Here is a 54,748-nt window from a genome sequence, read left to right as displayed (position 1 = left end):
AGTCGAGGGCCTTCTGGGCGGCGGAGCAACTGACCGCGCTGAGCGGGAGGATGATGATCAGACCGGCCACGGCGAGCGCGGCGGGACGGGCGATGCTCGACGGCATCCGGTCCTCCTGGGGGCGCGGGTTCCGTACGGAGGGACGCGCCCAGAGTGGGGCACGGTTCCCGCAACGGGAGTGCTGCGGGAACCGTACGGGCTCCGGGCCCGGCCTGTACAGGCGGAGGGTCAGCCCTCCGACAGGCGCGGAGGGTCGGCCCTCCGACAGACGGAGGGTCAGCCCTCCAGGGCCTTGCGCTGGATCGCGTCGAGCTCGGCGCAGCCGAGCGTGCCGAGGTCGAGCAGCCGGTCGAGCAGCGCGCGGTCGAACGGGGCGCCCTCGGCGGTGCCCTGCACCTCGACGAAGCGGCCGTCGGAGGTGCAGACGATGTTCATGTCGGTCTCGGCCCGGACGTCCTCCTCGTACTGGAGGTCGAGCATCGGGACGCCGTCGATGATGCCGACGCTGACGGCGCTGACGCCGCCGGTGATCGGCTGGCCCTTGGCGCGCAGGAGCTTGCGGTCGCGGGCCCAGGCGACGGCGTCGACGAGGGCGACGTACGCGCCGGTGATGGCGGCGGTGCGGGTGCCGCCGTCGGCCTGGAGGACGTCGCAGTCGAGGACGATGGTGTTCTCGGCGAGGGCGCGGTGGTCGACGACGGCACGCAGCGAGCGGCCGATGAGCCGGCTGATCTCGTGGGTGCGCCCGCCGATGCGGCCCTTGACGGCCTCGCGGTCGCCGCGGGTGTTGGTGGCGCGCGGGAGCATGGAGTACTCGGCGGTGACCCAGCCCTCGCCGCTGCCCTTGCGCCAACGGGGGACGCCCTCGGTGACGCTGGCGGTGCACAGCACCTTGGTGTCGCCGTAGGAGATGAGGACGGAGCCTTCGGCGTGCTTGCTCCAGCCCCGTTCGATGGTGATGGGGCGGAGCTGGTCGGGGGTGCGGCCGTCGATGCGTGACATAGGCATCGAGCGTAGTCGCTCCGGAGGGGTGTTCCGGATGTGCCTCGGCCCGCCGTCCCTCGTCGGGGGCGGCGGGCCGAAGGCGGTGAGCCGGGGAGGCTCAGCTCACATCATGTCCTCGATGTCGGCGGCGAGAGGGTCGGCGTCGGTGCCGATGACGACCTGGATCGCGGTGCCCATCTTGACGACGCCGTGGGCGCCGGCGGCCTTGAGGGCGGCCTCGTCGACCAGGGAGGCGTCCTTGACCTCGGTGCGCAGGCGGGTGATGCAGCCCTCGACCTCTTCGATGTTGTCGATGCCGCCCAGACCGGCGACGATCTTCTCAGCCTTGCTGGCCATCTGATTTCTCCCTCTGTCTCGGCCCGCCGGCTGCTCTGCCGGGCGCCGTCCTGCGCTGTGCTGGGGTACCACCCGGCCGGGGCCGGCGAGGTCATTGCCGGTGCTGACGCGGGTTCACCTGCCGCCGTGCCGCTGGGCGGCGCGACAAGCATCACCCGGGTCGGTCCGGTCTGCCACGTTAGTCCACGTTTGGCCCAGTCCGGCGCGCAGCGTCCCGGATCCTCGCCCGAGGATGACGATCAGCGGGGCCTGCGCCCCGGCGTGCGGCCTGCGCCCCAAGGTGGTCTACACCAATATATGTGTACTCCGATGAACGCAGGAAGGACCCCGGGTGTTCCTGGCCCCGTCCGAGGGTCCTGCAGCGGGCCACCGGTCGGCAACTGCTCCCGGAGGGCGAAGCATGAGTTCGGCAGGCGCCACAGCCCCGCAGACCGTGTGGTGGCACACCTTCTACGGCGGCCTCCAGAAGATGGGCCGCTCGCTCCAGCTGCCGGTGGCGGTGCTGCCGGCGGCCGGCATCCTCAACCGGCTCGGCCAGCCCGACGTCTTCGGCGCGGACGGCCTGGGCTGGACGGACGTCGCCAAGGTCTTCGCGTCGGCCGGCGGCGCCCTGCTGGACTCCTCGCTCGGCCTGCCCCTGCTGTTCTGCATCGGCGTCGTGATCGGCATGGCGAAGAAGGCGGACGGCTCGACCGCGCTGGCGGCCGTGGTCGGCTTCCTCGTCTACTACAAGGTGCTGCACGCGTTCCCCGAGCACTGCAAGCCGCCGACGGTGCTGGTCAGCGACCAGTGTGTGGACTACGGCTCGGCGAAGTCCGCGGCCGCGACGTACCAGAACCCGGGTGTGCTGGGCGGCATCCTGATCGGCCTGATGTCGGCCTGGCTCTGGGTCCGCTTCCACCGCACCAAGCTGGTCGACTGGCTGGGCTTCTTCAACGGCCGCCGCCTGGTGCCGATGATCACGGCGCTGGTCGGCATGGCCACCGCGTGCGTGGCGCTCTGGGTCTGGCCGCCGATCGGACGCGGCCTCAACGACTTCTCGCAGAACCTGGCCGACCTCGGCGCGGGCGGCGCCGGCATCTTCGGCCTCTTCAACCGCGCCCTGCTGCTGATCGGCATGCACCAGCTGCTGAACACCTTCGTGTGGTTCCAGTTCGGCGGGTTCACCAAGCCGGACGGCACGATCGTGCACGGCGACATCCCGCGCTTCCTGGCCGGCGACCCGACAGCGGGGCAGTTCCAGTCCGGCTTCTTCCCGATCATGATGTTCGCGCTGCCGGCCGCCGCCCTGGCGATCGCCCACTCGGCCAAGCCGCACCGCCGCAAGGAGATCTACGGCCTGATGCTCTCGGTGGGCCTGACCTCCTTCGTGACCGGCGTCACCGAGCCGATCGAGTACTCCTTCGCCTACATCGCCCCGGCCCTGTACGGCGTGCACGCGCTGCTGACCGGCGCCTCGATGGCGGTCACCTGGGGACTCGGGGTGCACGACGGCTTCAGCTTCTCGGCCGGCCTGATCGACTACGTGATCAACTGGGGGCTGGCCACCGAACCGTGGCTGATCATCATCATCGGGCTCTGTTTCGCAGCGGTCTACTACGCGCTCTTCCGGTTCATCATCCTCAAGTTCGATCTGAAAACACCCGGCCGGGAGGACGAGAGCGAAGTCGAGGACGTCACGAAGGCATAGCGTCATATCGAGCCGGAAACAATGGCCCCCGGACCCCTCGGTCCGGGGGCTTTCGACTTCTCCGAAAAGGACCGAATACCCGGACCGTAAAACAATTCCGATATCCGCCGCAGGTCGCCCGGGCAGGGTCGGCCGCCCCGCCAGGAAGGGGCGGAGCGACCTGCGCCGGCCGGTCGCGGCACCCTCGGCCGGGGCGGACCGGGGTGGGGGGATGATCGTCACCGCGGGGGGTGCGGCATTCGGCAATCCGCCGCCGCTGTTTCGCGCCGGCCCCGCCGCCGAGGCCCGGCCGACTGGAAAGCGTGTATTCCACGGAGACGGACGGTGCCAGGTCCGGACTCTTCCCGGCGGCGATGTCGGCTCCACGGAGACCGTCTTCTCCGTCGGTCGATCCGCCCGGACAGGCCACCGGAGGGCCACCCGAGGGGGGACGGCCCCACCGACCCCGACCCGTCCGCACCCGGTGGCGCAACGTCACTGCCCCGCACCCCGTTCGCGCACCCCCGAGCCCGTGCGAGCGTCGCCACGCGAGGCCCCGCCTTTTGTTGCGCAAATAGCCAAAATCCCAATCGTGGCGAAAATCATGATCGACGTTCCGTGCGTAGGTTTCGATTTCATAGCACTTCCCGGCGGTACCGCTTTCCGGGGTTCCCCCCCTTCTCCACGCGTGCTACAAAACTGGTCTACACCACACGTGGTGTAGACCAGTTCGCGGTTCGGCCCCCTGTGCACCTTCCCCCGACCGACCGCCATGCCGTTAGGAACCCACCCCCATGAGTCAGTCTGCGCAGGCACCGGCGCCCGCCACGGCTCCGGCCACGCCAAGTCCCGCCAAGAAGTTCGGCCAGAGCCTCCTCCAGGGGCTGCAGAAGATCGGCCGCAGCCTCCAGCTGCCCATCGCCGTTCTCCCCGCCGCCGGTCTGCTGCTGCGCCTCGGCCAGCCCGACGTCTTCGGCGCGGACGGCCTCGGCTGGGACAAGGTCGCCGCGGTGTTCAACACCGCCGGCAGCGGCGTCTTCGACAACCTGCCGCTGCTGTTCGCGGTGGGTATCGCGATCGGCTTCGCGAAGAAGGCGGACGGCTCGACCGCGCTCGCCGCGCTGGTCGGCTTCCTGGTGTACAAGAACGTGCTCACCGCGTTCCCGATCACCGAGGGCCACATCGCCGACGGCAAGTGGGTCGCCCCGACCTACCAGAACCCGGGTGTGCTCGGCGGCATCGTGATCGGCCTGCTGGCCGCCGTGCTCTGGCAGAAGTACCACCGCACCAAGCTGGTCGACTGGCTCGGCTTCTTCAACGGCCGCCGCCTGGTGCCGATCATCATGGCCTTCGTCGGCACCGCCGTCGGTGTCGTCTTCGCCCTGACCTGGGGCCCGATCGGCGACGCCATCAAGAGCCTCAACGACACCCTGATCGGCGCCGGCGCGCTCGGCGCGGGTGCCTTCGGCCTGGTCAACCGCGGTCTGCTGCCGGTCGGCATGCACCAGTTCGTGAACTCCTACGCCTGGTTCCAGACCGGTGACTTCACCAAGCCCGACGGCACCGTCGTGCACGGCGACCTGACCCGCTTCTTCGCCGGCGACCCGACCGCCGGACAGTTCATGTCGGGCTTCTACCCGATCATGATGTTCGCACTGCCCGCCGCCGCGCTGGCCATCGCCCACGCCGCCAAGCCGCACCGCCGCAAGGCCATCACCGGCATGATGATCTCGCTGGCCCTGACCTCCTTCGTCACCGGTGTCACCGAGCCGATCGAGTTCGCCTTCGTCTTCATCGCCCCGGCCCTGTACGTCATCCACGCGCTGCTCACCGCCGTCTCGATGGCCGTCACCTGGGCGCTCGGCGTGCACGACGGCTTCACCTTCTCCGGCGGCCTGATCGACTACGTGCTCGCCTGGAACAAGGCCAGCGAGCCGTGGATGATCATCCCGATCGGCCTGGTCTTCGCCGCGCTGTACTACTTCCTCTTCCGCTTCGCGATCACCAAGTTCGACCTCAAGACCCCCGGTCGCGAGGACGACGACGAGATCGAGGACGTGACCAAGGCCTGAGGCCCCTCCCGTCCGCACCCCGCGACCCCGCCCCGCCGCTCCTCCCCCGTGAGCGGCGGGGCGGGGTCGTTCCGTTGCCCGACCGCCCAGGCCTGCCGGACCCCAGCCGGCGTTAGATCCACCCCAGCCGGGCAGCGTGCACGCCGGCCTGGAAGCGGCTCTCCGCCCCCAGGCCGGCGGTCAGTTCGGCGACCAGCCGGCGCAGCACCTCGATCCGACGATCCGTCATCTCGACTTCTCCCGGCCCGAGTTCCGGTGGCGTCCAGGCCGCCGACCAGAAGTACTCGAACAGCTCGGCCACCAGCGCGACCAGCGCACCTGCGCACCTGCGCACCTGCGCAAGGCGTACGAGGCCGCCGTCTCGGGCGCCGATCCCCGCTACCGAAACTGGCTGACCCCGGTGGACTGACCGGTCAGATCTCGTACACCGCGCCGGCGCGGGCGACCTCGACCGGCCCGGCGTACGCGGCGGCGGCGTCGCGGCGGTTGTGCTCGGCGTCGGTCCACGGCGGGATGTGGGTGAGGACGAGCCGTCGGGCGCCGGCCGCGGTGGCGTGCTCGCCGGCCTCGCGCCCGTTGAGGTGGACGGCCCGGTAGGTGTCGCGGCCGTCGATGTAGGCGGCTTCGCACAGGAAGAGGTCGGCGTCCTTGGCCAGCTCGACGAGTTCGGCGCTCTCCCCGGTGTCGCCGGAGTAGACCAGCGAGCGGCCGTCGTGTTCGAGCCGGAAGGCGAAGGCGTCCACGGGGTGGTTGACCTGGGCGACGTCCACTCTGAACGGGCCGAGCTCGAAGCGGCCGGGGGTGAGGGTGCGGAACTCGAAGACCTCCTTCATCCCCGGGTTCTCGGGCATGTCGTAGGCGCGGGCGAGCCGCTCGGCGGTGCCGGCCGGGCCGTAGACGGGCAGCAGGTCGGGGCAGCCCCCGGCGCGGTAGTTGCGGGCGACCCAGTAGGCGCACAGGTCGACGCAGTGGTCGGCGTGCAGGTGGCTGAGCAGCACCGCGTCGACCTCGTAGAGGCTGGTGTACTTCTGCAGGGCGCCGAGCGCGCCGTTGCCGAGGTCGAGCACGATCCGGTAGCCGTCGGCCTCGACGAGGTAGCTGGAGCAGGGCGAGTCGGCGGACGGGAAGCTCCCCGAGCACCCCACCACGGTCAGTTTCATCCGAGCCCCTCCGCCCCGACACGTCCTGGCTGCTGCTGGAAAAACGGCAGGACAGGCCGGTGGACCGGCCGGTAGCACTGCGTTCGCGTTGTCGAGAGTAAGGGCGGAGCGGCACTTTGCCCCCGTCCCCGTGCCGGGCTGTGGCTGGAATCACCAGAACGCCGGGGCACGGGGCCGGGGCGCCGGTTCAGCGGTGGCCGGGGCGGTTGCGGGCCCAGGCGCGGATCGTGGCGGGGTACCAGCGGGGGTGGCCGCTGCCGTCGATCACGTCCGGTTCGGGCAGCAGTCCGTGCCGCCGGTAGTTGCGGACGGTCTCGGCCTGGACCTTGATATGGCGGGCGATCTCGGCGTAGGACCACATCTCACTCATGCGCCCACCTCTCCCCCAGCCTTGGCGGCTGGGAGGTACCCCCACCGCTCGGCAGGGGCATTCGCCCACACGCACCTTTCGATGACTCGCTCGCTTCGCTCACTCATGCGGCACCTCCGGAGGGGCGGGGGCGGACGTTCGTGAGGCAGCCTTCCGAACCTTGGCAGGGTCTTCGCCGCTGAACGGGCCCCGTGGTCGTACCGTGACGAACCGGGAGCAACGTGCGGACAAATACTCAACTGTCACAGCACTCACAGTGGTGGGGTTCACCATGGGCCCGGTACGGTTCGCCGCATGAAAGGCATCAGCGGCCTGAGCGGCACGACCGGTATCTGGGTGGTCCTGGCGGTGGCGGGCGTCGCGGTCCTGGTGGCCGTCGCGTCGGCGCTGGTCAGGCGTGCCCGTCCGACCTCACGCCCGGCCCCGCGCCCGTCCGGGCCGACCGGTCCGCGGCCGCGCCCGGCGACGAAGGGCGGCCCGGGGCCGGCGCCGCAGGAGATCTGGTGGGCCGAGGTCCCGTTCGAGGACGGCCCGGGGTCGAAGGACCGCCCGTGCCTGGTGCTGCGGGTGAACGGCCGGACGGCCACCGTCGCGAAGATCACCAGCAAGCACCACGCCGAACGCCCGGGCGTGCTGCCGCTGCCGCCCGGCTCGGTGGGCGACCGGCAGGGCCGGACCAGCTGGCTGGAGACCGACGAGCTGCGCCAGGTGCCGCTGTCGGCCTTCCGCCGCCGGGCCGGCACGGTGGACCGCCAGGTCTGGGCCCACGCGCAGCGGGCGCTGCAGACCAACTAGGGCCCGCCTCGGGCCTACTAGGCCCAGAGCTGGCCCTGCAGCGCCTCGACGGCCGCCTCGGTGGACTCGGCGGTGTAGATGCCGGTGGACAGGTACTTCCACCCGCCGTCCGCGACCACGAACACGATGTCCGCGCGCTCGCCCGCCGCCGCGGCCTTGCGGCCGACGCCGATCGCGGCGTGCAGGATGGCGCCGGTGGAGACTCCCGCGAAGATGCCCTCCTGCTGGAGGAGTTCGCGGGTGCGGCGGACGGCGTCCGCGGAACCGACCGAGAAGCGGGTGGTGAGCACCGTGGCGTCGTACAGCTCGGGGACGAAGCCCTCGTCGAGGTTGCGCAGCCCGTACACCACGTCGTCGTAGCGCGGTTCGGCGGCGACGATCCGCACGCCGGGGACCTTCTCGCGCAGGTAGCGGCCGACGCCCATGAGGGTGCCGGTGGTGCCGAGGCCGGCCACGAAGTGGGTGACGGTCGGCAGGTCGGCGAGGATCTCCGGGCCGGTGCCGGCGTAGTGGGCGCCCGCGTTGTCGGGGTTGCCGTACTGGTAGAGCATGACCCAGTCGGGGTGCTCGGCGGCGATCTCCTTGGCGATCCGGACGGCGGTGTTGGAGCCGCCGGCGGCCGGGGAGGCGATGATCTCGGCGCCCCACATGCGGAGCAGTTCGCGCCGTTCCTCGCTGGTGTTCTCCGGCATCACGCAGACCATCCGGTAGCCCTTGAGCTTGGCGGCCATGGCGAGCGAGATGCCGGTGTTGCCGCTGGTGGGCTCCAGGATCGTGCAGCCGGGGGTGAGCCGGCCGTCGGCCTCGGCGCGCTCGATCATGTGCAGCGCCGGGCGGTCCTTGATGGAGCCGGTGGGGTTGCGGTCCTCCAGCTTGGCCCAGAGGGTGACCAGCCCCGCGGAGTTGCCCGGGACGGCGGCGGACAGCCGCGGCAGGCGGACCAGCGGGGTGTTGCCGACGGCTTCGAGCGGACTGTCGTAACGCAAGGGAGGCCTCCGGCCACGGCGGTGAGGGTCGGGAAGGGCGGCTCCCCCGCCCCGGGGCGGGGGAGCCGAGGAGTCAGCGGGCGCCGCCGGCCACGGCGGGCAGGATGGTGACGCTGTCGCCGTCGGCGACGGCGGTGGAGATGCCCTCCAGGAAGCGGACGTCCTCGTCGTTCAGGTAGACGTTGACGAAGCGGCGCAGCTCGCCGCCCTCCAGCAGGCGGGCGGCGATGCCCGGGTGGCGGGCGTCGAGGTCGGTGAAGAGCTCACCGAGGTTGCTGCCGGTGCCCTCGACGGCCTTGGCGCCGTCGGTGTAGGTGCGGAGGATGGTCGGGATGCGGACCTCGATGGCCATGGGTGCGCTCCTGTGCGAGTCGTGAGGTGGGTGGGCCGCAGCGGGCGCGGCAGGGCGGACGGTCCCGGGGCTCGGCACGGCGTGCGGCGGCGGGCCCGGGTGGGGCGGGGCGGCTCAGCGCGAGCGCGCGGGCGTGCCGGGACAGATCGCACTGGCGAGCCGGCACAGGTCGATGTGCAGGCGCGCCACGAGGCGGGTGCCCGGGGCCTGGTTGCTCACATCGACGGAACGCATGGGCTCATCGTATAGATTCCCGGGCCCGCTCCGACATGCCCGTCTCGGGATCCGGATGTTCTCGTTCCTTCTGCTGAGACGACGCCCGGGACTGTGCCGAGGACGGTGCCGGAGACGACGCCGGCCCGCCGACCGCTCGCGGGCGGTCGGCGGGCCGTGCCCAGGTGGGTGCTGGTCAGGCCGGGTAGGCCTCGACGACCTGGACGTCTTCCTCTGTGATCTCGCCGTCCACGATGCGGAACGAGCGGAACTGGTACGGGTCGTCCTCGCCGTTGCCCTCGGCGGTGGAGACCAGGACGTAGTGGGCGAACGGCTCGGAGGCGTAGCTCACGTCGGTGCGCGAGGGGTAGGCCTCGGTGGCGGTGTGCGAGTGGTAGACGACCACCGGCTCCTCGTCGCGGTCGTCCATCTCGCGGTAGAGCTTGAGCAGGTCGCCCGAGTCGAACTCGTAGAAGGTGGGCGAGCGGGCGGCGTTGAGCATCGGGACGAACCGCTCGGGCCGTCCGCTGCCGGCCGGTCCGGCGACCACGCCGCAGGCCTCGTCCGGGTGATCGGCACGGGCGTGGGCGACGATCCGGTCGCGCAGTTCTCGGGTGATGGTCAGCATGCGGTCAGGATAGCCACGCCCCGGCGGGTGTCCGCCGGGGCGTCCGAAGCCCGGTCACCGGGCGTCCGCCACCCGGTCGCGGGGGTCCGGCAGGCCGGGAACCGGGCCTGCTCAGCCGCCGTTGCGGACGTGCAGGTGGTCGTGGGCGACGCCGTGGACGGCCTCCGGGCTGCGGCGCTTGAGCACCTGGTAGCCGACCACCAGCAGCGCGGCCCAGGCCGGGAAGACGTACAGCGAGATGCGGTTGTCCTTGTCGAGGCCGATCAGCACCACGACCAGGACGAGGAAGCCGAGCGCGGCCCAGCTGACCCAGGCGCCGCCGGGTGCCTTGAAGCTGGGCGGCGGCAGGTGGCCGCCCTTCCAGGCCTTGCGGTAGCGGATCTGGGAGATCAGGATCATCGCCCAGGTCCACAGGCCGCAGACGGTGGCGACCGAGGTGATGTACTCGAACGCCCGCGCCGGAACGAGGTAGTTGAGCACCACGCCGGCGCCCATCAGCAGGCAGGAGACCGTGATCGCGAAGGCCGGGGTGCGGCGGGTGTTGAGCCTGGTGAGCCGGCCCGGGGCCTGGCCGCGCAGCGCGAGGTCGCGCAGCATGCGGCCGGTGGAGTACATCCCGGAGTTGCAGGAGGACAGCGCGGCGGTGAGCACCACGAAGTTGATGATCCCGGCCGCCGCGGGGATGCCGATCTTGCCGAAGGCGGCGACGAACGGGCTGACGCCGGGCTGGAATTCGGTCCACGGCACGAGCGACAGGATGACCACCAGGGCGCCGATGTAGAACAGCGCGATGCGCCAGGGCAGCGTGTTGATGGCGCGCGGCAGGGTCTTCTCGGGGTTCTCGCTCTCGCCCGCGGTGACGCCGACGAGTTCGACGCCCAGGTAGGCGAACATGACGATCTGCAGGGTCATCACGGTGGCGCCGATGCCCTTGGGGAAGAAGCCGCCGTCCTGCCACAGGTGGGTGATCGACGCGGTGTCACCGGCCTTGCTGAAGCCCAGGGTGAGCACGCCGATGCCGATGAGGATCATGCCGATGATGGCGGTGACCTTGACCATCGAGAACCAGAACTCGATCTCGCCGAACAGCTTCACCGAGATCAGGTTGGCCGCGTAGAGGATCACCAGGAAGGTCAACGCACTGAGCCACTGCGGGATTCCGGGCGCCCAGAACTTCACGTACACGGCGGCGGCAGTGGTCTCCGCCATGCCGGTGACGACCCAGAACAGCCAGTACGTCCAGCCGGTCACGTAGCCGGCGAAGGGGCCGAGGAACTCCCGCGCGTACTCGGCGAAACTGCCGGAGACCGGGCGGTAGGTGAGGAGTTCGCCGAGGGCCCGCATGATCACGAAGATCACCACGCCGGCGACGCCGTAGGAGAGGATCAGGCTCGGGCCGGACTTGGAGATCGCCGTCCCGGCGCCGAGGAACAGGCCGGTGCCGATGGCGCCGCCGATCGCGATCATCTGGATCTGGCGGCTGCCGAGTCCCCGCTCGTAGCCCTCGTCGTCCGGTTTGGTGTCGACCACTTCGTCGTACAGCTGCTCGGCCATGGTGCACCGTCCTGGGTGGGTCTCGTGGAGTGGAGAAGTCGTACCACGCAGGGTCCGGATAGCGGAGTTCATCTGAGCGTTATTTGAGCATGACCTGGTAGGGTTCGCCCGATTTGAACGGAAATGCCCCGGCCGCCCGTCCACATGCTGGACGAAGCGGCCGGGACGTGCCCGAAACCGGGCAGGATCAGGTGCGAAAGCGGGCGAAATCAGTCCGCGATCAGTCCGCCATCAGTCGGCGATCGCCTCCAGCAGCGACTCCTGGAGCGCGCCCAGCCACAGGTACGCCATCACCAGCGGCTTGCGCTCGTCGCTGTCCGGCAGGTCGTAGAGGCCCTGCTCGTCCTCCTCGGTGACCTCCAGCCGGGCACCCAGGGTCAGCCGCAGGTCGTTCAGCGCGCCCAGCCAGCGCAGGCAGTCGGGGGCGGCCAGCTTGAGCACCCCACCGCCGCCGAGGCCGTCCAGCGTCCGGACGACGACCAGGGCGTCGTCGCGCTTGCGGGCGCGCAGGTCGAGCTCGGTGAAGCGGCGGAACTCGCCGGAGGCGGCCTGGGCCTCGGGGTCGTCCGGCTTGCCCGGGTCGCCGTAGGCGTCGGGGAAGAGCCGGGCCAGCGCCGGATCGGCCGGCGCCTCGGTCGGCCCCTCGGCGAACAGCGCCGCCAGCGGGTCGCCGCCGCCCTCGCCCGGGCCGGGGCCGATCAGCTCCAGCATCTGCACCTCCAGCGAGCGCAGGATGGAGGCCTCCACCTCGTCCAGCGCGATCGCCGCGCTCCCGCCGCCGGTGCTCTCGAACAACCCAGCCATCTGTATCGGTCAGCCCGTCTTCGTCGTCTTCGGTCGCGCGGTCGTATCCGCTCGCACGGTCGCCGGTCGCGCGGTCGTCGGGGGCCTTCTCGCCCCCGCCGTCAGTCGTGTTGCAGCGTGGCCCACAGGCCGTAGCCGTGCATCGCCTGGACATCCCGCTCCATCTCCTCGCGGGAGCCGCTGGAGACCACCGCCCGGCCCTTGGTGTGCACGTCCATCATCAGCTTCCTGGCCTTGTCCTTCGGGTAGCCGAAGTAGGCCTGGAAGACGTGCTGGACGTAGCTCATCAGGTTGACCGGGTCGTTGTGGACGATGGTCACCCAGGGGGTGTCCGGCTCCGCCACCGGCAGTCCTTCGACCTCCGGGCGCTCGATCTCCACGGGCGCGACACTCACCGCCGGGTCCTCCTCGCTGCGTTGTCTCCACGCTTGTCGTCCGATGTCCCTGTCAGCCCCCATGCTGCCATCCGGGGGACCCCCAGGCGATTTCGCCCCGGCCGCCGTCCACGAGAAATCGTCACTCTGACGTTAAGTGGTAGTAGCATCATCCGCATGGACGCCACTTCCGTGCGCGCGGCCGGCTCGACCGCGCTGCTCACCGACCGCTACGAGCTCACCATGCTGCAGGCCGCCCTGCGCAGCGGGGCCGCGCAACGCCGCTCCGTCTTCGAGGTGTTCACCCGGCGCCTGCCGAGCGGGCGTCGCTACGGGGTGATGGCCGGCACCGGCCGGGTGCTCGACGCCGTCGAGAACTTCCGCTTCACCCGCGCCCAACTGGACTGGCTCGCCGACCAGGGCGTGGTCGACGACGACACCCTGCGCTACCTCGCCGACTACCGGTTCACCGGCGACATCCAGGGCTACCCCGAGGGCGAGGTCTACTTCCCCGGCTCGCCGTTGCTCACCGTCGAGGGCACCTTCGCCGAGGCGGTGATCCTGGAGACGGTGATCCTGTCGATCCTCAACTACGACTCGGCGATCGCCGCCGCCGCCTCCCGGATGACCGCCGCCGCCGGCGGCCGCCCGGTCATCGAGATGGGCGCCCGCCGCGCCCACGAGCAGGCCGCCGTCTCCGCCGCCCGGGCCGCCTACGTGGCCGGGTTCGCCGCCACCTCCGACCTGGAGGCCGGCTTCACCCACGGCATCCCCACCACCGGCACCGCCGCGCACGCCTTCACCCTCGTCCACGACAGCGAGCGGGACGCCTTCCGGGCGCAGATCGCCTCCATGGGCAAGGGCACCACGCTCCTGGTCGACACCTTCGACCTGCGCGAGGCCGTCCGCACCGCGGTCGAGGTGGCCGGCCCCGAACTGGGCTCCGTCCGGATCGACTCCGGCGACCTCACCCTGCTCGCCCACCGGGTCCGCCGCCAGCTCGACGAACTCGGCGCCGAGAAGACCCGGATCATCGTCACCTCCGACCTGGACGAGTACGCGATCGCCGCGCTCGCCGCCGCCCCGGTCGACGGCTACGGCGTCGGCACCAGCCTGGTCACCGGCAGCGGCCACCCGACCTGCGCGATGGTCTACAAGCTGGTCGCCCGCGCCGAGACCGCGGACGGGCCGCTGATCCCGGTGGCCAAGCGCGCGGCCGGCGGAAAGACCAGCATCGGCGGGCGCAAGTGGGCCGCCCGCCGGCCCGACGCGGACGGCGTGGCCGAGGCCGAGGTGGTCGGCACCGGGCCCGTCCCCGCCGAGCTGGAGCCGTACCTGATGCAGGTGCCGCTGGTCCGGGCCGGCGAGCCGGTCGGCCGCGAGCCGCTGGGCGCCGCCCGCGAACGGCACGTCCGGGCCCGGGCCGCGCTGCCACTGTCGGCCACTCAGCTCTCCAAGGGCGACCCGGTCCTGCCGACCGAGCTGATGGTCTAGGCGGACGCGCGGACCGGCGGCGGGCCCGTTGCGAGTCCCGGGCCTTCCGCCTCCGCGCGCCACTCCCTAGAGTCAGCCGTAGAGTTCCCATGGAGTCCCCGAGAACTCCCCGCGTACGACCCGCGTACGACCTGCGTACGTCCCGCGAACGTTCGTCGTGCGCGCACCTCGTCCGCGGGCCGAGCACTCCCGGGGACCCCGCCACCGGGACGCCGCCGACGGCGGACGCCCCCCACATTCGAGGATGCGAGCCATGCACCGGGCACTGATCGTCGTCGACGTGCAGAACGACTTCTGCGAGGGCGGCAGCCTGGCCGTCGCCGGCGGCGCCGAGGTGGCCGCCGCCATCACCGATCTGATCGCCGAGTCCTCCCCCGGCTACCAGCACATCCTCGCCACCCGCGACCACCACATCGACCCGGGCGACCACTTCTCCACCGAACCCGACTACGTCACCAGCTGGCCGGTGCACTGCGTGGCGGGCACCGAGGGCGTCGGCTTCCACCCCAACTTCGCGCCGGCCGTCATCTCCGGCGCGGTCGAGGCGGTCTTCGACAAGGGCGCCCACTCGGCGGCGTACAGCGGCTTCGAGGGGCTGGACGAGAACAACCGCGGGCCGGTGGAGTGGCTGCGCGAGCGGCAGGTCGACGAGGTCGACGTGGTCGGCATCGCCACCGACCACTGCGTCCGGGCCACCGCGCTCGACGCGGCCCGGGCCGGGTTCACCACCCGCGTCCTGCTGGAGCTGACCGCCGGGGTGGCGGCCGGGACCACCGCCGCCGCGCTGGAGGAGCTCCGGGCGGCCGGCGTGGAACTCGTCGGCGAGCCGGTGGTGCGCGGCTGAACCGGCGGGCGTCGGGAGTCCGAAGACGGCCCCTACTCCAGGAGGAGTTCCACGACGTCCGTCCCGCCCGCCCGGAAGGCCTCGCGCAGCTCGGTGCCGACCGCCTCCGGGTCGGCGGCGAGCCGCGCGCCGTTGACGTAGACCACCCGGATCCCCAGGTACTCCATGCGGTGCTGGCCGCCGCGGACCCAGGCGGCCTCGCCCTCGCTGACGCAGCGCAGGTCGGAGTCGACCTCCACCGCGACGCCCCGCTCCGGCCAGTACAGGTCCGGGACGGCGATGTAGGTGCCGCCGCGCATCCGCAACTCCGGGCCGGCCAGCGGGATCGGCAGCAGCCACTCGTCCACCAGCTCGCCGAGCCGGTCCAGCACCGCGTCCCGTTCGGCGGCCAGCAGTTCGTCCAGCGCGGCCCGCACCCGGGGCTCGGCGGTCAGCCCGGACTCGGCCAGCTCGGCCGCCAACTCCCGTACCGTGCACCGCCCCTCGGGCCGGGTGACGGCCTCGCGCAGCACCTCCCGGACGGGCGCCGGGGCCGTCCCGTCCGCCGTCCACTCGCGGAGCGCGTCGGCCACCGCCCGGGCGACCGGCGCGCAGGCCAGTCCGTGCACCGAGCGGGCCACCAACTCCCGTTCGGTGCGCCAGATCCGCACGTCGCCGGCGTCCTTGAGGCGGCGCTGGCGGGGCACCAGGACGTCCACCCCGGTGACGGCGGGCAGCCGGGGCACGGCGGCGAAGCCGTACAGGGCGAGCGCGGCGGCGCCGGTGATGACCGCGCCCTCGCGGCGGCCCTCCTCCCGGCCGTTCTGCGCCGCGTACAGCAGCGCGGCCCACATCCGCTGCTCCGGCGTGGGACCGCCGGACTGCAGCAGGTAGACCCGCGGCAGCAGCCGCTGCCAGGGGCCGCCGCGGCGGCAGTGCTCGGTGATGACGCGGGCCGGCACGCCCCGGGCGCGCAGCTGGCTCGCGGTGATGACGTTCTGCTGACGCTTCGCCAGCTCCTCCAGGGACGGCGGCGGCGAGGGAATCCGGTAGTTCATGCCGACACCATCCCCAACCGCCCGGACCGGTGAGCGACCGCCTGACGCACTGTTACGCAACCGTCGCGAAACCGGGATCAGCCTGCACTAAAGTCCCCATACCCTCACTCATTTGGAGTAATGAACGCCAATATGCTTGTCGTATCTGATCGAAAACGATCAGCGACCAGGCCGTCTGACCGAGGGTGACCAAGGGCATACGCCGAGACACCCTCCGGGCGTCACTCCCGCCCGCGGGATTGCCTAGGCTTACGTCATGTCACGTGACGAGACCGCAGGCCTCCGCGCGGCCCAACTCCGCCTCGGCCGCCTGCCCGGATACGTCCGCCGCCCGGACCCGGCCCGCCGCAGCGGCGAACAGGGCCATACGTACAAAAAGGGTTGGGAGGTCCGCTTCACCGCCCGCAGCGAAGCCGAGATAGCAGAGATCCGCGACCTCGTGGTCGCCGCCGGATTCGCCCCCGCAAGACCCTTCTTCAAAGGCCACCAGCTGATCCAGCCGGTCTACGGCATGGCCGCCGTCCAGGCCTACCTGGCCGCGAGACAGGCGGCCGAGGAACACGCCGCCCGCACCGCCCTCGGCCGCCGCCGGCGCGGCACGAACGCACGCCCGCCCCGCTCGTGCGAGGAGAACGCCAACACCGTCGCGGCCGCGAGCGCCGCCGGAGCCGCGGCCGCCGTCGCGGCACAGTTCGCCCGGCGACGGGCCATCGACACCTTCCCCTCCCAGCTCGAACGCAACACCGCCGCTGACGACCGGATCTCCCCCGCCGAGGCCCGACCGCACTACTGACGAACCGTCAATCCATCCACGCCCCGGGCAGAGTGCCGCCGGGGCGTGGTCGATTCGGCCGCCCCCTGGCGCGACGTCGCGGGCGCCACGGTCGTGCGTGCGGTTGCGCGCACCCGGCTTCGCGCCGTGGGCGTGGACGTCAGGCCCCGCAGGGCCTACGGTGGCACATCAACTGCCGTGCGGCCGACGCCGCCCACACCTCTGACCAGCCTCGACACGCTCACCCCTGCACCCCCCGCAGCACTGCGCACCACCCTCCCGCCGACCGCCCCCGCGCCGCACCGGCCGGCACCGGAACCGGCCGAGCGGCGACGGGATCCGGGCATTCAATCCGATTGGTCACCCAGCGCACCGAGGGCCTACCGTAGAGTGAGCGCAGATGATCGACCGTCAGACATCCATCTCCCTTGCCGAGAAGCCGAGATGACCAACCGCCACAGGAGCTCCGCCGAGCCGCCCCCGCGGCCCGCCGACCAGGCCGTCCTCCCGCCGGACGTCCCCGTGGAGTTCGCCGCGTTCTGCGAACTCCACCGCCCGCGGTACCTCAGCTACGCCCGCGTGTGGCTGCCCGACCGCGCCGAGGCGGCCATCGCCGTCCAGCAGGCCTTCGCCGAAATCGCCGTCCACTGGCGCGAGTTACTGGGCAGCTCCAACCCCACCGCCCACGCCTGGAAAATCCTGCGCGGCACCGTCGCCGAACACACCCGGCAGCCCGTGCCCACCACCCCGGATCGCCACCCCGCCGACGACGACCTGGCCATCCTGCACTACGTCGTCGGCCTCGCCGCCCCCGAGATCGCCGACGTCATCGGCACCGACACCGCCAGCGTGGCCGGCCGGCTCCGGCGCACCATGCTGCACGAGGCCTCCGGCTGGTGACCCCGGCCCTCAGGCCCGCGCGCCGGTCGCGTCGTACAGGTGGTGCACCGGGTCGTGGATCAGATAGCGGGAGAACGACTCGACCGTGAAACGCGCCCCGTCACTCCGGTTCCCGGTCCGCTGCCACTGCTCCCCCGCCACCCGCTCGAACGCCGCCGCCAACCTCTCGGCGGCCGCCGCCAACTCCTCCGCCACCGCGGCCGGCCGCTGCTCCCCGTAGCGCTCGGCGACGGCCGTCTCGTCCTGGTCCCAGTTCGCGAACAGCGGGTCGTCCTGCTCCAGCATCAGGTTCAGCCGGACGTGGAACAGCCGGAACACGTCCCGCACATGGCACGCGTACTCCAGATCCGACCACACCTCCGGACGCGGCCGGCGACGCAGCCCGTCCTCGTCGCCCGACAGCACGGCGAGCCAGCCCGTCGCGTTCGCGCGCACCATCCCGGCGACGTCCTCACGCACCACACCCGGGGTGTCCAGCCCACAGTCCGGACAGGCCTGCTCCAGTACCCAGGTCCAGTCCTTGGTGTCCGGAACGATCGCGCCGGCGGGGTTCTCCGAAGTACTCATGCCCCCAGAATGGCGCCGCCCCACCCACCCCACCAGCGCCATTGCCGCCACCCACCACCAAAATGCTGCCAGCGCCGGGGACGGGCCCGCCGGGGACACGGTCAGTTCGCTTGCGTCTCCGCGGTGAGGGCCCGGCGGCAGAGGTGGTCGGCATGGCGGGTGGTTTCGGGGAGGCGGTAACGGCGGGCGAGGTGGAGGGTGGTGCGGACGGCGGTGTCGAGGCCGATGCGGTGGCCGACGGAGACGTAGACGGGTTTGACGCCGGGCTGGGTGCGGACGGCGCGGCCGACTTCCTCGCCGGTGGCGGGGTCGGTGAGGGGGGTGGTGGCGCCGCGGGGGGTGTCGGGCTGGTCGTGGTGGAAGGTGAAGGGGGTCTTGGCGACGCCGAGGGTGCGCAGGCCGGTGAGGACGCCGAGGTGGCTGGCGAGGCCGAGGCGACGGGGGTGGGCGAGGCCGTAGCCGTCGCAGACGACGAGGTCGGGGGTGTGGGAGAGGGCGGCGAGGGCGTCGAGGACGGCGGGGATCTCGCGGAAGGCGAGGAGTCCGGGGATGTAGGGAAAGGGGATCCGGCCGACGGCGGTGGCCTGTTCGACGACGGCAAGGGTGTCGGCGTCGAGGAGGACGGCCGCGGCGACGACGAGGTCGCGGTCGTCGTCGTAGGCGACGTCGACGCCCGCGATGAGCCGGTCGGCGGGGAGGCCCGGGTCGTCGTGGGGCTGAACGAGGGGGCGGAGGCGTTCCTGTTCGGCGAGGGCCTGGGCTTCGGTGGTGGGCCAGTCGGCAGGGATGGGCACGGGTGGGTCCCCCGGGGATCACGTGGGCGGGCGGGTCGAGGTCACCGTATCGAGCGGGGCGGACGACCCCGGGGTGAGCCCGTGCGCCCCCTGTGCCCCGGAGGCGGGGGCTTAGCCTGGACTTACCGAACTCCCTTGCCGGGTAGGACTTCTGGAACCGGCACCATTCCCGCCCGTTTCCCCCGACGTGCGAAGGACCCCCGTCATGCCGCGTCCGTCCGCTGCTCAGTTCTGTCTCGGTACGTTCACCGTCGTCGCCACCACCGTGGTGCTGCTGGCCGTCTCGGGCGCCGCGGGCGTCCTGGAGGTCGCGGTGCTGGTGGGTTTCGCGGTGGCGCTCGGCACGCTGGTGACGTTGCTGTCGCTGTCCGTCTCCGCGCGGTCGGCCCGGCCCGCACAGGTGCCGGCTGCGGCCCCGGCCGGGCACGAGTACGCCCGGCAGCGCTGATCCGCCGCCGGGCGTCACCGCACCGCTCCACCGGTCAGGCCGTGGAGACCACCACGGTCTTCGCGGCCTTGTCGTGGATGCACTGCCGGTAGGGCTTGTCGAAGACGCCGAAGAGCCCGTCGATGAGCCACCAGAGGCCGGCGCAGCAGAGCACGGCGGGGAGGATGTAGACGGCGGCGCGGGTCCAGGCGGCCGGCTGGGTGGGCGAGTTGCCGTCGACGAGCATGGCGACGCGGACCTTCATCGCCTTCTTGCCGAGGGTCTGGCCGTCCCGGCCGAGCATGAGGCCCTCGTAGATGAGGTAGAGGGCGCAGGCGAGCCAGAACGCGCCGGCCGAGCCGGAGCGGTCGCTGAGGCTGGCGAAGGGCAGCACGATGAGCACGGCGACGACCTGGACGAGGAGGTAGTCGATGAGCCGGGCGAGGATCCGGTTGGGCCAGCTGCCGATGGGCGGCATCCCGGGGACGGGGCCCCCGCCAGGGGCGCCGTGTCCGGTGGGGTCGTAGCCGGACGGGCCCTGGCCGTACGGCGGTTGCTGGCCGTACGGGGCCTGGCCGAACGGTCCCTGGCCGTAGGACGGTCCGCCGAAGGTGCCGCCGTATGCGCCGGGGCGGTCCTGGGGGCTGTCGGCGGGCGGTGGGCTCCCGTACGGCTCCGACGGCTTGCCTTCCGGCGTGCCGTCGCCCGGCTGCGGGGACTGCTTGTCGGAGGAGGGCTGGCCGCCCCCCTCCGGCTGGGGGCCTGAGGGGTCGTGGGTACTCATGCCCCCGAGTAGAACATCACACATTCGCCGCGTTTGGGATATTCAGTCCGTTTTGCCCGGCAGGGGCGGAAAGAGGACGGGGCGGGCCGCGGGCCGGCGCTCAGTCCCGGACGACCCGGGTGCGCGCCGCCCGGTCGTGCCAGCCGCGCCGGGCCGGGCGGTCGAGCAGCGGCCAGAGCAGGCCGATCGGCAGGAGGACGGCCAGCAGTCCGACCACCCACCGGAGCAGGGCGCGGCCGAGGCTCAGCCGGGTGCGGGCGGCAGCGCTCGGAGAGGCGGCGACGTCGGCCACCCGGATCTTGGCGAGCCGCTTGCCGAAGGTCTGGCCGGTGCGGGCGGTCGGCAGCACCTCGTAGAGGAGGCTGACGAAGACGAGGATGCCGAGCAGGACCACGATCTTGCCGACCACGACGTCGTCGATCAGCCACACCTGGACCTGACGGCGGGTGAGGGCGCTGGCCATCCGGGCCTGGTCGAGCTTCTGCTGGATGTGGTCGGCCGCCGAGGTGCCGAGCGGGATCGCGGCGGCGGTGGCGACGACGGCCAGGACGGCGGTGTCGACGGCCCGCGCGGCGAGCCGGCGTCCGAGCTCGGCCGGCGCGGCGGGGGCGGGGCGACGGCGGGCGGCGGCTGCCCGGCGCGGCCGTACGGCGGGGGCGGCGGGGGCCGAGGCGGCAGGGACCGGGGCGGCGGGCTCGGCAGGAACGGGCTCAACAGGCTCGGCAGCCTCGGCTCGCTCAGGCACCTCCACCGCAACAGCAGTCGCCGCCCGCACCGCCACCGCCGGGACGGGCCCCGAAGCCGTCACCGACGCGACGCCGACCGCCGCCGCCGCCTCACCAACCGGAGTTAGCTGCTCCTCCGCACGCCCCTCCTCCACCTCGGGCGCCCCCGGAAGCACCCCCCACGAGACCCAACGCGGCGCCACGCCCGTCTCCATCAGGCCCCGCTGCGCCCGCGGATCGACCTGCCACCCGGACGTGTCCGACCCCTCGGCCACCTCGGAAAGCTCGGGCGCCTCCGACACCTCGGGCACACCGGAGACCGGAGGCACGGGCTCTCCCGCCTCCCGGAACACCGGCCCGCCGAGCGCCTCCATCTGCGGCCCGACGACGAACGACGCCCCACCCTCCGTCTGGTCCAGGTACACCGGCCCGGTCTCCCCGGAACCGTTCGCCCTGCCGTCCCCGCCACCGTCGCCACCGTCCGCCGCATCCGTCGGCCCAGGAGCCGGCGCCGGCGGCGGCACGAACCGCGCCCCCGCCCCCACCCCGGCACCCGCCCCGGGCCGCCGGGCCACGAAGCGCGGCGGCTCCAGCACCTCCCCCTCCGCCGGCGCCGGCCGGCTGGTGCCAGGCACCCAGGCCGAGCCGCCCCAGTAGCGGACGAACCCGGGGATCGAGGGGTCGGGGTAGTAGCCCGGCGTGGGTCCGACGGCCGTGTCCGTACCGCCGGCGAAGGGCCGGTCCGTCATGGGGGTCTTCTTTCCTGGCTGGTCCTGGCGGGGCCGCCACGGCACGCCCGCCCGGCGGGCCGGCGGGGCGACCCGGGGCGCGGAGGGCGGCTCTGCGGTCGGTGCGTGCGGGGGCATCACCGGGTGGGCGGAAAGTCGCCGGGCAGTCACAAAGGGTAGTACCTCGGCGGACCCGTCACAGTAAGTTGGCCAATCCCCGGACAGCGGGGGACCGCCCGGGGTAAGGAGCCCACCGCGCGCCGACAGCGGCGACCCCCGGCGCGCAGAGCAGCCCGCGCGCCCGCCTCCCACCGCTCACCACCTCTCGCCGACGTTCCCGGAAGTTTCCGAAGAAATCTCGGAAACACGAGTAAGAGCCGGTACGGACCGCGCTCTCAAAGGTGACAGGGCCCGGAACCGGGCACGAACCGAAGGCAGAGAGGACGACGATCATGGAGCGCCCCGTCGGCGTGGTCGAGCACGAGCTGGAGCTCAACCTGGTGCTCTCCCCCGAGCACAGCGTCCCCGTCCCCGCGCGGCTGTCCTACGGCAGCCACGACCCGTACGCGGTGCACATCACCTTCCACCTGGACACCGGCTCGCCGGTCACCTGGGTGTTCGCCCGCGAGCTGCTGGTCGAGGGCACCTTCCGCCCGTGCGGCCAGGGCGACGTGCGGATCTGGCCGACCCGCTCGGGCCGGCGCAGCGTGCTGTGCCTGGCCCTCAGCTCCCCGGCCGGGGACGCGCTGCTGGAGGCGCCGCTGCCGGCCGTCGCGGCCTGGCTGGAGCGCGCACACCGGCTGGTCCCGCCGGGCAGCGAGCTGGCCGCGCTGGACATGGACGGCTCGCTCGCCGAGCTGCTCGCGTGAGTGGCCGCCGCACGGCACACCCGGACGGCACACGCAGGAGCGGCGCCCCCGCAGACTCAGCGGGCCGCGGGGGCCTGCTGACGCTCGCGCGCGGCGCCGGGACCGCCGTCGCGCTGCCCGGGCAGCCGGACGACCGGCGCGCCGCCGGCCCGCCGCCGGGCCCTTATCCGGATCGCGGCGGCGAGCAGGAAGCAGAGCCCGACCCAGGGGTAGACGGACGTCGGCAGCTGGCGCAGCGGCCCCATGTGCAGGACGGCCGGACCGAGCGGCTTCGCGGCCCACATCGCGAAGGAGAGGAACGCGACCAGCGTGGCCCAGAAGACGGCCCGCCAGCGGACCCTGCGGACGACCGCCGGCCGGGCGTGCTCGACGGAGGCCTCGGCGCCGAGCAGGACGAGCACCGGCACGCACCACACCCAGTGGTGGGTCCAGCTGATCGGGGAGATCAGCACGGCGGTGACGGCGGCGCAGCAGATGCCCCAGGCCTCGGCGCGGGGCAGCCAGTGGTGGCTGCGGGCGGCCCAGGCGGCGACGAAGAGCCCGGCGACGGCGGTGAGGCCGGCCGCGAGGGTGGCGACGGTCCCGGGGTCGGCGGTGTGCAGGAGGCGGGCGAAGGCGCCGCGCAGTGACTGGTTGTCGACGATCTCGGTCTTGCCGACCCGGGAGGAGTCGTAGAGGTACTTGGTCCAGAAGCCCCAGGTGGCGTCGGGCAGCGCGACCAGGCCGATCAGGAAGGTGCCGAGGAAGGTGAGGCCGGCCACGAAGGCGGCCCGGACCCGGCCGGTGATCAGCAGGTAGACGGCGAACAGGCCGGGGGTGAGCTTGAGGCCGGCGGCGATGCCGATCGCCATGCCCTTGCTGCGGCGCGCGTCCGACCTGGTCAGGTCCCAGAGGATGAGGCAGGCGAGCGCGAGGTTGATCTGGCCGTAGCGGAGCGTGGTGAACACGGGTTCGAGCCAGACCCCGCAGCCGGTCACCAGGATCACGCCGATCGGCCGCAGTTCGCGGCGCGGCCAGCCGGCCAGCTTGAAGGACAGGTGGGCGAGCAGCGCGAGCAGCCCGAGGTTGCCGAGAGTGATCGCCACCCGCAGGAACGGGATCCCGAACCAGGTGGTCGGGACGAACAGCATGGCCGCGAACGGGGGGTAGGTCGCGGGCAGCTTCCACTCGGTGACGCGCAGTGCGTAGAGATCGGTGCCGTTGGCGACGGCGGCGCCCTCGGCCCGGTAGACGATCATGTCCACCATCGAGGTGTGGACGAAGTGCCGGACCACGGCGTACACGACCAGCGACAGCAACGCCACGGCCGACGCGGCCAGCAGCGGACGGCGGGGTGCCTCGCGCAGGGCGCGGACGGGTGCGTCGAGCGCGTGCTTCAGCCGGTCCGACAGGGGAGCGGGCGAGGGGTCGGGTGCGGTCCGCACCGGGCTGCGCTCGTCTTGCACCGCTGTCACTGTTCGCTCCGTCCACCGCTCGGCCAACCAGCGACGATACCGGATGTCCGCCACCCCGGCCCGGGAGCGATCGATCACACAGCGTGACGAAAGGTCCCGACCAGCCGTGTTCCGTTGCGGATCGGAGTACGGCCGGCCGGGGCGCGGAGAGGGAACGGGGTCCGAGAGCGTCAGCCGGTGTAGGCGCCGAGTGCCCGGGTGAAGTCCAGCGGCTGCTGGACGATGCTGCTGCACGTGGCGTCGGCGTAGGCCTTGGCACCGCCGTCGCAGGCCTTGTCGCGGGTGCCGGACCACATGGCCAGCCAGGCCAGGTGCTTCGTCGCGGCGAAGTCGGCGAGCTGCTTGGCGTCCGCGACGGTGAAGACCTCGCCGGCGACGTCGTTGACGCCGATCATCGGGGTGACGGCGACCTTGCGCCAGGCGGCCGCGTCGTCCAGCCCGAGCACGCTCTTCACCTGGGCCTGGGTGGCGGTGGCCGCGGCGATCGCGTACGTGCCCATCCGGCCCTGCGGGTTCGGGGCGACGCCGTCGCCGAAGTCCATCGCCATGATGTTGACGGCGCCGATCGCGACGCCGTTGTTCTTGGCGTCGGCGACCAGGTTGACGCCGTCCTGGGTCAGGCCGGAGGGCAGCGCGGGCAGGGTGAAGGAGACGTCGAGGGGCTTGCCCTTGGCGGCGGCGTTCCGCTGGAGCTGGGCGATGGCCTGGGCGCGGCGGGTGTTGGCCGCGGTGTCGGCGATCGCGCCGCCCTCGACGTCGAAGTCGAGCCTGGTCAGGCCGTAGGCGTCGACGGTCTTCTGGTAGGCGGCGGCCAGGTCGGGGGCGGACGAGCAGGCGAGGGCGAGCTCGGTGCCGTTGGCGCCGCCGAAGGAGACCCGGACGTCCCCGCCGACCGCCCGCAGCGCGCCGATCCGGGCGGCCACCGCGTCGGCGGAGAGGTCGCTGACGCCGCCCCACTTCGGGGTGCAGCCGCCGCCGGACACGACAAAGGCGAGGTTGACGTTCTTGACGCCGGTGGCCTTGGCGGTGGCGACCAGGTCGTAGGGCGGGTAGAGCGAGGTGTCGACGTACGGCGCGAAGCCGGCCCCGGCGGCGGCCGGGGGTACGGGCGCACCGGTCGGTGTGGGGGCCGGGGTGGTCGGCTTCGCCGTCGCGGTCGGGCTGGGCTTGGCGGTGGCGGTGGCCGTCGTGGTTGGGGTCGCAGTGGGGGTGGCCGTCGGGCGGCCCGAAGGAGTCGGCGTGCCGGTGGCGGTCGGACGGCCCGACGGCGTGGGCACGGTGCCGTCGCCGCCCCTGCAGGACGCGTTGTTGATCAGGCAGTTGACGGGCTCCGTCTGGGCGGCGCCGGCGCCCTGCGCGACGAAGCCGACCACGACGCTCTTGCCGGGCTCCAGCCGCTTGCTCCACGACTCCGGCCTGACGGTGATGTGCTGCCCGTCGGCGGTGAAGGTGGCGTTCCAGAGCGAGTCGATCCGAGTTCGTTAGCTCGATCGGGTGGCATCCAGTCGGCTGTGGGTAAGGCGGCTGCATGGTCACGTAGTCTCGTGTCGCGATCTGGGACACCGGGTTCGGTGTCGGCGTGCGGGGCCCCTGCTCCACCGGAGTGATGGTTCAGGGCCTCCCCGTCGCCTCTGGCCGCGTCCATGTGGCCAGGTCGTGAGGGAACCGGCCTCCCGGGACGGACCACGCACGGGATGCGTGTCGCCCAGCGGGGTTGAGTACGCCGGGGACCAGTGCGCCCAAGACCGTTCGGGGCGTGCGGCTCATCGGGAACCACTCCTGATCAGTCCAAAGGAACGGTAGAACTCCCTTAGGACGCGGTTAAGGGAGACCCCGCCGCGGAGCCGAACTCCCTGCCCCTGCGTTCATTTCTGGAACAGCACGCCCCGGTTGCGGCGCCGGCCCACGCGCGGCACCCCGCCGTCGGGGCGGGTCAGGAGGCGGAGGCGGAGCTCGGCGCCGCCGAGGACGGCGGAGCGGCCGAGCGCGAGGTCGCCGCCGGTCGCCTCGGCGAGCTTGCGGACGATGTCCAGGCCGAGGCCGGTGGAGCCCTCGCCGCCGTGGCCCTCGCCGCGCTTGAGGGCGGCGGCCGGGTCGCTGAAGCCCGGTCCGGCGTCGCCGACCAGCACGATCACCGAGCTGTCGGTGGCCAGCACGTCGACCGAGAAGGCGGTGCCGACGGCGGTGTGCCGGAACACGTTGCCGAGCAGCGCGTCCACGGCCGCGGCCAGGTCGCCGCGCTGGACCGGGACGGGCGCGGCCCGGTCGGCCCCGGCCAGCTGCCAGCGGCGGCCCTCGTCCTCGGCCAGCGCGGACCAGAAGCCGACCCGCTCCCGGATCAGCTCGGCGGCGTCGCAGCCGACGGCGACGGCGAGCGCGTCCTCGGGCGCGCGGCGGGCGGAGCGGATGATCTGGTCGACCTCGCGCTCCAGTTGGGAGACGGCGTGCCGGGTGGCGTCGGCCGCATCGCCCTCGCCGAGCGAGGCGGCGTTGAGCCGCAGCACGGTCAGCGGGGTGCGCAGCCGGTGCGACAGGTCGGCGGCCAGTTCCCGTTCGGCGGCGAGGAGTTGGACCACCCGGTCGGCCATGGTGTTGAACGCGTGGGCGGCCTCGCGCAGTTCCTCGGGGCTGCCGGAGGCCGTCCGCCCGTCGACCGGCACGCGGACGGCGAGGTTGCCGGCGCCGAGCGAGCGGGCGGCGGAGGCGAGCCGGCGGGCCGAGGCGACGATCCGGGCGCCCATCCGGTCGGCGACCAGCACCGAGATGGCGACCAGCGCGAGCGCGACCGCGGAGAGCACCAGCCAGGCGGTGGAGACGCCCCGGGTGAGGTCGCCGTCGGCCACGAACACCTCGACGACGGCGGTCCGGCCGGTGTCCACCGCGACCGGCTGGAGCAGCGCGTACCCGCCGGGCACCTCGACGGTGAAGGAGCGGCCCTGCCCGCCGGCGGTGGAGACGTCGGCGGCGGCCGCCCGGGCCTCGCCGATGGTGGGCCCACCAGGCCCATCAGGCCCACCAGGCCCACCGAGTCCGCCGGGCCCACCAGGCCCGCCCGCCCCGGGCGCACTCGCTGGCGCCGCCGGCGCCGGCAGGTGGACCGCCATCCGGTTCTGCGCGCCCGCATCGGTGCTGGCCAGGGCGCGGTTGATGGCGTCCTGGTCGGTGGTGATGGCGAGGGCGGGCCCGAGCGCGGCGGCCTGCCGCTCTGCGGCAGTGAACGCCCGGTCCCGGGCGGTCTGCTGGACCATCAGGCCGAGCGGGATGAGGAAGGCCAGCGCGACCATGGTGGTCCCGGCGACGGCGGCCTTGATCAGAGCCCAGCGCAGCGAGTGCCCGAACCGCCTCATGTCCGGTGCTCCGCCGGGCCCCCGGCAGCCTCCAGCCGGACCCCGACGCCGCGCACGGTGTGCAGGTAGCGGGGGCTGGAGGCGGTCTCGCCGAGTTTGCGGCGCAGCCAGGAGAGATGGACGTCGATGGTCTGGTCGCCGCCGTAGGTCTGCTGCCAGACCTCGGCGAGGATCTCCTTGCGCGGCACCACCACGCCGGGCCGGGCGGCGAGGAAGGCCAGCAGGTCGAACTCGCGGCGGGTGAGGTCGAGCAGCCGCCCGTCCAGGACGGCCTCGCGGCGCTGGAGGTCGATGGCCAGTCCGCCGACCCGGAGCACCTGGGCGACGGGGGCGGCGCCGCCGCCGAGCCGGCGCAGGACGGCGGCCATCCGGGCGCTGAGGTGCTCCCCGGAGAAAGGTTTCACCAGATAGTCGTCGGCCCCGTCGTTGAGCAGCCGGACGATCTCGGCCTCGTCGTCCCGGGCGGTGGAGACGATCACCGGCACGTTGGTCAGCCCTCTGATCATCTTGAGCGCCTCGCTGCCGTCCAGGTCGGGCAGGCCCAGGTCGAGGATCACCAGGTCGCAGCCGACCTGGGCGACCTCCCGCAGCGCCTCCAGGGCCGTGCCCACACTGCGGACGGCGTGACCGGTGCCGGTCAGGTGCCGGATGAGCGCGGACCGTACGAAGGGGTCGTCCTCGACCACGAGCACTGTTGCCATGGCCCTGCACGGTACGCCATCGGCACCCAGTGGTCTGTACCTCGGGGGTGGGTCCGGGCATGGTGCAACTCCCCTGACCGACAACGGGGGTGCCGGTCTGCCGCGGTCCGGAATACGGCAGGATGTGCGCACGATGCGGAACGGACTGGTGCAGCTCGGCGCCTGGGCGGCGGCCACCGGGGCGGCGGTGGCGCTGTCCTGGTTCGGCGTGCACGCGGTGCTGACCGGCGCCGCGTTCGAGCAGCCCAAGGCGCTGCCGCTGCCCTCCCCGGCCACCGACGCCCCGCGCACGCCGACCGCCACCCCGGACCAGGAGCGCTCCGCACCCCAGGCCGAGACGCCCGCCCAGCCCGTCTCCCCGTCCGCCGCCGCCTCCCACGGGCCGGCCCCCACCGCCACCCCGTCGGCCTCCCGCCGCCCGGCGCCCGCCACCACCACTACGACGTCCACGGTGAAGAGCTACCCGGTGCCCGGCGGCCGGGTCGCCCTGGACATCCGCCCGGACAAGGCCTCGCTGGTCTCCGCCACCCCGGACCCGGGCTGGCAGATGCAGGTGTGGAACGGCGACCAGTGGATGCGGGTGGACTTCACCAAGGACACCCAGGCCAACTCGGTGTTCGTCTACTGGAACGGCCACCCGCCGATCGTCGAGACCGCCGTCCGCTGAGCCGCCCTCACCACTGCCACCCTCACCTCCACCGCCCTCACCACTGCCGCCCTCACCACTGCCGCTCGAACGGCACGAACCCCGGCAGGTACGGCCCGGCGTAGCGCGAGCGGTCCACCAGCGTGTGCCTGGTCCCGCCGGGCACCCGGATCGCGGCGAGCACCACTGCGCCGTACCGGTCCCGCACCTCGTACGGCTCGGTCAGCGAGGCCGCGCCCCGGTCCACCGCGTAGTCGTACGCGTAGTACACGTCCGGCACGGCCACCGCGAGGTCCAGCACCCCGTCCCCGTGCCGGGCCAGGTGCGCCGCCAGCTCCCGCCCGCGCGGGCCGATCACCTGGACCAGCGAGGTCAGCACGAACCGGGTGCCGGGCGCGTTCAGCACGTACGAGACCGTCTCCGGCTCGCCGGTCTCCGGCCCGGCGTACGCGGTACAGCGCAGGCCGAGCGCCCCCATGTAGCGGCGGGCCGCCCGCTCGGCGTCGCCGACCACGAAGACCACCGCGTCGGCACGGCCCATCGGGACGAGTTCGGGCTCCTCCCGGCCCGCGGCGAGCAGGACGGGTTCGGCGGCGGTGTCGGTCATGACGGCCCTCCCGGTAGGCGTACGAGACCACGGTGTGCGCCCCACCCGCCGGTGTGGGGCCCGGCGCACGGGGTTGTGGCTGGAGGGTGACGCCGGGCCGACCGACGCGCAACTGTTCCGTTTCATCCTGGTCAAGCTGTGCGCCGGGGCGGGAGAATCGATGGCACCGCTGTACAGAATGCCCACCGGAGGACGGAGCCGCGATGCCCCCCGCCCACTCCCCGAGCTCCCCCGGCTCGCCCAACCCCCCTACGCCGCAAGGGGCTTCCGGCACCGCCACGGCGCCCGCGGGGAACGACGCGATCGACGCGCTGGACGGCCGGCTGATCCGGCTGCTCGCCGAGGAGCCCCGGATCGGCGTGCTGGAGTGCTCGCGCCGCCTCCAGGTCGCCCGGGGCACCGTGCAGGCCCGGCTGGACCGGCTGCAGGCCAAGGGCGTGATCGGCGGCTTCGGCCCGGAGGTGGACCCGGCCGCGCTGGGCTACCCGGTGACGGCCTTCGCCACCCTGGAGATCTCCCAGGGCCAGGGCGCGGACGTCCGGGCCCACCTGGCGAGCGTGCCGGAGGTGCTGGAGCTGCACACGATCACCGGGGCCGGGGACATGATGGTGCGGATCGTGGCCCGCTCCAACGCCGATCTGCAGCGGGTGATCGACCGGGTGGTGGGCTTCGACGGGATCGTCCGCTCGTCGACGGCGATCGCCCTGGAGAACCCGGTGCCGTACCGCATCCTGCCGCTGGTGGACCAGGCCGCCGCCGAATAGACGGGGAGCCACCGCCAAGCAGCTCGCCCGGGACACCGGCCTCGCCCTGGGCACCGCCCCCGGTCCCGGTCAGCAGGCCGGAACGCTGCCGCCGCTCTTCAGCGCCTCCAGCGCCGAGACCGCGTCGCCGAGCGTGTCGACCGGCACCAGCCGCAGCGTCGCGGGCTTGTTCACCTTGGCGTCCGTGCACTCGTCCCTGGGCACCAGGAACACCGTCGCGCCGTCCCGGGCGGCCGCCTGCGTCTTCAGCGGAACGCCGCCCACCGCGCCGATGGCGCCCTCGTCGTCGATGGTGCCGGTGCCCGCGATCTTCAGCCCGCCGGTGAGGTCGCCGCCCTTGCCGTCGCCGGCGAGCTTGTCGACGATGCCCAGCGCCAGCATCTGGCCCGCGCTCGGGCCACCCACGTCCCCGAGGTCGACCGTCACCTTCACCTGGGCCGGCGAAAGGTGGAGGTAACCGAGCGCGGCCGTGGTCGCGCTGTTCTGCGACTCGGCCATCTGCTGCGCGGTCACCTCCTCGGCCTTGGCCGGGTTGCTCTGCGGGTACACCGACTCGGTCGGGCGCACCGCCACCTTGGGGTCGAACCAGGCCTCCAGGGAGCGCCAGAAGGTGGTCCGCTCCCCCGGGTTGGTGGCTGAGATGGTGACCATCCGCAGCTCGCCCTCGGTGGTGCGCAGCGGCGCCCCGGTGATGGTGAGGACCGGCTTGTCGTGGTAGCTGCCGAGGGTGTCCGCGGTCAGGCCGGGCCAGGTCAGCGTGTACGGCAGCGGGACGAACCCGGCCACGGCGAACAGCGCGGCGACCAGCGCCCCGCAGAGCGCGAGCGCGCGGGTCCGCGGGGAGGTCAGGGCCTTGGGCAGCTTGGTGTCGGACACAGGGGAATCCAAACACACCGGACGTCCGGCGCGGGCACTACCGCAGGGCGTCGGCCACCTCGGTCGCCGCCTCCACCACCCGGGGGCCGACCCGCTCGGGCACCAGCCCGTTCAGCATCACCACGCCGACGCTGCCCTCGATGCCGCTCAGCCCGAGCAGCGCGGCGGCGGCGCCGCACGCCCCGGACTGCTCCTCCGCGCGGGTGATGACGAAGCCCTGTTCGGGCCGCCGCTGGCTCGGGAAGGTGCGCGCCTCCAGGATCGCCCGGCCGGCGGCGCTCTCGGTGAGCGGGTGGCGCAGCCCGGTGCGGTAGGCGACGTGGAAGTCGGTCCAGCTCGGTTCGACCACGGCGACGGCGAGCGCCTCGTTGCCGTCGACCAGGGTGAGGTGGGCGGTGGCGCCGAGGTCCTCGGCCAGGCTGCGCAGGGCGGGCAGGGCGGCCTCGCGCAGCAGCGGGTGCACCCGGTGGGCCAGCCGCAGCACGCCCAGGCCCACCCGGGCCCGGCCGCCGATGTCGCGGCGGACCAGCCCGTGCTGTTCCAGGGTGGCCAGCAGCCGGTAGACGACGGTCCGGTTCACGGCCAGCCGGGCGGCCAGTTCGGTGACGGTGAGCCCGCGCTCGGAGTCGGCGAGGAGTTTGAGCACCCGGACACCACGGTCCAGGGTCTGGGAGGTCTCGGCTGTCACGACGGGCATTCCTTTCCGCGGCGCTCGCGGACCGGGCGGCGCCGGTCCGGTGTCGGTGTCGCGCGCAGGTGGGGGTGGCCGCGCTCGGGTCGCGCAGTGTCGTCCTTGACGCCGGTGCGGTCCCTGCGGCGCCCGTCTCTCGGGGGTTACCCGGCGGAAGAGCGTGTGGGAAAGGTAGTGAAGGAATTGTCGCGGCGGAAGTGGTTGTCCAAAATTCGGGCGTGATCGAGGGAACGGGCGAGAGCGAATCGGGGCAAATCCCCACGTTCCACCCGGACTGTGCGGCCATAAGTTCGAACACGGTCCGAAGTCCGGACACGTCGGCCCAGAGGGGGGGCACACCACCGCCGGTACTCACCGGATGCCGGGGCTCACCAGATGTTGCGCAGCACCGTCCAGGCCACCGCGGTGCCGAGCACCGCCGCCGTGCCGCGCCGCCCGAGCGGCGGGCGCCAGCTCCGCCCGGCCAGGCCCTCGCGCAGCCACGTCACGTACATCAGCGCGACCAGCGGCAGCGAGATCAGCAGCAGCGCGTTGTCGTGGAAGGCCGCCGCCAGGTCGCCGTGCAGCAGGTCGTACGCCATCCGGGTGCCGCCGCAGCCGGGGCACTGCAGCCCGGTGATCCGCCGCCAGGGGCAGAACGGCAGCGCCTGCCCGGTCAGGTGGGGGTTGCGCGACCACAGGTACGCCGAGCCGGCCAGGCCGCCGGCGAGCACCGCCAGCGGCGGGACGGCGGCGCGCATCCGGGAGGACGGGCGCAGCCGCTCGGGTACGGGCACGGCGAAGCCGCCCCGGCCGGAGCCGGGGCGGCGTGCCGCGCGTGGCGTGCGCAAGGTCAGCCGCGCAGCAGACGGCCCTGGGCGTCCGTGCGGTCGTTGCTGACCAGGAACATGATGCCGTCGATCAGGGCCCAGAAGCCGAGACCACCGCAGGTCAGAAGCTGGGCGATGCCCATGCCGATGTGGCCGGTGTAGAAGCGGCCGACGCCGAACCCGCCGAGGAACAGCTGCAGGATGCCCGCGACGATCTTCGACTTGTCCGACAGCTCGGGCTGGCCGGGGTACTGCTGACCCGGGTACGGCTGGCCGGCGTAAGGGGGGTACGACACGTTCGCTGTGCTCCTTGTGTGACAGGTCCGGCGGCGGCGACGGTCGGTCGCCGGCCGGTGGTGAGGTCGCCTGCCGTTCCACCGATGCTGGTGGCCGACCCGGGCGGGTCGGTTCGCAGCACGGACGGTCCGGTGGCGGCGCGGCACGCGGAACACTAGCGGATGATCACACTTGTCGTCTCGACAATTCCACGACGTATACCGGAATGTCATAACGCGTTACCGCGCCCCGGATTCTCCCCAACCGACCGGAAGAATCCACTGACGTACCGTTACTTCGCCCATTCCCGGATTCGGGCGATCCGCGCCTTCAGCTGATTCGCGGTCGCCTGCGCGGTGAGCGGACCGCCGCACTCCCGGCGCAACTCGTTGTGAATGGTGCCGTGCGGCTGGCTGGTGCGGTGGTGCCACGCTGCGACCAGCGCGTTCAACTCCTTGCGCAGCTCGCGCAGTTCCTGGTGGGTGACGACCGGCCGCTGCTCGGCCGGCAGCTCCAGCAGGTCGGCCTCCTCGGCGGGCTTGCCCTTGCTCCGCTGGATCTGCCGGTGCTGGCGCTTCTGCAGCAGCATCTGCACCTGATCCGGCTCCAGCAGACCCGGGATGCCGAGGTAGTCCTCCTCCTCCTCGCTCCCCGGGTGGGCCTGCATGCCGAACTCCATGGCGTTGTACAGCACCCGGTCGAAGACCGCGTCGGAGCCGATGGCCTCGTACGAGAACTCCTCGCCGCCCGCGCCGTCCGGCCCGTCGTTGGCCCGCTCGGCCTCGGCGAGCAGCCGGTCCTCCTCGTCGAAGAGGCCCTCGCCCTCCTTCTTCGGCCGGTCCAGCACGTGGTCGCGCTGGACCTCCATCTCGTTGGCGAAGCCCAGCAGCATCGGGATGGTCGGCAGGAACACGGAGGCCGTCTCGCCGCGCTTGCGGGCACGCACGAAGCGGCCGACGGCCTGGGCGAAGAACAGCGGGGTGGAGATCGAGGTCGCGTACACGCCGACGCACAGCCGCGGCACGTCGACGCCCTCGGACACCATCCGGACCGCGACCATCCAGCGGGAGTCGCCCGCCGCGTAGTCGGAGATGCGCTTGGACGCCTCGGTCTCGTCCGAGAGCACCACGGTCGCCTTCTCGCCGGTGATCTCGCGGAGCATCTTGGCGTAGGACCGCGCGGTGTTCTGGTCGGTGGCGATGACCAGCCCGCCGGCGTCCGGGATGGCCTTGCGGACCTCGGTCAGCCGCCGGTCGGCGGCCTGCAGCACGGCCGGGATCCACTCGCCCTGCGGGGCCAGCGCGGTGCGCCAGGCCTGGGCGATCAGGTCCTTGGTCATCGGCTCACCGAGCCGGGCCTCCAGCTCGTCGCCGGACTTGGTGCGCCAGCGCATGTTGCCGCTGTAGCTGAGGAAGATCACCGGGCGGACGACGTGGTCGGCGAGCGCGTGCCCGTAGCCGTAGGTGTAGTCGGCGACGGACTTGCGGATGCCGTCGCCGCCCGCCTCGTACTGGACGAACGGGATCGGGTTGGTGTCCGAGCGGAACGGCGTCCCGGTCAGCGCCAGCCGGCGGGTGGCCGGCTCGAAGGCCTCGAAGCAGGCCTCGCCCCAGGACTTCGAGTCACCGGCGTGGTGGATCTCGTCCATGATCACGAGGGTCTTGCGCGCCTCGGTCCGGTTTCGGTGCAGCATCGGGTTGACCCCGACGCCCGCGTAGGTGACCACGATGCCGTGGTAGTCGCGGGAGAGCGGGCCCGACGAGTACGCCGGGTCGAGCCTGATGCCTATGCGCGCGGCGGCCTCGGCCCACTGCTTCTTCAGGTGCTCGGTCGGCGCGACGACGGTCACCTGCTGCACCAGGTGGTTGTGCAGCAGGTACGAGGCCAGGGTCAGCGCGAAGGTGGTCTTCCCTGCGCCCGGGGTGGCGACCGCGAGGAAGTCGCGCGGCTGCGTCTCGATGTACCTGTCCAGCGCACCCTGCTGCCAGGCCCGGAGCTTGCCCGCGGTACCCCAGGGGGCACGGCCGGGGAAGGCCGGCGAGAGGTGGTGCGAAGAGGTGGGCCCGGCGTGGCCGGTGGGACCGGCGGCCCGGACGGACGCATGCGGCTCGGGCACGTCGGAGAAGAGCGGCATCGAGGAGGCGGCGGCGGTACTCACGGGCTCCGAAGGGGATCATCGCAGGTCAGAGGCGGTTTTGCGGCCCCGTCCCGCAGTCGGGCGGCGATCGGACAACCCGCCCAGCCTACCGGCCCGGCGCCGCTCGGACGCTCCGACCCGACCCTGCGCGGGGCTCCGGCGGCCGGAAATCGATGTGGCGCAGGTCACGGCGAATGCCCGCGGAAACCGGGTAAGCGAAGCCTCCCCCGCCACTCTCACTGGTGTGAGGCCGTCCCAACCCTCACAGCCGTTCACCGGCCTCACACCGACCCGAAGGGACCCGCCGTGCACACCGTCGTCGAAGAGACCGTCCAGGCCCGCCTGATCCTCTCCCTCCACCGCTCCGTCCGCCTGCGGGTCACCCTGACCTACCGCCCGGAGGACCCGCTCGCCGTCCGGATGGGCTTCCCCGCCGAGTTCTCCCTCGACGAGCCCGCCGACGACCCGGGCCGGGACGGGGAGGCCGCCGACGACATCGTCTGGGTCTTCGCCCGCCGGCTGCTCTCGGCCGGCCTGGAGCTGCCCGCCGGCCTCGGCGACGTCCACGTCCGGCCCGCGGTCGGCCGGCGCACCATGGTCGAGCTGCGGGCCCCCGAGGGCACCGCGCTGCTCCAGTTCGACACCACCGACCTGCGCCGCTTCCTGTGGCGCAGCCGGCTGCTGGTGTCCGAGGGCGAGGAGCACCTGCACCTGGACGCCGACCGCGCGCTCGCCGAGCTGCTCGGCTGACCGGCGGCCCGGCGTCCGGAAACGCCCCCGCGTTTCCGGCCGTCAGAGTCCGCCGCCGTCAGCCCGACAGCCGCCCGCAGCTTTCAGCCCGACAGCCGGCGCATCAGCCGGACGCCCTGCGCCGCCGTCAGGTGCGGCAGATAGGCCTTGCCGATGGCCCTGGTGATGCTGGGCAGCGCGGCCGGGTCGGGGTACGCCATGTACATCGGCCGGTACTCCGGCTGGAACTTCGCCTTGAACGCCAGCAGCGAGCGGAAGCCGTACACCGGCTCCAGCACCCGGCCCATCCAGTCCAGCATCCGCTGCAGCCCGGTGGGCTCCTCGTCCTGCCCGGAACGGGCCAGCGGCGCGCCGGACAGCGACAGGAAGCGTGCCCCCTCCTCCTTGAAGCCCAGCGCGGCCGAGGCGATCAGGAACTCGTTCACCCCGCGGAAGCCGTCCGAGCGCCGGCGCATGAAGTCAAGCGTCCAGCCGACCGGCACGCCGTCCTCGTACACCGGCATCCAGCTCGTCAGCCCGTGCACGACACGCTGCTCGTCCACCGCGACCAGCACCCGGACGTCCGGGTCGTCCAGCTCCTCCAGCCCGCCGAGGGTGAAGCCCATCTCGGGCAGGCCCTTCTCGGAGACCCACTCCTCCGAGATCGAGCGGATCTGGTCCTTCAGCGCGAGCGGCGCCTCGTGGTAGGCCCACCACTCGGCGGTGATGCCCTGCTTGCCGGCCTTGTTCAGGGCCGTCCGGATGTCCTGCCACTTGCGGCCGGTGAAGGCCAGCTCGGGCAGCGCGACCACGGTGTCCTCGGCGACCTGCACCGAGCGCCAGCCGAGCTGCGCGGCCGCGGCCCGGGTGTCCCGGGAGACGCTGTAGAAGCACGGGGTCCAGCCGCGCGCGTCGCAGTAGCGGGCGAAGCCGGCCACCGCCCGGGCGCGGGCCGCCGGCTCGCCGAACGGGTCGCCGATGGTCAGCGCGACCGTGTTGAGCACCCGGTAGGCGACCGCCGCCCGGCCCTCCTCGTCGAACCAGTAGTGGTTGCCGTCCCAGGTGGCGATGAAGGACAGCGTCCCGCCGCCGTGCGCGGTGAGCAGCGCCCGGGCGCGGGCCGCAGCCGCCGCGTCGGCATGCACGACCGGGCGCCGGAAGGCCAGCAGCAGCGCGCTCAGCGCGACCGCCCAGAACGCCAGCCCGCAGTACGTCTCCAGGAACCGCGCCACCGGGCCGACCGCGATCGGGTAGTCCGGCAGCAGGTCGTTGTAGGCGGGCGGCAGGAACTGCGCGGGCAGCCCGTTCAGCAGGCCGCGGAAGGTCGCCCCGGGCTCGAACTGGCCCGCGACGAGCACCCCGAGGCCCGCGTACGCGGCGGAGGCCGCCGCCGCGGCGCTCCCCAGGACGAGCGCCAGCCGGCGGACCGTCCGGCCCGGCAGCCGCAGCCGGAACCGCTGCCGGGTGGCCAGCAGCAGGGCGGTGGTGAGCAGCGGCAGCAGCAGCGCCTCGACGAAGTACTGGATCACGTCCCCGCTGACCGGCCCGGCGTCGTTGTACAGCCACACCAGCAGCGCCACCCAGAGCAGTTCGGTGACGACGGTGATCCGCCAGGCGAACCGCAGCCCGCGGCGCAGCCCCTCGGCCAGCACCAGCAGCAGCGCCGGGAACAGCGCGGCCATCAGCCGGCCGGGGGTGTCGAAGATCCGCTCGACGGCGTGCGCGCGGGCGCAGTCGTGCGCCGACATCGCGCAGAAGTCGGCGACCTCGTCCGGGCTGAGCCGGTGCGAGAAGTACAGCTCGGAGAAGGTGTTGAACGGCCCGGCCGCGTTGTCGTACAGCGAGGCGATCAGCGGGCCGAAGGCGGCGGCGACCAGGCAGAGCGCCACCAGCACCCGGGTCTCGGTGTGCGAGGAGCGGTGCGAGCGCAGGTGCAGCCGGCCGCGCGAGAGCAGCGCGCCCGCGCCCAGCCCGAGCAGCGCGGCGGCGCACCGCTGGACGCTCTGCAGGTGCCCGACGTACAGCATCATGACCAGCGGGACGAGCAGCACCAGCAGGTGCAGCCGGCGGCGCCAGAGCACGGTGAGCCGGTAGCCGAGCACCCCGGCCAGGCCGAACAGGCCGACGCCCGGGCCGATCGCGATCTGGTCCACCACCGAGTCGGTCCACTGCTCGCCGGCCCGGGAGCCGGCCGCGACCAGCCCGGTGCCGAGCAGGGTGCCCGCCAACTGCCCGCCGACCAGCACGACGAGGGTCCGCCGCCGCCCGAGCCGGCGCTCGGCGGCCGGGCCGACCAGGAGCAGCAGCACGCTGGTGAACACGTACGCGCCGGGCCCGGCGCACCAGAACATCGAGGTGAGCGGCGTCCACCAGCGGCCCTCGGCGAGCGTGGGCACCCCGACCCCGGCCCGGGCGAGCAGCCGCTCGGACGGACCGCCGGACAGGCTGCCGGTGGCCGCGCCGACGCCCCACAGGACGACCAGCAGGAGCATCGTCAGCGGCGCCGACCGCAGCTGCGTGCCGACCAGCCGGGCCGTCCGCCGGGCCCGCTGCGGCCGGGGCTCCGGCGTGCGGGTGACCGGGGCCCGGTCCCGCTCCCGCTCGCGTTGCCGCTCGCCGACCAGGGCGGGCGCCGTCTCGGCCCCGATCACCTGGTCAGTCCGGTCTGCTGGGCGAGCCACGGGATCTGCGCGGCGATGCCGGGGCGGAACACGACCCAGCCGTGCCCGCCCGGCATCAGGTCGAACCTGGCCTTCATCCCGGCCGCCTGGACGGCCTGGAAGACCTTCTCCATCTGCGGACGGAACTCGCCGTCGCTCTGGCCGACGACGATCGCCGCGTTGGTGTCGGGGAAGCGCTTGCGGGCCATCACCTGGAGCGGGTCGACGGCGTCGAACTTCGCCTCGTCCCCGCCGAAGGCGGCGTTCACGGTCTGCTCTCGGGTACCCAGGGTGGGTTCCTCCTGCCCGGACATGTCGAGGACGGTGCCGAAGAGGTCGGGGGCGTTGACGGCGAGCTGCAGCGCGCAGGTGCCGCCCATCGAGGCGCCGCCGACCGCCCAGGAGCCCCGCCCCTTGGCGGTCTGCAGGTTCTGGTTGATCCAGTTGGGGACGTCGACCGTCAGGTAGGTCTGCGTCTTGGCGATCTTCGAGTCCAGGCAGAGCGTGTTGTTCCAGGCCGAGCCCAGCTGATCGGGCATCACCACGATCGGCGCGAGGCCCCCGTGCTCGGCCGCGAAGGCGTCCAGCGCCTCGTTCACCTGCCCGCCGAGCACCCAGTCCCCCGGGTTGCCGGGCTGACCGGTGATCAGGACGACGACCGGCAGCAGCGGCCGCGGGTTGGCCTGGTAGGCGGGCGGCAGGTAGACGTACGCGTCGCGGGCCGCGAAGCCGGACTTCACGCCGCGGATCGGCACCACCGACACGGTGCCCTTGGCCGGCAGGTCTGCGGGCGGCGTCCAGACCTCGGAAAGCACCTTGTCGGGGGGCGCGCTCGCCGTCCTCGCGACCTTCGGGGCTATCTGCGCGTCGGTCGGGGTCAGCCAGGGCGCGAGCATGACCCGGCCGCTCGGGAACTGGCCGAAGCCGATGTTCACCTGCGAGGCCGCCATCAGCAGCACCAGCGAGCCCAGGCCGACCGCGAGCCCCCGACGCCGCCAGGACAGCCGGTGGAGCCGGTAGCCGACCAGGCAGAAGCCCAGCAGGGCGACGGCTATCCACCAGGTGACGTACCGGGGCGTGCCCTCCGGGAACGGGTGCCACCAGCCGTCGACAACGACGTCGAGCAGCAGGCTGAGCGCCGCGGCGGTGAGCAGCGCGGCCGGCAGCCGGAAGCGCCACCAGGAGCGGCCCCGGCCGACCGCGAGCGCGAGCAGCGCGCCCCAGCCCGCGGCGAGCACGGCGTACGGGATCGGGCCGTGGGTGAGCGGCCAGTCGATCGGGTTCCAGCGGGAGGCGAGCGTGATCGGGGTCATGCGGCTTTCCCCGGCCGGGTGGTGTCGGCCAGGAAGCCGTAGGCCACGACGTTGCCCTCGTAGCCGTGTTCCTCGCTGTACGCGCCGCCGCAGGTGATCACCCGCAGCTGCGCGTCGTCGGCCTGACGGTAGACCCGGTCGTCCGGGAAGTCCTTTCGGTCGTGCACTTCGATGGCGTACAGCTGGTAGACGGCGGTGGCGCCGTCCGCGCGGACGAACTCGATCCGGTCGCCGCGGTGGAGCGCTCCCAGGTGGTAGAAGACGGCCGGTCCGGTCTTGGTGTCCACGTGGCCCGCGATGATGGCCGTCCCGCGCTGCCCGGGAGTGGCCCCGTCGCGGTACCAGCCTGCCAGGTTCCGGTCGGTTACGGGCGGCGCCTGGAGGTGGCCGTCGGCGTCGAGCCCGAGGCCGGTGACGGGGGCGTCGAGCCGCACGGCGGGGATGCGGATCCGGGTCGGGGCGGACGGGCCGAGCGGCGGGATGACCGAGACCGGGGCGAACCCGGACAGGGCCTGCCCGGCCGCGGGCGCGGGCGGCGGCGCGCCCGTGCCGCCCCCGTGCAGCAGCCAGGCGCCGAGGACGATCGCGGCTCCGGCCGCGAGGGTGCCCGGCCACGGACTCCTGCTCTGCTGGGCGCCCACGGGCGCTCCCCTCTGCTGACGACTTCCCGGATCCTGGGAGTTTCCTGGGAACAATTCAACCGGACCGGACCCTAAGGCACGTCCATACGATGGTCGTACCAATCCCCCCCAATCGGCAGGGCCGGGGCCGCGCTCCCTGCGCCAAGTGGGCGTCCGGTCACGGAGCGCGAGCATCGGACCCCGCGCCCGGGCAGCCGTCGGATCGACCTCGCCTGACCATCGACGACGACCATTGCCGATCCGGTTGCATCGATCGGGCGATCACTTACGACCGTCCGTGGTGAATCACTGACCGAACGCGTTCGCGTGCCATGCTGACTCGGTCACGGGTTCTATCACTCCCTTGCTCGACCCCTCGTCCGACCGGACTTCCGCACGCCCGCACGCCATGCCCGCCGGGCGCGCCCTCCCGGCATGCCCGCACGCCTGCCGAACGCCTCCTGAACGGAGTGACCATGGACGCTCTCTCCCGTCGCACCCTATTGGCCGCCGGCGCGGCAACCGCCGCGACCCTGGCGGCCGGCTGCGGCAGCAACACCGCGGGCGGCGGGCAGGCGGCCGGTGCCGCCACCCCGGCCGACAGCAGCACCCCGACGCTGACCGCCATCCCGGCCCCGCCGGCCCCCAAGCCGCAGGTCGTCCTGATCGGCGACGGCTCCACCTCCGACACCGGCACCCAGCCCCACCAGCCCATCCCCGACCGGCTCAAGCCGGGCGAGCGCCCGCCGCAGTTCGTCGTCTTCTCCTGGGACGGCGCCGGCGAGCTCGACAACGGCCTGTTCGGCCGCTTCCGCCGGCTGGCGCAGGAGCACAACGCGTCGATGACCTTCTTCCTCAGCGGCCTCTACCTGCTGCCCGAGTCGAAGAAGGACCTGTACCTCCCACCCCAGCACAAGGTCGGCGCCTCCGACATCGGCTACCTCAGCGACCGGCACATCCGCGACACCCTGGAGAACCTGCACGCCGCCTGGCTGGAGGGCCACGAGATCGGCACCCACTTCAACGGCCACTTCTGCGGCGACACCGGCGTCGGCAAGTGGTCCCCGGAGGAGTGGGACAGCGAGATCCAGCAGGCCATGGACTTCGTGACCAACTGGCGGACCAACACCGGCTTCACCGACCTGCCGGCGCTGCCCTTCGACTACCGCAAGGAGCTGATCGGCAGCCGCACCCCCTGCCTGGAGGGCCGGCGCAACCTGCTGCCCACCGCCGTCAAGCGCGGCTGGCGCTACGACAGCAGTGGCAACGGCAGCCAGGTGTGGCCGCAGAAGATCCAGGGCGGCGCGCTGTGGGACCTGCCGCTGCAGTCCATCCCCTTCCCCGGGCACACCTTCCAGGTGCTGTCGATGGACTACAACATCATGTACAACCAGTGCGGCCCCAACACCAAGGCCGACCCCGCGCTCCACCCGGGCTTCCAGTCCCAGGCCCGCGACGCCTACCTCATGGGCTTCGACCGCACCTACACCACCAACCGGGCGCCGTACATCATCGGCAACCACTTCGAGGAGTGGAACGGCGGCATCTACATGAACGCCGTCGAGGAGGTGCTCAAGTCCATCGCGGGCAAGCCGGGGGTCCGGCTGGTCTCCTTCCGCCAGCTGGTCGACTGGCTGGACGCCCAGGACCCGGCGGTGCTGCGCAAGCTCCGGAGCCTCGCCCCCGGCCAGTCCCCGGCCGGCGGCTGGAAGAACTTCCTCGGCACCCCGGCGGCGGCGCCGGTGCCCTCCCCCGCCGCCCCCGCCATTGCCGCCGCCGGCTGACCGTCAGGCCCTGCGGACCCGGCCGGAGACCAGCGCCCCCAGCAGCGCCACCCCGGTCATCGTCAGGAAGATCACCGCGAACGCACCGGCCGAGCCGGTGCCCCCGGCGCCCTCGTGGGCGGCGGCCACCGAGCCGCCGCCCAGCGCCGAGAACAGCACCCCGGCGAGCCCGACCAGCAGCACGTTCCCCAGCGCGTCGCTCATCTGCAGCGAGGCCGAGTTGGCCCCGGCGTCCTCCGGCGCGGACAGCTTCATCATCAGCACGCTGATGCTCGCGACCGTCAGCCCCATCCCGATGCCGCCGACGGCCCAGGCCACCGCCGCCACCCAGGCCGGCACCGCCGGGACCAGCACCAGCGCCGCCCCCGCGATCGCCACCGCGGTCAGCACGAACCCGCCCCGGATCATCGCCTCGCGGTAGCGCTCGGCCCCCGGCCGCCCCTGCAGCCACGAGCCCAGCGCCCAGGACAGCCCGCCGCTGGTCAGCGTCAGCCCGGCCAGCGTCGGCGACAGGCCGCGCTGGGTGACCATCATCAGCGGGATGAACGCCTCCGTCGCGAAGAACGCCCCCGCGGCCACCCCGCGCAGCAGGATCACCGTCGGCAGCCCGCGCCCGGCCCGCAGCGTCCCGGTGGGCAGCAGGCCCAGCACGGCGGGCAGCAGCAGCGCCGCCCCGGCCACCGCCGGGAGTAGGCCGATCAGGTCCAGCCGCTGGCCCGCGTACTGCAGCAGGCCCGCGCCGAGCGCCGCCATCGCGGCCAGCACGGTCCGGCGACGGTCGAAGTCCGCGCCCTTGAGCACCGGGTGGTCCCTTTCGGAGCGGCGCAGCGCCGGGCCCATCACCGCCAGGGGCAGCAGGATCAGCACCGGGACGGTCAGGAACACCCAGCGCCAGCCCAGGTGCTGGGTCACGGCCCCGGAGACCACCGGGCCGACGATCGAGGGCAGTACCCAGGCCGCGGAGAAGGCCGCGAACACGGCCGGCCGCAGCCGCTCCGGATAGGCCCGGCCGACCACCACGTACAGCGCGACGATGACCAGCCCGCCGCCCAGGCCCTGGATCGCCCGGCCGGCCACGAAGAGCCACATGTCCGGCGCCGCCCCGGCCACCACCAGGCCCGCGCCGAACACCGCGATGCCGGTGAACAGCGGTTGCAGCGGGCCGCGCCGGTCGCACCACTGGCCGGAGACGACCAGCGCGAAGAGCGTGGTGGTGAAGTAGCCGGAGAAGGCGAAGGCGTACAGCCCGAGGCCGTCCAGCTGGCGGGCCGCCACCGGCATCGCGGTGTTGACGGCCGTCGCCTCGAAGGCGAGCAGCAGGACCACCGACACGATTCCCAGCGTCAGCGCGCGGTAGCGGCCGCCGAGGACCCCGCCGCCGGGGTCGTTCTCAAGGGGGATCGGACGGGAGTCGACCGAGGTGGGGGAGGCAGTGGTCATACGTAACATCGTAAGGGCCGTCTGCGTTCTTGACCCCTGACCGGAGTCGCTGATCGACTCGGCCGCAGGTCCTAGGACCAGAGCGTCAGTGCAGCACCTTCAGGCCGACCACGCCGGAGACGATCAGCATCAGGCAGCCGATCCGGGCCAGGGTCACCGGGCCCCCCAGGACGGCCATGCCGTAGAGCGCGGTGCCGACCGCGCCGATGCCGACCCAGACCGCGTAGCCGGTGCCGATCGGGATGGTGCGCATCGCGTAGGCCAGGCCGCCCATGCTCAGCAGCAGGGCGACACCGAAGACGAGGCTGGGGACGAGGCGGGTGAACCCCTTGGACGACTCCAGGGCCACCGCCCAGACGGTCTCCAGGACGCCCGAGATGATCAGGACGAGCCAAGCCATGACGGCCGGTACCTCCGCAGTCCACAGCGGCCGGATTGCCGCTGAACTGCGCCGTCTTGTCGTCACCGGGTACGACGCGCTCGTCCGGGGTGGCCGGATACCGGTCACCTGTCCTCGACCGTAGCACGAATGGCCGGACGAGTTGCCATACAGAATTTACAATCCGGCGTTGACGGCCCCTCATGAAATCCGCCACTATGAATTCACCGGCCCCGCCGGAGAGAGCAGGAACAAGAACAATTCAGTGGCCGTGTGCCCGAGTGGCTTAGGGAACCGTCTGCAAAGCGGTATACACGGGTTCGATTCCCGTCATGGCCTCCATGTGGAACAAGAATTGCCGGTCGGCGCAATGCCGACCGGCAATTCTTGTTCCGGATATTCCCCGGTCGGACCAGGCAGGCCCGTCAGCCCGCGACGGCGTCCTCGGGCCGGATCGGCAGCCGGCCCACCGGCAGCCCGGTGGCGGCTCGGACGGCGGCGGCGACGGCCGCCGGGGAGACCACCGCGGGCACGGCGCTGACCGCCTTGGCGCCGAAGGTGGCGACCACGTCCCGCTCCTCCAGCAGGGCCGCGATCCGCACCTCCGGGGTGTCCAGCGCGGTCGGCAGCCGGTAGCCGGTGAGCGAGGGGTTCTGCAGCACCCCGCCCTCGGTCCGCAGGTCCTCCAGCAGCGCCAGGCCGACGCCCTGGGCCACGCCCGCCTCGATCCGGTCCTCGATCTGCCGCGGGTTCAGCGCCCGGCCGACGTCCTGGGCGACGGTCATCTCGACCACCCGGACCGTGCCCAGCTCGATGTCCACGTCCACCACCGCGCGCATCGCGCAGAACGCGATGGAGACGAACGCGTCGCCCTGCCCGGACTCGTCCAGCGGCTCGGTGGGGTGCGGGCGGCACTGCGCGGTGGCCCAGAGCTCCTTGCCCTCCAGCGCCTCGGCGACCGGCATGCCGAGCACCCCGTCGTAGGAGGTGATCTTGCCGTCGGCGATCTGCAGCAGCTCCACCGACATCCCGAAGTTGGCGGCGATCGGCTGGAGCAGCTGGTGGCGGACCATCAGCGCGGCCCGCTCGACCGCGCCGCCGGAGACCCAGGTGTGCCGGCCGCGGGCGGAGGGCCCGGCGATCGACTGGTCGCTGTCGGCGGGCGCGATGTAGACCTCGCTGACGCCCAGCACGGACTGCACGATCTGCCGGGCCAGCGTGGCGAAGCCCTGGCCGGAGTCGACGGCCGCGCAGATCACCGTGGCGTGGTCGCCGCTGACCCGCACGGTCGCGGTGGAGACCTCGTCCTCGCCCTCGGCGCCGAGCATGTGCACCATGCCGACCGCGTAGCCGATCCCGCGCCGCACCGCGGCCGGGTCCCCGGCACCGCCGGGCCCGCCCGGCAGCAGCCACTCGGCGTCCGGGTCGTCCACCGGCAGCGCGGGCAGCGGTTCGGCGGCGACCGCCTCCAGCAGCGCAGCCACCGGCGCGGGGCAGGTGACGGCCTGTCCGGTGGGCAGCGGGTCGCCGGTGGCCATCGCGTTGCGGCGGCGGATCTCGACCGGGTCCACGCCCACCCGGGCGGCCAGCTGGTCCAGCTGCGACTCGTAGGCGAAGCAGGCCTGCAGCGCGCCCTCGCCGCGCATCTGCCCGGCCGGCGGGTTGTTGGTGCGCACCGCCCAGGCGTCCACGAAGACGTTCGGGCAGACGTACGGGCCGGCCGAGAAGGCCGTCGCGGCGGCCAGCGCCTCGGCCGAGACGTCCGCGTAGGCGCCGCCGTCCAGCAGGATCTGCGCCTCGACCTTGACCAACGTGCCCTCGGCGTCGGCGTGGTGGCGGTAGCGCAGGAGCGCGGGGTGGCGCGAGGTGTGGGTGTGGAAGGACTCCTCGCGGGTGAGGGTCATCTTCACCGGGCGGCCGGTGCGCAGCGCCAGCAGGGCCAGGGTGACCTGGAAGGACAGGTCCTCGCGGTCCGAGGTGGCGCCGGGCACGCCGGTGACCACCAGCCGGACCCGGTCCGGCTCCAGGCCCAGGCACGCGGCGGTGCGGTCGCGGTCGCCGTGCGGGTCGGTCGAGGACAGGTGCAGCTCGACGCCGCCGTCCGGGCGCGGCACCGCCAGCCCGGCCTCGGCGCCGAGCGGGGCCGGGTCCTGCCGGCCGACCTGGTACAGGCCCTCGACGACGATCTCGCCGACCGCCTCCGGGTCCCCGCAGCGCAGCGGCAGGTGGCGGAACAGGTTGCCGTCCGGGTGCAGCGGCGGGGCGGTGAAGGACTGCTCGGGGTCGGTGACGGCCTCCAGCGGCTCGTACTCGACGGCGATCAGGCCGACGGCGAGCCGCGCGGTGTCCGGGTGGTCGGCGGCCACGGCGGCGACCGGCTCGCCGTGGTGGCGCACCACGCCGGCGGCCAGCACCGGCCGGTCGGCGACGATCGGCCCGGCCGGGGCGCCGTCGGGGGTGCCGTCCGGACCGGGCGGCAGGTCGGCGGCGGTGACCACGGCGTGCACGCCGGGCAGGGCGAGCGCGGCGGAGGTGTCGATGCCCTTGATCCGGGCGTGCGGGTGCGGCGAGCGCAGCACCGCGCCCCAGAGCAGCCCCTCGGCCCACAGGTCGGCGGCGTACGGGTAGATGCCGAGCGCCTTGGGCAGGGCGTCACTGCGCAGCGGTGAACTGCCCAGTCCGAACGGCTCCGGTGCGCCGCCCTCGTCGCCGTCCTGCTGCGTTGCTGCGCCGATGTCGGTAGGCGACGTCATGATGCGTGGTCGTCCTCGGGGAGCCGGATGCCGTGGGCGGGGGTGGCGCCGTACGGGACACCGGCCGGGGCGCTGCCCTCGGCCGGGACGCCGTGCGGGGGCGTGGGGACGTACGGCGTGCCGTGCGCGGGGGTGCCGTCGAAGGCGGCGCCGTGGACCGGCGTGCCGTGGGCGGGGGTGGGCTCGTAGACCGGGGCGTCGTAGCCGCCGTCGTAGCCGGGCTGCTGCGGGTAGCCGTCCGGGTAGCCGGCGCCGGGCGGCAGGTAGGTGCCGTGTGCGGGGGTTGCCTGGTACGGCTGCTCGGGGTAGCCCTGCTGCGGGAAGTAGACCTGGTCCTCGGCCGCCTGGGCGGGGATGCCCTGGACCGGCGGGATGACGGCGGTGTCGTACACCCCGGTGTCGTAGCCGCCCTGGCCGTCGGCGCCGTAGGGCAGGCCGTGGCCGGTGCCGACGGTGGCCGGGATCTCCTCGGCGGGCGGCTGGGGAACGTGCTCGATCCAGGCGTCGGTGTAGACCGGCGGCTCGGCAACGGGCTCCTCGACCGGCGGCTCGGCCGGCGCCGCACCGGGCTGCTCGACGGGCTGCTCGGCAGCCGCCGCGGCGGTCTCCTCGGCGAGGGCGGCCTCCTCCGCCTCCTCGGCCTCCAGCGCGCGCGCGTCAGCGATGCTCTGGACGGCGGCCAGCACCCCGCGGTAGCCGGTGCAGCGGCAGAGGTTGCCGCAGAGCGCCTGCCGGGCCTCGACCTCGGTGGGCCGGTGGTTGCGCTGGAGCAGGTCGTGCACGGCCATCGCCATGCCGGGCGTGCAGTAGCCGCACTGCACCGCGCCGGACTCGGCCAGTGCCTGCTGCACGTCGCTCGCGCCGCCGGCCGCCGACAGGCCCTCGACGGTGTTGATCTCGCTGTCCGCGGCCAGCGCGGCGGGCACCAGGCAGCCGGCCACCAGTTGGCCGTCCACCTGCACCGAGCAGGCCCCGCACTCGCCCTGCTCGCAACCGTCCTTGGCGCCGGCCAGGCCGAGCCGCTCGCGCAGCACGTAGAGCAGGCTCTCGCCGATCCAGGCGTCGGTGACGGGCCGTTCGAACCCGTTGACCCGCAGGGTGTAGGAGGCGCAGGGGCGCAGCTCGCGGCTGACCTGCGGGGCGAGGCCGAGCGGGTCGGCGTCGAGGGTCTCGATGGGGTCTGTGCTCACTTCAGCGCCCTTCCCAGTGCCCGTCGGGCCAGCACCGACACGGTACGCCGTAGCCGAACGGAGGCCGCGCTCGGCCCCTCGGTCACGGCCTCCCAGGCGCCCTCGGCGCCGTAGCCGTCGGGGACGCAGGCGGCGGCCACGTACTCGCCGAAGGCGGCGGTCGCAGCGGGGTCGATCTCCCGGCTGCCGTCCCAGTCGATGCAGCCGGCCACCCAGGCCTCGGCCTCCAGCGGACGCAGCGGCACCGGCGCGACGGCGCCGACGGCGCAGCGCACGGCCCGCCGGGCGGGGTCGAGGACGAGGGCGACGGAGGCGGTGGCGCGGGCCGGGCCGCTGCGTCCGGTGGCCTTGAGGAAGACCTGCGGCGCGTGCAGCAGCGGGACCCGCACCCAGGTGAGCAGTTCGCCGGGGCGCACCGGGTCGAGGCCGGTGAGCAGGTGACTGACCGGTACCTCGCGGGTGGCGCCGGCCCGGGCGAGGGTGACGGTGGCCTCCAGGGCGGCGAGCACCGGGAGGGTGTCGCCGGCCGGGGCGGCGGTGACGATGTTTCCGCCGAGGGTGCCGACGTTGCGGACCTGCGGGGGGCCGGCGGTGCGGGCGGCGTCGGCGAGAGCCGGGATCAGCGCGGCGAAGTCGGGGCGGTCCATCCGGGCGTGGGTGAGCCCGGCGCCGAGGACGGCGGTGCCGCCGTCCTCGTAGCGCCAGCCGCGCAGTTCGGTGATCCGGCCGAGGCCGATCAGGGCGGCGGGGCGCAGCCGTCCGGCGTTGACGGCCTCCATCAGGTCGGTGGCGCCGGCCACGGGTACCGCGGCAGGGGCGGCGGCCAGCGCGTCGACGGCCTCGTCGAGCGAGGCCGGCAGCATGATCGTCCGGTTCACCTGGGTCCCACCGTGCTCCACTTGCTCATCGATCGCCTGCCGCCCGCGGCCGTGGTGTCCGCGTCGGCAGCCCGGCCTGGCCCGTAGGGTACGGGCGATCGGGCCGGGTTGGGCAACTCTGGCACACAATGCTCGATGATCATTTCGGGCCCGGTGAACGGGACTGCCCGATTGGGACGGATACCGGGCGGTATCTGCCCCCACCCGGGAGGAGCCGGGGCAGATGTTCATCTTTTCTTGACGTCGGATGACCACTCAGAAGTTCCCGTGCGCCCCCTGCGACTCAGCGGACCGGCGGCGGGCCGTCGAGCGGGCGCCCGGCCACACCGGGCCGGCGCTGCCAGGGGTGCGGTCCGTCGGCCGGGCGGTACTCGACGCCGAGCGCGTCCAGGACCTTCAGGTGCGCCGCCAGCCGGCGCTCGAAGCCCGCGAAGTCGCGCTCGGCCGGCTCGGCGGGCAGCTCGGACCAGGCGACCTCGGCGAACGCGGCGAGCCGCGGGAAGGCCCGGTAGTCGATGTCCCGGGCACTGTCCATGAACTCGCTCCACAGGTTGGCCTGGGTACCGATCACGTGCCGGGCGGCGGTCTCGTCCAGCTGCTCCGGCACCGGCTCGAAGCGGTACACGTCCTCCAGTGTCCGGACGAACCCGACCGGGATCGGCTCGTCCGGGCCGTCCGCCTGCCGGTGGTCCAGGTAGACGTGCTGCTCGGGGCACATCACCACGTCGTGCCCGGCCCGCGCGGCGGCGATCCCGCCGCCGTAGCCGCGCCAGGACGAGACGGCCGCGCCCGGGGCGAGGCCGCCCTCCAGGATCTCGTCCCAGCCGATCAGCCGCCGGCCGCGCTCGGCGAGCCAGGTGTCGAAGTGCCGGATCACCCAGCTCTGCAGCTCGTCCTCGTTGGCCAGGCCGAGCTCGCGGATCCGCGCCTGGGCGGCGGCGCTGTCCTTCCACTGCTCCTTGGGGCACTCGTCGCCGCCGAGGTGGATGAACTCGGACGGGAAGAGCTCCAGGACCTCCTCCAGCACGCCCTCGAAGAAGCGGACGGTGTCCTCGGAGACGTTGAGCACGTTGTGGCTCACGCCCCAGTCGGTCCAGACGCCGAGCGCGGCGGTGTCCACCACGTCGGTGTTGCCGAGCTCGGGGTAGGCGGCGACGGCGGCCTGGGTGTGGCCGGGCAGGTCGATCTCGGGCACGACGGTGACCCCGCGCGCGGCCGCGTACGCGACGATCTCGCGCAGGTCGTCCTGGGTGTAGAAACCGCCGTGCGGGCGGTCGTCGCGACGCCCGGCGGCCCGGTAGCCGACCATCGAGCGCTCCCGCCAGGCGCCGCGCGCGGTCAGGTCCGGGTAGCGCTTGATCTCCACCCGCCAGCCCTGGTCGTCGGTCAGGTGCAGGTGGAGCACGTTGAGCTTGTGCGCGGCCAACAGGTCGACGAAGCGCAGCACGTCCGACTTGGGCAGGAAGTGCCGGGCGACGTCGAGCAGGGCGCCGCGCCAGCCGAACCGCGGCGCGTCCGAGACGTCCGCGCCGGGCAGCACCCAGCCGGTACGACGCAGCGGGGAACGGCGGAACGCGTCCGGGCCGAGCAGCTGCCGGAGCGTCTGCGCGCCCCACAGCGCGCCGGCCGGGCCGCCGGCGGCGACCACGACGTGGCCGGGGCGCACCGTGAGCCGGTACGCCTCGGCGGCCGGCGTGTCGTCGTGGACCAGTTCGATGCCCGCCCCCGGCCCGCCCGGGCCGAGCGGGAGCCCGGTCGCGGCGGACAGCGAGGCGCGCAGCCAGCGCTCGGCGTCGGCCAGCGCGGGCGGGGCGGTCAGCGTGGTGGCGTCGTCGAGGACGAAGTCCTCACCCGGGCGGCGAACGGCACTCGAAGGTGCGGGAATGAGGTCCATTCCGACATCCTGCCCACGCCCGGAACGATTGGCATAGACCACTGCGGAGACGCAGCCCTGTGCAGAACGAGTCGGTGCAGCAGAGCGCCGCGGACTACTTGTTGTCGTCCCCGCCCTGCGGCTTGCCGATGCCGTCGTAGATCTCCTTGCACATCGGGCAGACCGGGTACTTCTTCGGGTCGCGCCCGGGCACCCACACCTTGCCGCACAGCGCCACCACGGGCGATCCGGAGAGCGCGCTCTCCATGATCTTGTCCTTCTGGACGTAGTGCGCGAAGCGCTCGTGGTCGCCGTCCCCGTTGGACACCTGCGGGACGGGCTCGACCAGGGTGCCGGTGCCGAGGCCTCGCTCGGGCTCAAGAGTGCTCATAGGTGCCAAGTCTATGGGCGCCCCGGGAAACCGGGCCAGTGTCGCACCGGCGGCCCGTCCGTCAGTTCAGCGTCGGGTCGTCCGGGTAGGTCGCCAGCAGCGCCAGCGGGCCGCGCTGGCGGCGCAGCACCGAGCGCCACAGCCGCTCCGGTTCGGGGCTGGAGATGTCCCCGGGCTCGCAGTCCACCAGGTACCAGGCGCCGCTCTCGATCTCCACCTCCAGCTGCCCGGGCGACCAGCCCGCGTACCCGGCGAAGATCCGCAGCGCGCCCAGCTCGCCGGCCAGCACCTCGGGCGGCGCCTCCAGGTCCACCAGGCCGATCGCGCCGTGCACCCGCCGCCAGCCGAGCGGCTCCCCGGCGCCCGGCTCCCCCGGGGCCACCGCGAGGCCGAGCGCCGAGTCCAGCGCCACCGGCCCGCCCTGGAACACCACGGCCGGCTGCCCGACCAGCCGGCCCCAGCCGTCCAGTACGCTGCCCACCTCGACCGGCGTCGGCCGGTTGAGCACGACCCCGAGCGCTCCCTCGGCGTCGTGGTCGAGCAGGAGCACTACCGCCCGCGCGAAGTTCGGATCGGTGAGCACGGGCGTCGCGACGAGCAGACGGCCGGTGTGGGACCGGCCTCCGTGCGAATGGGCCGCCGTCATGCCACACATGATCCCGCAGAACGGCCGGGCGCGGACACCGCAACACACGAAACCTCGCCACGCCGGAGAAGCACCCGTACGGGCGTATCGGAAGGGCGCCCGACCGGCCCGAGAGAGCACCATCACGTGAGAGGCTCACGGGAACCGCCGGGACGCCTACTACCATCTACGGATGGTGGACGCCCTTACACGGTGCCGACTCGGTGACGCCGGGGGCCCGAACGCGCCCGTACGACCGGTCCACCACCGGCTCTCTCCCGGAGCCCTTCCCCTTTTCCTCTGGCACCCCGGATTGCGAGAACGATGACCGACGACGTCCTGCTGGTCCACGGCGGAAACCCGCTCGAAGGCGAGATCCGCGTCCGCGGTGCGAAGAACCTGGTCCCCAAGGCCATGGTCGCCGCCCTGCTCGGCCAGGGCCCCAGCAGACTGCGCAACGTCCCGGACATCCGCGACGTCAAGGTGGTGCGCGGCCTGCTCCAGCTGCACGGGGTGACCGTGCGCACCGGCGACGAGGACGGCGAGCTGATCCTCGACCCGTCGCACGTGGAGAGCGCCAACGTCGCCGACATCGACGCGCACGCCGGCTCCTCGCGCATCCCGATCCTGTTCTGCGGCCCGCTGCTGCACCGCCTCGGCCACGCCTTCATCCCGGGCCTCGGCGGCTGCGACATCGGCGGCCGCCCGGTCGACTTCCACTTCGAGGTGCTGCGCCAGTTCGGCGCCACCATCGAGAAGCACCCGCAGGGCACCTACCTGGTCGCCCCGCAGCGCCTGCGCGGCACCAGGATCGAGCTGCCCTACCCCTCGGTCGGCGCGACCGAGCAGGTGCTGCTCACCGCCGTCCTCGCCGAGGGCGTCACCGAGCTGCGCAACGCGGCCATCGAGCCGGAGATCGTCGACCTGATCTGCGTGCTGCAGAAGATGGGCGCGATCATCACGCTGGGCACCGACCGGACCATCCTGATCACCGGTGTGGACGAGCTGGGCGGCTACACCCACCGCGCCCTGTCGGACCGGCTGGAGGCCGCCTCCTGGGCCTGTGCGGCGCTCGCGACCAAGGGCGACATCTACGTCCGCGGCGCCCGCCAGCTGGAGATGATGACCTTCCTCAACACCTTCCGGAAGGTCGGCGGCGCCTTCGAGGTGGACGACGAGGGCATCCGCTTCTGGCACCCGGGCGGCGAGCTCAAGGCGATCGCCCTGGAGACCGACGTGCACCCGGGCTTCCAGACCGACTGGCAGCAGCCGCTGGTGGTCGCGCTGACCCAGGCGACCGGCCTGTCCATCGTCCACGAGACGGTGTACGAGTCGCGGCTCGGCTTCACCGGCGCCCTCAACCAGATGGGCGCCCACATCCAGCTCTACCGCGAGTGCCTGGGCGCCACCCCGTGCCGCTTCGGCGCGCGCAACTTCCTGCACTCCGCGGTCGTCTCCGGCCCGTCCAAGCTGATGGGCTCCGAGCTGGTCATCCCGGACCTGCGCGGCGGCTTCTCGTACCTGATCGCGGCACTGGCGGCCGAGGGCACCTCGACCGTGCACGGCATCGACCTGATCAACCGCGGCTACGAGAACTTCATGGACAAGCTGCGCGACCTCGGCGCCCACGTCGAGCTGCCCAGCGAGCAGCTGGTCGACGCCTGACCTGCCTGACCGGTCATACGGCGAGAGGCCGGGCTCCCCGTGCGGGGAGCCCGGCCTCTCGGGCGTTCAAGGGGTGACTCAGGCGCCCTTGGCGGCTTCCTTCAGCTTGGAGCCGGCGCTCACCTTGGCGCTGTAGCCGGCCGCGATCTGGATCGGCTCGCCGGTCTGCGGGTTGCGCGCGGTGCGGGCAGCGCGGTGGGTGCGCTCGAAGGTCAGGAAACCGGGGATGGTGACCTTCTCGTCGCCCTTGGCGACGACCTCGCCGACGATCTCGGCGAAGGCGGCCAGAACGGCGTCGGCGTCCTTGCGGGTCACCTCGGCGCGCTCGGACAGCGCGGCCACCAGCTCACTGCGGTTCATGTGTACTCCTGTGGTCTGTTCGCTTGCGGTGTGCGGGGGCCCATCGGTGCTCCCACCGGGGGGCACCCGGATGGGCCGCAGGTCCGCACACTGTGCTCATGCAGGCAATGCGTGGTCGCAGGCCGGGTCCGTACCCGATACCGCGCGCCGGTGCCGTCGAAGGCCCGCCCGCCTGCCTGGATACGAATCCTGCCCCGACCGGCCCCGAGAAAGCCAATCGGGCCCCGGCCTCGCCACCCGAACACAGCCCGCCCGTTGGAGGTGTGACGCTCCGTCGGCTCCGGCGGACCGGGCGCAGGCGGCGGTCGGGACGACGCGCCGGAAGACCAGGGGGACGTTCCGTACTTGTCGGACACGCCTGCCCCGTGCAGGGCTACCGTACGCCCTAGGCACGACAAGCCCAAACACGCCCCTCGCCCTTGTGTCGCAAGGGTTCGGGGCGAACTTGGGCGGGTAAGGGCGCTATTCGGTCATTTGACCGATCCGCGCCACGGCCGCGGACTCCGCCGTCAGAGCTTGACGGTGGGGAAGGACGCCGTGTCGAGGGTGCCGACGATGCCCGGGGTCGGACGGGCCGGGACGGGGGCCTCCTGGGCACCCGCCAGGGCCGCCTCGCGCACCGCGGCGGCCACCGTCTTGGCCACGTCCTTGTGGAAGACGCTCGGGATGATGTAGTTGGCGTTCCGCTCGTCGTCGCCGACGGTGGTGGCCAGCGCCCGGGCGGCGGCGATCATCATCTCGGTGTTGACCGTGCGGCTCTGGGCGTCCAGCAGGCCACGGAAGACGCCCGGGAAGACCAGCACGTTGTTGATCTGGTTCGGGAAGTCGCTGCGGCCGGTGGCCACCACGGCGGCGGTCTGCCGGGCGATGGCCGGGTCGACCTCCGGGTCCGGGTTGGCCAGCGCGAAGACGATCGCGTTGTCGGCCATGGTGGCCAGGTCGTCGCCGTCCAGGACGTTCGGGGCCGAGACGCCGATGAACACGTCCGCGTCCGCCACGGCCTCCTTGAGGCTGCCGGTGCGGCCCGAGCGGTTGGTGTGCTCGGCGATCCAGCGCAGGCTGTCGTTGAGGTCGTCCCGGCCCCGGTGGACCACGCCGCGCACGTCCGCCACGGTGGCGTGCTCGACGCCGGCGGCCAGCAGCAGCTTCAGGATCGCGGTACCGGCGGCGCCGGCGCCCGACATCACCACGCGGATGTCGCCGATCTCCTTGCCGACCACCTTCAGCGCGTTGGTGAGGGCGGCCAGCACCACGATCGCGGTGCCGTGCTGGTCGTCGTGGAAGACCGGGATGTCCAGGGCCTCGCGCAGCCGGGCCTCGATCTCGAAGCAGCGCGGCGCGGAGATGTCCTCCAGGTTGATGCCGGCGAAGCCGGGGGCGATCGCCCTGACGATGGCCACGATCTCGTCGGTGTCCTGGGTGTCCAGGCAGATCGGCCAGGCGTCGATGCCGGCGAAGCGCTTGAAGAGGGCCGCCTTGCCCTCCATGACGGGCAGCGCGGCGGCCGGGCCGATGTTGCCC

Annotated in this window: 53 protein-coding genes, 1 tRNA gene, 2 pseudogenes and 1 riboswitch (1 of these 57 cut by a window edge); of the genes and pseudogenes, 15 read left to right on the top strand and 41 right to left on the bottom strand. The window is 73.0% G+C overall.

Annotation, left to right across the window (positions count from 1 at the left end; genetic code table 11):
* The 3 genes from KV557_RS15050 to KV557_RS15040 form a co-directional block, all read right to left on the bottom strand.
* Window positions 1-106, bottom strand: partial view of a hypothetical protein gene (locus KV557_RS15050; protein ID WP_218200414.1) — the start only. It extends 284 nt beyond the left edge of the window; only the first 106 of its 390 coding nucleotides appear in the window; the start codon lies at window positions 104-106; its stop codon lies off the left edge, out of view.
* 170 nt (window positions 107-276) lie between these two features.
* Entirely contained in the window at window positions 277-1,002 is a 726-nt protein-coding gene (gene rph, locus KV557_RS15045) for a ribonuclease PH (protein ID WP_218200413.1), read from the bottom strand.
* A gap of 105 nt (window positions 1,003-1,107) precedes the next feature.
* Window positions 1,108-1,341 (bottom strand): glucose PTS transporter subunit EIIB, encoded by a 234-nt coding sequence (locus KV557_RS15040; protein ID WP_218200412.1) that lies wholly within the window; start codon window positions 1,339-1,341, stop codon window positions 1,108-1,110.
* 400 nt (window positions 1,342-1,741) lie between these two features.
* On the opposite strand from KV557_RS15040, the gene KV557_RS15035 reads away from it, so the two are divergent.
* Both KV557_RS15035 and KV557_RS15030 read left to right on the top strand, forming a co-directional pair.
* On the top strand, window positions 1,742-3,031 hold the full coding sequence (locus KV557_RS15035) for a PTS transporter subunit EIIC (protein ID WP_218200411.1): 1,290 nt from the start codon (window positions 1,742-1,744) through the stop codon (window positions 3,029-3,031).
* A 773-nt stretch (window positions 3,032-3,804) separates the two neighbouring features.
* Window positions 3,805-5,082: a PTS transporter subunit EIIC gene (locus KV557_RS15030; RefSeq protein WP_218200410.1), complete on the top strand. Its 1,278-nt coding sequence runs from the start codon at window positions 3,805-3,807 to the stop codon at window positions 5,080-5,082.
* Between the two features lie 112 nt (window positions 5,083-5,194).
* Here the strand turns inward: KV557_RS15030 and KV557_RS15025 are convergent, their stop codons facing one another.
* The 3 genes from KV557_RS15025 to KV557_RS15015 form a co-directional block, all read right to left on the bottom strand.
* Window positions 5,195-5,416 carry a hypothetical protein gene (locus KV557_RS15025; RefSeq protein ID WP_218200409.1) on the bottom strand — a complete coding sequence of 74 codons (222 nt, stop codon included), beginning with the start codon at window positions 5,414-5,416 and terminating at the stop codon, window positions 5,195-5,197.
* A gap of 79 nt (window positions 5,417-5,495) precedes the next feature.
* A complete protein-coding gene (locus tag KV557_RS15020) occupies window positions 5,496-6,242 on the bottom strand; it encodes an MBL fold metallo-hydrolase (RefSeq protein ID WP_218200408.1) in 747 nt (248 codons plus the stop codon).
* A 187-nt stretch (window positions 6,243-6,429) separates the two neighbouring features.
* On the bottom strand, window positions 6,430-6,612 hold the full coding sequence (locus KV557_RS15015; RefSeq protein WP_218200407.1) for a MerR family transcriptional regulator: 183 nt from the start codon (window positions 6,610-6,612) through the stop codon (window positions 6,430-6,432).
* Between the two features lie 294 nt (window positions 6,613-6,906).
* Between KV557_RS15015 and KV557_RS15010 the strand changes: the two genes are divergently transcribed.
* Entirely contained in the window at window positions 6,907-7,407 is a 501-nt protein-coding gene (locus KV557_RS15010) for a type II toxin-antitoxin system PemK/MazF family toxin (protein WP_218200406.1), read from the top strand.
* 17 nt (window positions 7,408-7,424) lie between these two features.
* Here the strand turns inward: KV557_RS15010 and KV557_RS15005 are convergent, their stop codons facing one another.
* The 7 genes from KV557_RS15005 to clpS all read right to left on the bottom strand — a co-directional run bounded on the left by KV557_RS15005 (window position 7,425) and on the right by clpS (window position 12,339).
* Window positions 7,425-8,393 carry a PLP-dependent cysteine synthase family protein gene (locus tag KV557_RS15005; RefSeq protein ID WP_218200405.1) on the bottom strand — a complete coding sequence of 323 codons (969 nt, stop codon included), beginning with the start codon at window positions 8,391-8,393 and terminating at the stop codon, window positions 7,425-7,427.
* Between the two features lie 73 nt (window positions 8,394-8,466).
* Window positions 8,467-8,745, bottom strand: coding sequence for a MoaD/ThiS family protein (locus tag KV557_RS15000; protein WP_218200404.1), 279 nt, complete (start codon window positions 8,743-8,745; stop codon window positions 8,467-8,469).
* Window positions 8,746-8,859: 114 nt separating this feature from the next.
* The gene (locus KV557_RS44860) at window positions 8,860-8,979 is read right to left on the bottom strand and encodes a putative leader peptide (RefSeq protein WP_350581485.1); all 120 of its coding nucleotides are present in this window, start codon (window positions 8,977-8,979) and stop codon (window positions 8,860-8,862) included.
* A 175-nt stretch (window positions 8,980-9,154) separates the two neighbouring features.
* Window positions 9,155-9,586 carry a Mov34/MPN/PAD-1 family protein gene (locus KV557_RS14995; RefSeq protein ID WP_218200403.1) on the bottom strand — a complete coding sequence of 144 codons (432 nt, stop codon included), beginning with the start codon at window positions 9,584-9,586 and terminating at the stop codon, window positions 9,155-9,157.
* Between the two features lie 111 nt (window positions 9,587-9,697).
* Window positions 9,698-11,140, bottom strand: a complete 1,443-nt coding sequence (locus KV557_RS14990) for an amino acid permease (RefSeq protein ID WP_218200402.1) — start codon at window positions 11,138-11,140, stop codon at window positions 9,698-9,700.
* Between the two features lie 231 nt (window positions 11,141-11,371).
* A complete protein-coding gene (locus KV557_RS14985; protein ID WP_218200401.1) occupies window positions 11,372-11,944 on the bottom strand; it encodes a DUF2017 domain-containing protein in 573 nt (190 codons plus the stop codon).
* 101 nt (window positions 11,945-12,045) lie between these two features.
* The gene (gene clpS / locus KV557_RS14980) at window positions 12,046-12,339 is read right to left on the bottom strand and encodes an ATP-dependent Clp protease adapter ClpS (RefSeq protein ID WP_218200400.1); all 294 of its coding nucleotides are present in this window, start codon (window positions 12,337-12,339) and stop codon (window positions 12,046-12,048) included.
* Window positions 12,340-12,495: 156 nt separating this feature from the next.
* On the opposite strand from clpS, the gene KV557_RS14975 reads away from it, so the two are divergent.
* Entirely contained in the window at window positions 12,496-13,812 is a 1,317-nt protein-coding gene (locus tag KV557_RS14975) for a nicotinate phosphoribosyltransferase (RefSeq protein ID WP_218200399.1), read from the top strand.
* Between the two features lie 253 nt (window positions 13,813-14,065).
* Entirely contained in the window at window positions 14,066-14,656 is a 591-nt protein-coding gene (locus KV557_RS14970; protein WP_218200398.1) for an isochorismatase family protein, read from the top strand.
* Window positions 14,657-14,688: 32 nt separating this feature from the next.
* Here KV557_RS14970 and KV557_RS14965 read toward each other — a convergent pair whose 3' ends face one another.
* Window positions 14,689-15,693: a hypothetical protein gene (locus tag KV557_RS14965; RefSeq protein WP_218200397.1), complete on the bottom strand. Its 1,005-nt coding sequence runs from the start codon at window positions 15,691-15,693 to the stop codon at window positions 14,689-14,691.
* A gap of 256 nt (window positions 15,694-15,949) precedes the next feature.
* Here KV557_RS14965 and KV557_RS14960 point away from each other — a divergent pair, with 256 nt between their 5' ends.
* Together KV557_RS14960 and KV557_RS14955 are read left to right on the top strand one after the other, a co-directional pair.
* The gene (locus KV557_RS14960; protein WP_218200396.1) at window positions 15,950-16,486 is read left to right on the top strand and encodes a hypothetical protein; all 537 of its coding nucleotides are present in this window, start codon (window positions 15,950-15,952) and stop codon (window positions 16,484-16,486) included.
* Window positions 16,487-16,909: 423 nt separating this feature from the next.
* Entirely contained in the window at window positions 16,910-17,365 is a 456-nt protein-coding gene (locus tag KV557_RS14955) for an RNA polymerase sigma factor (protein WP_218200395.1), read from the top strand.
* A gap of 9 nt (window positions 17,366-17,374) precedes the next feature.
* Here the strand turns inward: KV557_RS14955 and KV557_RS14950 are convergent, their stop codons facing one another.
* Together KV557_RS14950 and KV557_RS14945 are read right to left on the bottom strand one after the other, a co-directional pair.
* Window positions 17,375-17,932, bottom strand: a complete 558-nt coding sequence (locus KV557_RS14950) for a DinB family protein (RefSeq protein ID WP_218200394.1) — start codon at window positions 17,930-17,932, stop codon at window positions 17,375-17,377.
* Between the two features lie 101 nt (window positions 17,933-18,033).
* On the bottom strand, window positions 18,034-18,726 hold the full coding sequence (locus KV557_RS14945) for an endonuclease V (protein WP_218200393.1): 693 nt from the start codon (window positions 18,724-18,726) through the stop codon (window positions 18,034-18,036).
* A 205-nt stretch (window positions 18,727-18,931) separates the two neighbouring features.
* Here KV557_RS14945 and KV557_RS14940 point away from each other — a divergent pair, with 205 nt between their 5' ends.
* Window positions 18,932-19,174 (top strand): hypothetical protein, encoded by a 243-nt coding sequence (locus KV557_RS14940; protein ID WP_218200392.1) that lies wholly within the window; start codon window positions 18,932-18,934, stop codon window positions 19,172-19,174.
* Between the two features lie 34 nt (window positions 19,175-19,208).
* Here the strand turns inward: KV557_RS14940 and KV557_RS14935 are convergent, their stop codons facing one another.
* Both KV557_RS14935 and KV557_RS14930 read right to left on the bottom strand, forming a co-directional pair.
* A complete protein-coding gene (locus tag KV557_RS14935; protein ID WP_218200391.1) occupies window positions 19,209-19,937 on the bottom strand; it encodes an RDD family protein in 729 nt (242 codons plus the stop codon).
* 100 nt (window positions 19,938-20,037) lie between these two features.
* The gene (locus tag KV557_RS14930; protein WP_218200390.1) at window positions 20,038-21,411 is read right to left on the bottom strand and encodes an RDD family protein; all 1,374 of its coding nucleotides are present in this window, start codon (window positions 21,409-21,411) and stop codon (window positions 20,038-20,040) included.
* 431 nt (window positions 21,412-21,842) lie between these two features.
* On the opposite strand from KV557_RS14930, the gene KV557_RS14925 reads away from it, so the two are divergent.
* Window positions 21,843-22,259 carry an SsgA family sporulation/cell division regulator gene (locus KV557_RS14925; RefSeq protein WP_218200389.1) on the top strand — a complete coding sequence of 139 codons (417 nt, stop codon included), beginning with the start codon at window positions 21,843-21,845 and terminating at the stop codon, window positions 22,257-22,259.
* A gap of 56 nt (window positions 22,260-22,315) precedes the next feature.
* Here KV557_RS14925 and KV557_RS14920 read toward each other — a convergent pair whose 3' ends face one another.
* From KV557_RS14920 to KV557_RS14905, 4 genes and pseudogenes are all read right to left on the bottom strand, one after another.
* A complete protein-coding gene (locus KV557_RS14920) occupies window positions 22,316-23,713 on the bottom strand; it encodes a glycosyltransferase 87 family protein (protein ID WP_218200388.1) in 1,398 nt (465 codons plus the stop codon).
* A 170-nt stretch (window positions 23,714-23,883) separates the two neighbouring features.
* Window positions 23,884-25,191 (bottom strand): annotated as a pseudogene (locus tag KV557_RS14915) (glycoside hydrolase family 18 protein); the annotation flags it as partial.
* A gap of 387 nt (window positions 25,192-25,578) precedes the next feature.
* Complete coding sequence (locus tag KV557_RS14910) at window positions 25,579-27,060, bottom strand: sensor histidine kinase (protein ID WP_256177444.1); 1,482 nt, start codon at window positions 27,058-27,060, stop codon at window positions 25,579-25,581.
* Entirely contained in the window at window positions 27,057-27,761 is a 705-nt protein-coding gene (locus KV557_RS14905; RefSeq protein WP_218200387.1) for a response regulator transcription factor, read from the bottom strand. Before KV557_RS14905 ends, KV557_RS14910 begins: the two co-directional genes overlap by 4 nt.
* A gap of 133 nt (window positions 27,762-27,894) precedes the next feature.
* On the opposite strand from KV557_RS14905, the gene KV557_RS14900 reads away from it, so the two are divergent.
* The gene (locus KV557_RS14900; RefSeq protein ID WP_218200386.1) at window positions 27,895-28,428 is read left to right on the top strand and encodes a hypothetical protein; all 534 of its coding nucleotides are present in this window, start codon (window positions 27,895-27,897) and stop codon (window positions 28,426-28,428) included.
* 52 nt (window positions 28,429-28,480) lie between these two features.
* On the opposite strand, the gene KV557_RS14895 is transcribed toward KV557_RS14900, so the two are convergent.
* The gene (locus tag KV557_RS14895; RefSeq protein ID WP_256177429.1) at window positions 28,481-29,014 is read right to left on the bottom strand and encodes a VOC family protein; all 534 of its coding nucleotides are present in this window, start codon (window positions 29,012-29,014) and stop codon (window positions 28,481-28,483) included.
* 203 nt (window positions 29,015-29,217) lie between these two features.
* On the opposite strand from KV557_RS14895, the gene KV557_RS14890 reads away from it, so the two are divergent.
* Complete coding sequence (locus KV557_RS14890) at window positions 29,218-29,778, top strand: Lrp/AsnC family transcriptional regulator (protein WP_256177428.1); 561 nt, start codon at window positions 29,218-29,220, stop codon at window positions 29,776-29,778.
* Between the two features lie 69 nt (window positions 29,779-29,847).
* On the opposite strand, the gene KV557_RS14885 is transcribed toward KV557_RS14890, so the two are convergent.
* The 5 genes from KV557_RS14885 to KV557_RS14865 form a co-directional block, all read right to left on the bottom strand.
* Window positions 29,848-30,654 carry a S16 family serine protease gene (locus tag KV557_RS14885; protein WP_308129900.1) on the bottom strand — a complete coding sequence of 269 codons (807 nt, stop codon included), beginning with the start codon at window positions 30,652-30,654 and terminating at the stop codon, window positions 29,848-29,850.
* Between the two features lie 37 nt (window positions 30,655-30,691).
* Window positions 30,692-31,342 carry an IclR family transcriptional regulator gene (locus tag KV557_RS14880; RefSeq protein WP_218200385.1) on the bottom strand — a complete coding sequence of 217 codons (651 nt, stop codon included), beginning with the start codon at window positions 31,340-31,342 and terminating at the stop codon, window positions 30,692-30,694.
* Window positions 31,343-31,713: 371 nt separating this feature from the next.
* Window positions 31,714-32,175 (bottom strand): DUF2752 domain-containing protein, encoded by a 462-nt coding sequence (locus tag KV557_RS14875; protein WP_374106630.1) that lies wholly within the window; start codon window positions 32,173-32,175, stop codon window positions 31,714-31,716.
* A 2-nt stretch (window positions 32,176-32,177) separates the two neighbouring features.
* Entirely contained in the window at window positions 32,178-32,450 is a 273-nt protein-coding gene (locus tag KV557_RS14870) for a TM2 domain-containing protein (protein WP_218200384.1), read from the bottom strand.
* A 272-nt stretch (window positions 32,451-32,722) separates the two neighbouring features.
* A complete protein-coding gene (locus KV557_RS14865; protein WP_256177443.1) occupies window positions 32,723-34,564 on the bottom strand; it encodes a DEAD/DEAH box helicase in 1,842 nt (613 codons plus the stop codon).
* A gap of 309 nt (window positions 34,565-34,873) precedes the next feature.
* On the opposite strand from KV557_RS14865, the gene KV557_RS14860 reads away from it, so the two are divergent.
* Entirely contained in the window at window positions 34,874-35,317 is a 444-nt protein-coding gene (locus tag KV557_RS14860) for an SsgA family sporulation/cell division regulator (RefSeq protein ID WP_218200383.1), read from the top strand.
* Between the two features lie 83 nt (window positions 35,318-35,400).
* Here KV557_RS14860 and KV557_RS14855 read toward each other — a convergent pair whose 3' ends face one another.
* The 3 genes from KV557_RS14855 to KV557_RS14845 are packed head-to-tail and all read right to left on the bottom strand — an operon-like array spanning window position 35,401 to window position 39,910.
* Window positions 35,401-37,947 (bottom strand): rhomboid family intramembrane serine protease, encoded by a 2,547-nt coding sequence (locus KV557_RS14855; RefSeq protein ID WP_218200382.1) that lies wholly within the window; start codon window positions 37,945-37,947, stop codon window positions 35,401-35,403.
* A complete protein-coding gene (locus KV557_RS14850; protein WP_218200381.1) occupies window positions 37,944-39,269 on the bottom strand; it encodes an alpha/beta hydrolase in 1,326 nt (441 codons plus the stop codon). The genes KV557_RS14855 and KV557_RS14850 overlap by 4 nt, the downstream gene beginning before the upstream one ends.
* Window positions 39,266-39,910, bottom strand: a complete 645-nt coding sequence (locus KV557_RS14845; RefSeq protein WP_308129898.1) for a class F sortase — start codon at window positions 39,908-39,910, stop codon at window positions 39,266-39,268. The genes KV557_RS14850 and KV557_RS14845 overlap by 4 nt, the downstream gene beginning before the upstream one ends.
* 455 nt (window positions 39,911-40,365) lie before the next feature.
* On the opposite strand from KV557_RS14845, the gene KV557_RS14840 reads away from it, so the two are divergent.
* Window positions 40,366-41,673 (top strand): hypothetical protein, encoded by a 1,308-nt coding sequence (locus tag KV557_RS14840; RefSeq protein WP_218200379.1) that lies wholly within the window; start codon window positions 40,366-40,368, stop codon window positions 41,671-41,673.
* 3 nt (window positions 41,674-41,676) lie between these two features.
* Here the strand turns inward: KV557_RS14840 and KV557_RS14835 are convergent, their stop codons facing one another.
* Window positions 41,677-43,113 carry an MFS transporter gene (locus tag KV557_RS14835; RefSeq protein ID WP_218200378.1) on the bottom strand — a complete coding sequence of 479 codons (1,437 nt, stop codon included), beginning with the start codon at window positions 43,111-43,113 and terminating at the stop codon, window positions 41,677-41,679.
* Between the two features lie 85 nt (window positions 43,114-43,198).
* Complete coding sequence (locus tag KV557_RS14830; RefSeq protein WP_218200377.1) at window positions 43,199-43,513, bottom strand: DMT family transporter; 315 nt, start codon at window positions 43,511-43,513, stop codon at window positions 43,199-43,201.
* 45 nt (window positions 43,514-43,558) lie between these two features.
* Window positions 43,559-43,624, bottom strand: a riboswitch (guanidine-III (ykkC-III) riboswitch).
* Window positions 43,625-43,759: 135 nt separating this feature from the next.
* Between KV557_RS14830 and KV557_RS14825 the strand changes: the two genes are divergently transcribed.
* Window positions 43,760-43,834: transfer RNA gene (locus tag KV557_RS14825), tRNA-Cys, on the top strand.
* Between the two features lie 83 nt (window positions 43,835-43,917).
* On the opposite strand, the gene KV557_RS14820 is transcribed toward KV557_RS14825, so the two are convergent.
* The 6 genes and pseudogenes from KV557_RS14820 to KV557_RS14795 all read right to left on the bottom strand — a co-directional run bounded on the left by KV557_RS14820 (window position 43,918) and on the right by KV557_RS14795 (window position 51,232).
* On the bottom strand, window positions 43,918-46,245 hold the full coding sequence (locus KV557_RS14820) for a xanthine dehydrogenase family protein molybdopterin-binding subunit (protein ID WP_218200376.1): 2,328 nt from the start codon (window positions 46,243-46,245) through the stop codon (window positions 43,918-43,920).
* A 664-nt stretch (window positions 46,246-46,909) separates the two neighbouring features.
* Window positions 46,910-47,360, bottom strand: a pseudogene (locus tag KV557_RS45125) ((2Fe-2S)-binding protein); the annotation flags it as partial.
* 71 nt (window positions 47,361-47,431) lie between these two features.
* A complete protein-coding gene (locus KV557_RS14810; protein ID WP_218200561.1) occupies window positions 47,432-48,298 on the bottom strand; it encodes an FAD binding domain-containing protein in 867 nt (288 codons plus the stop codon).
* 298 nt (window positions 48,299-48,596) lie between these two features.
* Window positions 48,597-50,207 (bottom strand): beta-N-acetylhexosaminidase, encoded by a 1,611-nt coding sequence (locus KV557_RS14805; protein ID WP_218200375.1) that lies wholly within the window; start codon window positions 50,205-50,207, stop codon window positions 48,597-48,599.
* A 94-nt stretch (window positions 50,208-50,301) separates the two neighbouring features.
* Window positions 50,302-50,577 carry a DUF3039 domain-containing protein gene (locus KV557_RS14800; RefSeq protein WP_218200374.1) on the bottom strand — a complete coding sequence of 92 codons (276 nt, stop codon included), beginning with the start codon at window positions 50,575-50,577 and terminating at the stop codon, window positions 50,302-50,304.
* 61 nt (window positions 50,578-50,638) lie between these two features.
* Window positions 50,639-51,232, bottom strand: a complete 594-nt coding sequence (locus KV557_RS14795; protein WP_374106628.1) for a YqgE/AlgH family protein — start codon at window positions 51,230-51,232, stop codon at window positions 50,639-50,641.
* A 294-nt stretch (window positions 51,233-51,526) separates the two neighbouring features.
* On the opposite strand from KV557_RS14795, the gene murA reads away from it, so the two are divergent.
* Entirely contained in the window at window positions 51,527-52,867 is a 1,341-nt protein-coding gene (murA, locus tag KV557_RS14790; protein ID WP_218200372.1) for a UDP-N-acetylglucosamine 1-carboxyvinyltransferase, read from the top strand.
* A 78-nt stretch (window positions 52,868-52,945) separates the two neighbouring features.
* On the opposite strand, the gene KV557_RS14785 is transcribed toward murA, so the two are convergent.
* Together KV557_RS14785 and KV557_RS14780 are read right to left on the bottom strand one after the other, a co-directional pair.
* Window positions 52,946-53,227, bottom strand: coding sequence for an HU family DNA-binding protein (locus tag KV557_RS14785; RefSeq protein ID WP_030059737.1), 282 nt, complete (start codon window positions 53,225-53,227; stop codon window positions 52,946-52,948).
* A 509-nt stretch (window positions 53,228-53,736) separates the two neighbouring features.
* The coding region (locus KV557_RS14780) for an NAD(P)-dependent malic enzyme (protein ID WP_218200371.1) at window positions 53,737-54,748 on the bottom strand (1,012 nt) is incomplete at its 5' end.

This window comes from Kitasatospora aureofaciens (assembly GCF_019192735.1).
GTDB classification, from domain to species: domain Bacteria; phylum Actinomycetota; class Actinomycetes; order Streptomycetales; family Streptomycetaceae; genus Kitasatospora; species Kitasatospora aureofaciens_A.
The sequence above is the reverse complement of the archived record's forward strand: the minus strand, read 5'-3'. Positions and strand labels throughout refer to the sequence as shown.

What these genes read in the sequence shown, in the direction of transcription:
- rph (WP_218200413.1), bottom strand. Translation starts at nt 1,002, where the DNA reads ATGTCACGCATCGACGGCCGCACCCCCGACCAGCTCCGCCCCATCACC.
- KV557_RS15040 (WP_218200412.1), bottom strand. Translation starts at nt 1,341, where the DNA reads ATGGCCAGCAAGGCTGAGAAGATCGTCGCCGGTCTGGGCGGCATCGAC.
- KV557_RS15035 (WP_218200411.1), top strand. Translation starts at nt 1,742, where the DNA reads ATGAGTTCGGCAGGCGCCACAGCCCCGCAGACCGTGTGGTGGCACACC.
- KV557_RS15030 (WP_218200410.1), top strand. Translation starts at nt 3,805, where the DNA reads ATGAGTCAGTCTGCGCAGGCACCGGCGCCCGCCACGGCTCCGGCCACG.
- KV557_RS15020 (WP_218200408.1), bottom strand. Translation starts at nt 6,242, where the DNA reads ATGAAACTGACCGTGGTGGGGTGCTCGGGGAGCTTCCCGTCCGCCGAC.
- KV557_RS15015 (WP_218200407.1), bottom strand. Translation starts at nt 6,612, where the DNA reads ATGAGTGAGATGTGGTCCTACGCCGAGATCGCCCGCCATATCAAGGTC.
- KV557_RS15010 (WP_218200406.1), top strand. Translation starts at nt 6,907, where the DNA reads ATGAAAGGCATCAGCGGCCTGAGCGGCACGACCGGTATCTGGGTGGTC.
- KV557_RS15000 (WP_218200404.1), bottom strand. Translation starts at nt 8,745, where the DNA reads ATGGCCATCGAGGTCCGCATCCCGACCATCCTCCGCACCTACACCGAC.
- KV557_RS44860 (WP_350581485.1), bottom strand. Translation starts at nt 8,979, where the DNA reads ATGCGTTCCGTCGATGTGAGCAACCAGGCCCCGGGCACCCGCCTCGTG.
- KV557_RS14995 (WP_218200403.1), bottom strand. Translation starts at nt 9,586, where the DNA reads ATGCTGACCATCACCCGAGAACTGCGCGACCGGATCGTCGCCCACGCC.
- KV557_RS14990 (WP_218200402.1), bottom strand. Translation starts at nt 11,140, where the DNA reads ATGGCCGAGCAGCTGTACGACGAAGTGGTCGACACCAAACCGGACGAC.
- KV557_RS14985 (WP_218200401.1), bottom strand. Translation starts at nt 11,944, where the DNA reads ATGGCTGGGTTGTTCGAGAGCACCGGCGGCGGGAGCGCGGCGATCGCG.
- KV557_RS14975 (WP_218200399.1), top strand. Translation starts at nt 12,496, where the DNA reads ATGGACGCCACTTCCGTGCGCGCGGCCGGCTCGACCGCGCTGCTCACC.
- KV557_RS14970 (WP_218200398.1), top strand. Translation starts at nt 14,066, where the DNA reads ATGCACCGGGCACTGATCGTCGTCGACGTGCAGAACGACTTCTGCGAG.
- KV557_RS14965 (WP_218200397.1), bottom strand. Translation starts at nt 15,693, where the DNA reads ATGAACTACCGGATTCCCTCGCCGCCGCCGTCCCTGGAGGAGCTGGCG.
- KV557_RS14960 (WP_218200396.1), top strand. Translation starts at nt 15,950, where the DNA reads ATGTCACGTGACGAGACCGCAGGCCTCCGCGCGGCCCAACTCCGCCTC.
- KV557_RS14955 (WP_218200395.1), top strand. Translation starts at nt 16,910, where the DNA reads ATGACCAACCGCCACAGGAGCTCCGCCGAGCCGCCCCCGCGGCCCGCC.
- KV557_RS14950 (WP_218200394.1), bottom strand. Translation starts at nt 17,932, where the DNA reads ATGAGTACTTCGGAGAACCCCGCCGGCGCGATCGTTCCGGACACCAAG.
- KV557_RS14940 (WP_218200392.1), top strand. Translation starts at nt 18,932, where the DNA reads ATGCCGCGTCCGTCCGCTGCTCAGTTCTGTCTCGGTACGTTCACCGTC.
- KV557_RS14935 (WP_218200391.1), bottom strand. Translation starts at nt 19,937, where the DNA reads ATGAGTACCCACGACCCCTCAGGCCCCCAGCCGGAGGGGGGCGGCCAG.
- KV557_RS14930 (WP_218200390.1), bottom strand. Translation starts at nt 21,411, where the DNA reads ATGACGGACCGGCCCTTCGCCGGCGGTACGGACACGGCCGTCGGACCC.
- KV557_RS14925 (WP_218200389.1), top strand. Translation starts at nt 21,843, where the DNA reads ATGGAGCGCCCCGTCGGCGTGGTCGAGCACGAGCTGGAGCTCAACCTG.
- KV557_RS14910 (WP_256177444.1), bottom strand. Translation starts at nt 27,060, where the DNA reads ATGAGGCGGTTCGGGCACTCGCTGCGCTGGGCTCTGATCAAGGCCGCC.
- KV557_RS14905 (WP_218200387.1), bottom strand. Translation starts at nt 27,761, where the DNA reads ATGGCAACAGTGCTCGTGGTCGAGGACGACCCCTTCGTACGGTCCGCG.
- KV557_RS14900 (WP_218200386.1), top strand. Translation starts at nt 27,895, where the DNA reads ATGCGGAACGGACTGGTGCAGCTCGGCGCCTGGGCGGCGGCCACCGGG.
- KV557_RS14895 (WP_256177429.1), bottom strand. Translation starts at nt 29,014, where the DNA reads ATGACCGACACCGCCGCCGAACCCGTCCTGCTCGCCGCGGGCCGGGAG.
- KV557_RS14890 (WP_256177428.1), top strand. Translation starts at nt 29,218, where the DNA reads ATGCCCCCCGCCCACTCCCCGAGCTCCCCCGGCTCGCCCAACCCCCCT.
- KV557_RS14865 (WP_256177443.1), bottom strand. Translation starts at nt 34,564, where the DNA reads ATGCCGCTCTTCTCCGACGTGCCCGAGCCGCATGCGTCCGTCCGGGCC.
- KV557_RS14850 (WP_218200381.1), bottom strand. Translation starts at nt 39,269, where the DNA reads ATGACCCCGATCACGCTCGCCTCCCGCTGGAACCCGATCGACTGGCCG.
- KV557_RS14840 (WP_218200379.1), top strand. Translation starts at nt 40,366, where the DNA reads ATGGACGCTCTCTCCCGTCGCACCCTATTGGCCGCCGGCGCGGCAACC.
- KV557_RS14835 (WP_218200378.1), bottom strand. Translation starts at nt 43,113, where the DNA reads ATGACCACTGCCTCCCCCACCTCGGTCGACTCCCGTCCGATCCCCCTT.
- KV557_RS14830 (WP_218200377.1), bottom strand. Translation starts at nt 43,513, where the DNA reads ATGGCTTGGCTCGTCCTGATCATCTCGGGCGTCCTGGAGACCGTCTGG.
- KV557_RS14820 (WP_218200376.1), bottom strand. Translation starts at nt 46,245, where the DNA reads ATGACGTCGCCTACCGACATCGGCGCAGCAACGCAGCAGGACGGCGAC.
- KV557_RS14810 (WP_218200561.1), bottom strand. Translation starts at nt 48,298, where the DNA reads ATGCTGCCGGCCTCGCTCGACGAGGCCGTCGACGCGCTGGCCGCCGCC.
- KV557_RS14805 (WP_218200375.1), bottom strand. Translation starts at nt 50,207, where the DNA reads ATGGACCTCATTCCCGCACCTTCGAGTGCCGTTCGCCGCCCGGGTGAG.
- KV557_RS14800 (WP_218200374.1), bottom strand. Translation starts at nt 50,577, where the DNA reads ATGAGCACTCTTGAGCCCGAGCGAGGCCTCGGCACCGGCACCCTGGTC.
- KV557_RS14795 (WP_374106628.1), bottom strand. Translation starts at nt 51,232, where the DNA reads ATGTGTGGCATGACGGCGGCCCATTCGCACGGAGGCCGGTCCCACACC.
- murA (WP_218200372.1), top strand. Translation starts at nt 51,527, where the DNA reads ATGACCGACGACGTCCTGCTGGTCCACGGCGGAAACCCGCTCGAAGGC.
- KV557_RS14785 (WP_030059737.1), bottom strand. Translation starts at nt 53,227, where the DNA reads ATGAACCGCAGTGAGCTGGTGGCCGCGCTGTCCGAGCGCGCCGAGGTG.